Below are 57,671 nucleotides of genomic sequence, written 5' to 3' on the forward strand. Positions count from 1 at the left end.
GGGCGCATACAACCTGCACATCGCGAATCTCGTGAAGGAAGCGGGCTACAAGATGGCGTTCACCGTGCGCTATGGCAACGCGGATCGCGCGAGCAATCTCTACGCGATCGACCGCGTGCCGATCTTCCATACGGAAAACACGGAAGGGTCGTTTCAGAAGCGTCTGCGCTACTTGCCGATTTTCGAGAATTTCGGCTGGCAGAAGCGGTAGGGAAAAGAGCGGCTTCTTCTTGCCTAAAAAGAAAATATGTTTGTGGGAAAGCAGTCCCTTGCCTTTGGTAAAGGGGGTGCTTTCTCTTTATTTTTTGCGGCAAATGGGCGCATGATGAAAAAAATGAAAACAAGAGGCAGGAAAAAGACGGGAAAGAAAGAATTAAAACTAGACAATGAAGTGGCGAAAAGTGGGGAAATGTGGTTTAATATAGAGAGCACTGGTGAAGGAGGTGGCAAGCGAGATGTTGATGGGCGAATACACGCATACGATTGACGCGAAGGGGCGCGTGATCCTGCCTGTGGATTTTCGCCCGGAACTTGGCGGCTCGTTTGTCATCACGAAGGGGCTTGATAACTGCCTCTTTCTCTACGGCGAGGAGGAATGGGAGCGGCTGTCGGCGAAGCTCAAGGCGCTGCCGATGTCGAAACCTGAGGCTCGCGCCTTTGCACGCTTCTTCTTTGCGGGCGCACGCAAGCTGGAATTGGACAGGCAGGGACGCTTCCTCGTGCCTGCGAACCTGCGCGCCTATGCGAGCCTCAAGAAGGATGTCGTTCTGAACGGCGTCATGACGCGCGCCGAGATCTGGAGCCGCACGGCTTGGGATGCTTACAACGCCGAGGTGAATCCGATGGTCACGAAGATCGCGGAGACGCTGACGGATCTCGGGATTTGAGGTGAGTGCATGGAGTTTCACCATACGAGCGTGATGCCGGAGGAGACTCTGGCGGCGCTCGCCGTGAAGCCTGCGGGCACTTATGTCGACTGTACGCTGGGCGGCGCGGGTCATGCGCGGCGCATCGCTGACAGGCTCTCGCCCGCAGGACGGCTCATCGGGCTCGATCAGGACGAGGCGGCGATCCGGGCGGCGAAAGAGCGGCTTGCCGACGTTTCGTGCCGCGTCGATGTCGTGCGCTCGAATTTCCGTGCGCTTACCTCGCTTCTGCAAAGTCTCGGTGTCGCTTCTGTTGACGGCGTGCTCTTCGACCTCGGCGTGTCGTCGCATCAGATCGATACGGCAGAGCGCGGCTTTTCCTACATACAGGACGCGCCGCTCGATATGCGCATGGACACGTCGCGGCTCCTGTCGGCGCACGAGGTCGTCAACGAATATGACGAGGCGGAGCTTTGGCGCATCTTCCGCGACTATGGCGAGGAGCGCTGGGCGAAGCGCATCGCCGCATTCATCGCAGCGGCGCGGCAGGAAAAGCCTATCGAGACGACGGGCGAACTCGTTGACATCGTCTGCCGCGCCGTGCCCAAGGGCGTGCGCCGCGCGGCGGGCGGCCATCCGGCGAAGCGCATCTTCCAGGCGATCCGCATCGAGGTGAACGACGAACTCGGCATCCTGCAGGCGAGCGTCGAGAATGCGGTGCACGCGCTCGCGCCCGGCGGCAGGATCGCCGTCCTCACGTTTCACTCGCTCGAAGACCGCATCGTCAAGCAGGCATTGAAGGAACTCGCACGCGGCTGTATCTGCCCGCCCGGGCTTCCCGTCTGCGTTTGCGGTCACGAGCCGGAGGTCCGGCTCTTGGGCAAGGCGCAGAAGCCGAGCGCCGCAGAATTTGCAGAGAATCCACGCGCCAAGAGCGCGAAATTGCGCGTGGCGGAGAAGATATAAGGAAAGGGCGCACGATATTTTTTGCGCATAGTTTATCGTCAAGGAGGGATCACAGATGCTCGCAAGACAAAGGGAATATGAGTATTTTGAAGAGGAGTTGCAGCCGCAGCCGCAGCGGATCGAGAAGCCCGCGCCGCCGCCTAAGAGACGGCCGACGCTCAACACGCATCTGCGCTCCCGCTGCTTCTTGCTGCTCGCGCTGGTCTCTATCATGGCGATGGCGGTGACGATCCGAAGCGGCATCACGGCGAGCCGCGGCTACGATCTCGTGAAGATACAGCAGCAGGCGGAAACGCTCGAAAAGGAAAATGAGCATCTGAAGATTGAGATCGCACAGATGAAATCGCCCGAGCGCGTGCGCCGCATCGCGACGGAAAAGCTCGGCATGAGCACGCCGAAGACGGTCTACTTTGCGACAGGTGCGAAGGAATCGGTCCGATAAATTTCATGGAGGGATGGCAATGAAGACGCTTGCCGAGTTGGCGGCGCTCGTCGAGGGCGCTGAAATCAAGGGAGATGCAGCTGCGAAGATCGCGGACATCGTGCACGATTCGCGCGAGGTGACGGAGGGGACGCTCTTCGTCGCCATCGAAGGGCTGCATGTCGACGGCCATTCCTTCATCGCGCAGGCGGTCGAGAAGGGCGCGCGCGCGATTTTGACGGAGCGCGGGATCGAGATTCCCGAGGGTGCGGCGGCAGTTCTTCGCGTGCCGAATCTTGCGGCGGCGCTTGAGGTCATCGTGCCGTTTTTCCATGACTACCCGTCGCGAAAGATGCGCATCATCGGCATCACGGGAACGAACGGCAAGACGACGACGAGCTACATGACGCGTGCCATCCTGCGCGAGGCGGGGTACAAGGTCGGACTCATCGGCACGATTCAGATCCTCGTCGAGGATGAGGCTCTGCCGATTCACAATACGACGCCCGACGTCGTCGTCCTGGAGCGAACGCTCGCCTATATGGCGCGGCGCGGCATGGATTTCGTCGTCATGGAGGTGTCTTCGCACGCGCTCGATCAGAACCGCGTGGCGGGCATCGAGTTCGATACGGCGGTATTCACGAACCTCACGCAGGATCATCTCGACTACCATAAGACGCTCGAAAACTACAAGCGCGCGAAAGCGCGCCTTTTCGACCTTGTGAGCCGAAAGGGCGCGAAGACGGGCAAGACGGCCGTCGTCAATGATGACGATGCGGCGGGCGAAACGATGCTCGCCCATGCGAAGTGTGCGCATCTCACGTATGCCGTGAAGAAGGAAGCCGCCCTTCGCGCCGAGAACATCCGCGTCCATGCGCGGGGCATGGAGCTGACGCTTGCAGGCGCTTTCGGCAGGATGGAACTTTCGCTCGGCGTCACGGGAATCTTCAACGTCTACAACGTCATGAGCGCCGTCGGCGCGGCGCTCGCGGAAAGGATCGCGCCCGAGGCGATCAAGAGGGCGCTCGAAGCTTTCAAGAGCGTGCCCGGGCGCTTTGAGCTCGTCGATGCGGGGCAGGCGTTCTCCATCATCGTCGACTATGCGCATACGCCCGACGGCTTGGAGAACATCCTCAAGACGGCGCGGGAGATTGCGGCAGGACGCATCCTCACGGTGTTCGGCTGCGGCGGCGACCGCGACCGCACGAAGCGGCCGATCATGGGGCGCATCGCGGCGGCGCTTTCCGATGTCGTGCTCGTGACCTCGGACAATCCGCGCACGGAAGATCCCGCGCGCATCCTCGATGAGGTCGAGGTCGGCGTGCTCGAGAAGATCGGCGATAAGCGCCATGAAAAAATCGCCGATCGCCGCACGGCGATCATGCGTGCCGTGGCGCTCGCCGAAAAGGACGACATCGTCATCATCGCGGGCAAGGGGCACGAGAATTACCAGATCTTGAAGGACAAGACAATCCACTTCGACGACAAGGAAGTCGCACGCGAGGCTGTCGCCGCGCGGGAAAAAAGCTATGCGATGCGCTTTTCGCTCGCCGACGTCGAGCGTGCGGCAAAGGCCGAAGCCGTGCGCACGGCGGCGGACATCGTTTTTTCCGACATCGTGACGGATACGCGAAAGATTGCAGCGGGATCGCTCTTCGTCGCGCTTCAAGGCGAGCGCTTTGACGGCGCGGACTTCGCGGCGCAGGCGGTCGAAAAGGGCGCGGCGGGCGTGCTCGTAGCGGCTGATACGCCCGAGGCGAAGCTGCCGGAGACGGGCGTCGTGCTCAAGGTGAAGGATACCCTGCTCGCCTATCAGCAGATCGCCGCTGCGTGGCGCAGGAAGTTTTCCATCCCCGTCGTCGCCATCACGGGCTCGAACGGCAAGACGACGACCAAAGATTTGACGGCTGCCGTGCTTGGCGCACGCCTTCTTGTGCAGAAGACGGCGGCGAACTACAACAACGAGATCGGCTTGCCGCTGACGCTCCTTGGCCTTCGCGCCGCGCACGAGGCGGCTGTCGTCGAGATCGGCATGAGGGGGCTCGGGCAGATCGCCGCGCTCGCGCCGCTCGCCGCGCCGACCGTCGCCATCGTGACGAACGTCGGCGAGGTGCACATGGAGCTTCTCGGCTCGATCGAGAACATCGCGAGGGCGAAGGCGGAGCTTGTCGAAGCCATGGAGCCGGGCGGCACGGTCATACTGAACGCCGATGATGCGCGCGTCCTGGCGATGCGCGAGAAGGCGAAGGCGGGCGTGCGCGTCGTGACCTTCGGGCTTTCGCGCGATGCCGATGTGCGTGCCGTCGCTGTCGGCAAGGCTGAGGGCGGCATGAGATTCATGCTGGAATGGAAAAAGGAGTGCGGGCGACTGGAACGGCACGAGCTCTTCCTGCCGATGCCAGGGAGACACAATGTGTCGAATGCGCTCGCCGCCATCGCTGCGGCTCGCGTGCTCGGCCTTTCGCTCGCGGATGTCCGGCGCGGACTCGCCGTGCCGCCTGCGCAGAAGATGCGCTTTGCTGTCGAAAAGTGCGGCGCATACACCTTCGTCAATGACGCCTACAATGCGAGTCCCGCATCGACACGCGCGTCCTTGAAGACGCTCGCCGAGATGTTTACGGGCAGGAAGATCGCCGTCCTCGGCGACATGCTCGAACTCGGCAGCGCGTCGAAGAGCGGCCACGCGAGCGTGGGCGAGGAGGCGGCGCATCTGGGCTTTGCCGCCGTCCTCTCGCGCGGCGAGGAGAGCCGCTTCATCGCGGAGGCCGCAAAGGCGGGCGGCGTGCCGCTCGTCGAGCGCATGGCGTCGCACGAGGCGGCGGCGGCAAGGCTCAAAGAGATCCTGCAGCCGGGCGACGCCGTGCTCTTCAAAGGCTCGCGCGGCATGAAGATGGATGAGATCATCCCCCTGTTGAAGAAGGCGCTGGAGGCAGGCAAATGATGGATGTGAATACGACGGCGCTTTCTCTTGCAGGAGCGGCGGCGCTCGCCGCCGTCCTCGTGCTCGCGGCCGGCCCCTTCGTGATTCCCGAGCTGCACAAGCTGAAGTTCGGGCAGAGCATACGCGAGGAAGGGCCGAAGAGCCATCAGGCGAAGAGCGGCACGCCGACGATGGGCGGCGTCATGATCATCGCCGCCATCACGCTCGCGACGCTTGCCGCCGCGCCCTTGACGGCGAGCGTATGGCTCGCGCTCTTCGTGATGCTCGGACACTTCGCGCTCGGTTTCCTCGATGACTACATCAAGGTCGTGAAGAAGCGCAATCTCGGCCTCAAGGCGCGACAGAAGCTCTTGGGGCAGATCGTCATCGCCGTCGCCCTTGTCTTTTTCGCACAGCACGAACTCGGCATTGCGACGACGGTCTGGCTGCCGCTCGTGCACGCAGAGCTTGACATCGGACTCTTCTACTACCCGCTCGTGCTCTTCGTGCTCGTTGGCACGAGCAACGCCGTGAACCTCACGGACGGCCTCGATGGCCTCGCGGCGGGCACGGTCACGGTCGCCGCTCTCGCCTACATGGCGGTCGCGCTCGCCTTCAGCGCGACGGGGCTTGCCGTGTTCGCGGCGGCGATTGCGGGCGCTTCGTGCGCCTTTTTGCGCTTCAATCATCATCCGGCTCGCGTCTTCATGGGCGATACGGGATCCTTGGCGCTCGGCGGCGCGATCGCCGCGCTCGGCATTCTCACACATACGGAAATTTTGCTCGCCGTCATCGGCATCGTCTTCGTCGCCGAGGCGCTTTCCGTCATCATCCAAGTCATCTCCTTCAAGACGACGGGAAAGCGCGTCTTCCTCATGAGTCCGATTCATCACCACTTCGAGCTAAAGGGTTGGCAGGAGACGCGCGTCGTCCATACGTTTTGGCTCGTCGGCGCCGTCTTTGCGGCGCTCGGCGCATGGCTCGCATATTGACGCAGGCAGACGTTTGACATCTTGGGAAGCCTCCCTCGTCTGCAGGGAAGAGATAAAGCGAGGAGGAAGCATATTGCATCTCGATACGGATTTCAAAGGAAAGAAGGTTCTCGTCATCGGCGCCGGGATCAGCGGCTTTGCGGCGGCGAAACTTCTCAAGAGGCTCGGCGCGAAGGTCACGCTTTCCGATGCGAAGGACGAGGCGGCGATCAAAGAAGACGTCTCTGAGCTTCGCGAACTCGGCATCGGGCTGATCTTCGGTGCACAGGAAGCCGCGCTCCTTGACAGCTGCGATCTTCTCGTGCTCTCGCCCGCCGTTCCCGTCGCCATCCCGCTCGCCGAGGAGGCGAAGCGGCGCGGCATCCGCATCACGAGTGAAGTGGAGTTGGCGGCGACGCTTGCCAAGTCGCCGATCTTCGCCGTGACGGGGACGAACGGCAAGACGACGACGACGACGCTCCTGGGGCTGCTGCTCGCCGAGAAGTTCGGCAAGGAGAAGACGCGCGTCGGCGGCAACATCGGCTATCCGCTGTCGGAGGCGGTGCTGGAGGCGGGCGAGGGCGGCGCGGTCGCCGCCGAGATTTCGAGCTACCAGATGGAGGCGACGGAGCACTTCCGTCCGAAGGTAGCCGCCGTCCTCAACGTGACGCCCGACCACATCAAGCGCCACGGCTCGATGGAAGTCTATCAGGCGATGAAGGAACGGCTTTTCCGCGAAATGGCAACAGGCGATTGGCTCGTCCTGAACTACGACGACGAGAGGACGCGCTCGATGCAGGCGCGTGCCGCGTGCCCCGTATTTTTTTTCAGCCGCAGGGAGGCCCTCGAAGAGGGCGCTTTGCTCTTGGGCGACAAGCTCGTCCTGCGCCGGGGCGGCGAGGAGATCGCGCTCGTGACGACGGCGGAGCTTGGCATCAAGGGGGCGCACAACGTCGAGAATGCGCTCGCGGCGGCGGCGATGGCGCACCTCGCGGGCGTTGAGGCTGAGGCGATTCGCCGCGTGCTGCGCTCCTTCAAGGGCGTCGAGCACCGCATCGAGCATTTTCTCGATCTCGCGGGCGTCGCCTGGTACAACGATTCCAAGGCGACGAATACGGATTCGGCGATCAAGGCGCTCGAATCCTTCTCGGACGGCATCGTGCTCATTGCGGGCGGCGACGACAAGATGACGGATCTGACGGACTTCATGCATCTCGTCTCGGAGCGCTGCACGGAACTGATCCTCGTCGGCGACGCCGCCGTCCGCTTCGCCGAAGCCGCGCGCGCAGCGGGCTTTCCCGCCGTGCACATTCACGACGCCGCGTACTCGATGAAGACGGCGGTCTACATCGCGCGTCGTCTGGCGAAGCCGCCTGCCGTCGTGCTCTTGTCGCCCGCGTGCGCGAGCTTCGACATGTTCGACGGCTTCGAGGAGCGCGGCGAGGTGTTCAAGCGCTTGGCACGCGAGCTGGCATAGGAGTTTGCAGGAAGACGCAGAAATGGCAGGCAAAGGGGAACAGGCATGAAGATCATCGTTTCGGGCGGCGGCACGGGCGGCCATATATATCCGGCGCTGACGCTCGTGAGCGCTCTCGCCAAGAAAGAGCGCACGGCGGAATTTCTCTATGTCGGCACGCAGAAAGGCCTGGAAGCCGACATCATACCGAAGGAAGGCATCCCCTTTGAAACCGTCGATATCGAGGGGCTCAAGCGCAGTTTCTCGCCCGCGAACATCGTGCGGCTCGGACGCGCCATGCACGGCGTTGCAGAGGCGGCGGCCATCGTGCGCCGCTTCCGCCCCGACGTCGCGATCGGCACGGGCGGCTACGTCTGCGGGCCGATCCTCATGGCGGCGAGCCTCGCGCATGTGCCGACGCTCATTCAAGAGCAGAACGTCGTGCCCGGCGTGACGAACAAGATCTTGTCGAAGTTCGTGACGAAGATCGCCGTCGGCACGGAAGAGGCTCTGTGCCGCTTCCCGCGAAAGAAGGCGGTCTTTACGGGAAATCCCATTCGCCGCGAGGTCATGACGGCGAGCCGTGAAAAGGCGCTCGAAACGTTCGGCTTCGATGCGGCGAAGCGCACGGTGCTCGTCTCGGGCGGCAGCCGCGGCGCGAGGAGCATCGACCGCGCTATGGTCGGCGTCCTGCAGGCAGCGCGGGAGTATCCCGAGGTGCAGTTCCTTCTCGTCACGGGAAAGGGCGAGTATGAGGACGTCATGCGCCGTCTGGATGAGGCGGGCGTGGCTCTCGCCGCCGCGCCGCACATCAAGGTCGAGCCTTACCTCTACAATATGCCCGAGGCGATGGCGATGGCGGATCTCGCCGTCTTCCGCGCAGGTGCGACGGGGCTTGCCGAGCTCACGGCACGCGGCGTGCCTGCGATCTTGGTGCCGTATCCGTTCGCGGCGGAGAACCATCAGGAGTACAATGCGCGCGCCTTGGAGCGGGCGGGCGCGGCGCGCGTGATCTTGGATCGCGATCTCACGGACAAGACGCTTTCGGCTCTGCTCGGCGAACTTTTGTCGGAAGAAGGAAAGCTCCGCCGCATGGCAGAGAAGAGCCGTGCGCTCGGCCGCCCCGAGGCGGCGGATGAGATTGCCGATCTCGTGCTGGAGATTGCGAAGGATTAGGAGGAGAAAGAGTTGCTGAAGGACATCCATAAGATACATTTTGTCGGTATCGGCGGTGCGGGCATGAGTGCGCTCGCGCACATTCTGCTGGAAAAGGGCTATGAGGTGACGGGCTCCGATCTCGGCTCTTCCGCGCTGATCGAGCAGCTCAAGGGTCTCGGCGCTCGCATCCATCACGGGCATCGCGCAGAGAACGTGCATGGGGCAGAAGCCATCGTCGTCTCGACGGCGATTCCTGAGACGAATCCCGAGATCGTCGAGGCGGCGCGGCTCGGTCTGCGTCGCTTCCATCGCTCGGACATCAATGCCGCGCTCCTCAACGCGGCGAAGGGCATCGCTGTGGCGGGAGCGCACGGCAAGACGACGACGACCTCGATGCTCGGCGTCGCGCTCGACCATGCGGGCATCTCGCCGACGATCATCATCGGCGGCGAGGTCGATGTCCTCGGCGGCAACGCGAAGCTCGGCAAGGGCGAGTATCTCGTCTCCGAAGCCGATGAGAGCGACGGCTCGTTCCTAAAGCTCCGGCCGCACATCGCTGTCGTCACGAACATCGAGGACGATCATCTCGATCACTATGGCACGCTCGCGAACATTCGCAAGGCTTTCCGTGAATTTCTGGAAAACATCAAGCCCGATGGCCACGCTGTCCTGTGCTTTGACAACGAGAACGTGCGAGACATCGCCCAGACGCTCGGTCGCAAGGTCATCTCCTACGCCATCGACCATGAGGCGGACTATCGCGCGGGCAAGATCGAGATGCACGGCGCGGGCGTTGATTTCTCCGTGCTGCACAAAGGAAAAGATCTCGGCCGCGTGTACCTCAATCTGCCCGGCAGGCACAATGTGCTCGACGCGCTCGCGACCGTCGTCACGGGGCTGTCCATCGGCTTGACGGTCGAGCAGATGGCGGCGGGACTGGCGCTCTTTCACGGCGCGAAACGGCGCTTCCAGACGAAGGGGCGCGTGCAGGACGTATGGGTCGTCGACGACTACGCGCATCATCCGACGGAGATCGCGACGACGCTCCTCGCGGCGCGTCAGACGAAGCCGCGTCGCATCATCTGCGCCTTTCAGCCGCATCGCTACTCGCGCACGAAGCTTCTTGCCGCTGAATTCGGCGGCGCTTTTCGCGAGGCGGACGTGCTCGTACTGACGGATATTTATTCGGCGGGAGAAGCGCCGATCGAGGGCGTGTCGGGGCGCACGATCCTCGACGCCGTGCGGCAGACGACGGGACAGGACGCGGTCTATATTCCGCAGCGGGAAGATATTGCCGCGCACCTCGCCGCCATCGCACAGACTGGCGACATCGTCCTCACGATGGGTGCGGGCGATATATGGAAGACGGGCGAGGAACTGGTCGCCCTTTTGGAGGGGAAGTAATTTCATGAAGCAGGGAAAGATCGTCGTCGTCATGGGCGGACCGTCGAGCGAGGCGGAAGTCTCGCGCCGCACGGGCGCCGCTATCGTCAGCGCCTTGGAGTCGAAGGGCTATGCGGTCGAAGGCATGGAACTCGATCCGCCGCACTTTGCCGAGGCGATAAGAAAGAGCGGCTGCGCCATCGTCTTCAACGCGCTGCACGGCAGGTACGGCGAGGACGGCGTGCTGCAGGGCACGCTCGACATGCTCGGCATCCCCTATACGGGTTCGGGCGTCCTCGCTGCCGCCGTCACGATGGACAAGGTCATGTCGAAGCGCGTGTTCCTCGGCGCCGGCATCTCGACGCCGCGCTCCGAGACGTTTCATCGCTTTGAGTTTGACGCGGAGCTTCCCTCGCGCATCCGAAAGGCCTTTTCTCTGCCCGTCGTCATCAAGGCGTCGTCGCAGGGATCGAGCATCGGCGTTGCCATCGTCGAGAAGGAGGAGGAGCTTGAGGCGGCGCTCAAGGACGCCTTCCGCTACGACGAGGAAGTGCTCGTCGAGGCGTTCATTCGCGGCAAGGAACTGACCGTAGCCGTCTGGGGCGACGCGAGAGAAGCGCAGGCCTTTCCCGTCATCGAGATCACGACCGTTTCGGGACGCTATGACTACGCGAGCAAGTACACGAAGGGCGCTTCGACGCACATCATTCCCGCACGCATCCCTTTAGATGTGACGGAGCGCGTGCAGCAGCTCGCCGTAGACGCTTTCCGCGCCTGCGGCTGCCGCGGCGTGGCGCGTGCCGACATGATGCTCGGCGAGGATATGACGCCATACGTGATCGAGATCAACTCGATGCCCGGCATGACGGAGACCTCACTCGTGCCCGATGCGGGACGCGCTATGGGCGTCGAGTTCCCTGAGCTATGCGAAAGGATCTTGGAAATGGCAGGGTATGAGAAGTAAGAAATGAGCGAAGGTACGGAAAGGAGGCGGGACGATGGCGGAGGAAAAGCAGGAGAATCTCGGCTTTACCGAATCCGATGCGCTGCCGGGCGAGACGCATATCGTGCGCCGCCGCAGCCCGCGCCGCGTCCTCAAGGGATTCCTGTTCCTCGTCGTCTCGGGCGCACTCCTCGCCGTCGCTGTCTACTCGCCGCTCTTTTCCGTGCGCGATGTGCGCATCATCGGCAACCACTACATGCCGGCCGATGACATCCGCCGCGTCGCCGGCGTCTACCCGGGCGTGCCGCTCTTCCAGGTAAAGACGGCGGAGATGGCGCAGCTCCTGATGAAGGATCTGCGCGTCGAGCAGGCGAGCGTGCGCCGCTCCTTGCCCTCGACGCTTGAGATTCAGATCGTCGAGCGACGCCCCGTCGCCACCGTCGACTGCGACTTCGGTTACGTCGATCTCGACCGCGAAGGCACGGTCATCGACGCCTACAAGACGCTGAAAAAGATGGCGATTCCTATGGTCACGGGCATCAAGCTCAAGGACATCTACATCGGAGACAAAACGACGGATGAAAATCTCAAAGCGGCGCTCACCTATCTCTACACATTGAAGCCCGAGACGAACAGCCGAATCTCTGAAGTATCGCTTAAGAATCCGAGCGACGTCATGGCATACACGACGGGCGGCGTGCAGATCCGCCTCGGCGCACTCGACCGTCTGGAAGAAAAAGCGCATCTGACGGACAGCTTCATCATCGATCAGGAAGTCACACAGCGTCCCGTGGAATACGTGGACTTCAAGTACACGGCGCCGTTTATCAAGTTCAAGCAATAGTTGTGGAAGAAAATTTGAGTTTGCGTTATAATTTCTTTGTGATCTCATTTCAGCAACATCGCGGGAGGCGTTTTATGATCAATTTTAAGCAGGGGCGGTGGTCTATCGCCGTTGTCTGCATGGTACTCGGCTTCATGCTCGCCGTGCAGTTCCGCGCGACGGAGGACATGCGCCAGTCCGTATCGCAGCAGCGCGTGGAAGAGCTTGCCACGCGCCTTCTGGAGACAGAGAAGGAACGCGACCGCCTGCAGGAAGAGCTAAAGGATACGAAGGATGCGGCGGCGGAGGGACCGAGCAACGACTATCTGCGCATGAAGGGCGGCTTCACGGCGCTCGCAGGCCCCGGCGTCACAGTGACACTCGATGACAGCAAGGCGACATCGAAGGCGGGAGAGAATCCGAACCTCTATCTGATTCATGACGACGACCTTCTGCGCGTCATCAATGAGCTGCGTGCGGCGGGAGCCGAAGCCATAGCCATCAACGGACAGAGGCTCACGGGCACCTCGGAGATTCGCTGCGCAGGGCCGACGCTTTCCGTCAATAACGTGCGCTCGGCGCCGCCTTACAAGATCCGCGCCATCGGCGATCCGCAGAGTTTGGAGAAGTCGATCAAGATGCGCGGCGGCGTCGAGGACACCTTGAAGGTCTGGGGCATACAGATCGACGTGAAGAAGGAAGAAAATATTGAAGTTCCCGCATACAAGGGCGCAGCGTCGTTCAAATATGCAAAAGCAATCGATGCGGTTTCAGATACAAAGGAGGATGCAAAATGATTCTGCCCGTCCTCGGACTTGTCGTCGGCGTTGCCGTCGGTATGCTTTCGCCGATCACCGTGCCTCTTGCTTATGCGAAGCTCTCTTCCGTCGCGCTTCTTGCCTCGCTTGACTCCGTGTTCGGCGGTCTGCGTGCGGCATCGGAAAATCATTTCGACAACGCCGTATTCATCTCGGGTTTCTTTATGAATGCTCTCATGGCGGCGTTCCTCGTCTACATCGGCGACCGTCTCGGCATTGATCTCTACTATGTCGCGCTCTTGGCGTTTGGTCTGCGCGTATTCCAGAATTTGGCGATCTTGCGCCGCCACTTCTTCGAAAAGCATAATTGAAGAGAAAAAAGCAAGCATTTTCATAAGTTTTTTATGGCGCAAGCATTAAAATAATGATAGAATGATAAGGAAACTTTTGAGAATGACTGCCGTGTGTCCTCCGGGGGCCGAAGAGCGGACAATGCTATATTTTTGGGGGTTGCTATCGTGTTTGAATTGGATGATATGGGTTTGGACCAGTTCGCCAAGATCAAGGTCATTGGTGTGGGCGGCGGCGGCAGCAATGCTGTGAACCGCATGATTGCTGCGGGACTTCAGGGCGTGGAGTTCATCGCCGTCAATACGGATGCGCAGGCGCTTCTGCACGCGATGGCGCCGAAGCGTATTCAGATCGGCGAAAAGCTCACGCGCGGTTTAGGCGCGGGTGCGCGTCCCGAGATCGGTGAACAGGCGGCGGAAGAGAGCCGTGACGACATCCTGCAGTCGCTGCAGGGCGCGGACATGGTATTCGTGACCGCCGGCATGGGCGGCGGCACAGGTACGGGGGCGGCTCCCGTCGTCGCCGAGTGTGCGCGTGAGATCGGTGCGCTGACCGTTGGCGTCGTCACGCGCCCCTTCACGTTTGAAGGCCGTCTGCGTCAGAAAAAGGCGGAGGCGGGCATCGCGAAGCTGCAGCAGCACGTCGACACGATCATCACGATCCCGAACGACCGCCTGCTGCAGGTTGTTGACAAGAAGACCTCGATCACGGATGCGTTCAGTTTTGCCGACGATGTCCTGCGCCAGGGCGTCAAGGGCATCTCCGACCTCATCGCCGTGCCGGGGCTCATCAACCTCGACTTCGCCGACGTCAAGTCCATCATGAGCAATGCAGGCTCGGCGCTCATGGGCATCGGCGAAGCGACGGGAGAGAATGCCGCCGTCGCCGCCGCCAAGTGCGCGATCGAATCGCCTCTTCTTGAGACAAGCATCGAGGGAGCGCACGGTGTGCTGCTCAACATCTCAAGCTCGGCGGAGAACCTCAGCATGTACGAGGTCAACGAAGCCTCTTCGACGATTCAAGAAGCTGTCAATGTTGACGCGAACATCATCTTTGGCGCTTCGCTCGACGAAACGCTCGGCGACATCGTGCGCGTGACCGTCATAGCGACGGGATTCGACACCGATACGGTAGGCATCCAGCGTCCCTCTGCGACGACTGTGACAGGACAGGGGGCGCAGCCCGGTGTCAAACCGATCCCGTCGGCGGACGCCCCGATGCCGAAAGCTCCGAGCTTCAGCAACTTCGACATTCCCGTGTGGATGAACAAGAAGCGCGACTGAAAGAAGAAATGAATATCGTAAACAGACACCTTCTCCATTACGGTGAGGGTGTCTGTTTTGCTGTGCAAACTTTCAGGACATAGGTTCAGCCGTCACGCGAAACGGCATGATGCGCTTTCTAGCCCGTTTCCTGCAATGGCATCATCAAAGAAGCACGCTGAACCTATGTCCTCACGCCCTTACAGAAGCCTAGCCAATCGGTCTGCGCCTTCGGCTTGACCTCTTGGGGCTTCAGGCTAATCCATTTTTATCCATTGGGGGGAGCATGCAAAACTGGATAACAGATGCGTTAGACGCTTCTTGTAACAGAAAGGGCTTCATAGTATAATGGAAAAAAGAGAACAGGAGAAATCGCTATGGGATGGGATGAGAAAGAAGAATGGCGGCAGAAGTTCTTGCGGGTGCTGGCAGGGTTTCGGCTGCTTGACGATGACTTCATGACGGCGGCGTTTCAGGACAATTTGGAATGTGTGGACTTGGTGCTGCAAATCATCTTGGACAAGCCGCAGCTCAAGGCAACGAAAGTGACTACGCAAGATACGCTGAAAAACCTGCAAGGGCACAGCGTGCGCTTGGATATCCATGCATTTGCCGACGGGCAGGAATTCAATATTGAGATTCAGCGCAGCGGCAAAGGCGCAGCGGAGCGCCGCGCCAGATACAACAGCAGCCTGATGGATGCCAACGCGCTGTTGGCGGGAGAAGACTATGATAAACTGCCGGAATCGTATGTGATCTTCATCACGGAGACGGATGTACTTGCCAAAGGATTGCCGCTCTATGTCGTTGAAAGAGTGGTCAAAGGAATCAATGAAGATTTTGTCGATGGATCGCATATCATTTACGTCAACAGTTCGATGATGGACGAAGAGACGCCGTTGGGTAAACTTATGCATGACTTCCGTTGTACGCAGGCAGATGATATGTATTATGATGTATTGGCAGAACGGGTAAGATATCTCAAAGAAACAGAGGAAGGAGCGAGAAATATGTGTGAGGCAATGGAAATGCTTACAGATGAAGCCGAGATGCGGGGCATGGAACGTGGCATGGAGCAGGGAAAGACGGCGGTCATCCTTGGGATGCTGAAAGAGAAATTGCCGTTGGAAATGATTGCGAAAGTGTCGGATATCTCCATGGACAAGATTCGTGAGATTGGCAAGATGCATCATTTGCTTTGAAGGTTCGTTTGCTTTGACACAAGGTATAGTCATTCGGAAAACGCCAGGGCGTCACGGGCAGCGCTCATGTGAGCTGGGCGTTCTGAGGAACAGGAAAAATCATATCGGGGAAATAGCCTCCGTGCGGCAGCCGCTGTACGGAGGCTATTTCTTTCCATAAATACTGAGTGAAACTTCCTTCTAATCTATTGACAACAATTCTTGCGCAAGGTAAGATAAAGATGATGTTATGAAACCGATTTCATGGGAAGGAGAAATTGGGAATGGCGGAATTGTTGCTGGAAAGCCCCTTAGAAGGAAATCTCGTTGCACTCAAGGAAGTCAACGATCCTGCTTTTGGCAGCGGCGCGATGGGGCGCGGCGCTGCGGTGAAGAACCCAAAGGGTAAGGTCGTCGCGCCGTTTGACGGCGAAGTGACCGTACTCTTTCCGACGAAGCATGCGATCGGACTTCATTCGGCAGATGGCGTCGATCTGCTCGTTCATGTCGGTCTGGATACAGTGAATCTTGAGGGTAAACACTTCACGGCGCATGTGGAGCAAGGAGTTGAGATCAAGAAGGGCGATCTCTTGATTGCGTTCGATGAAGCGGCGATCCGTGCGGCGGGCTATGATACGACGACGCCGATCGTTGTAACGAACGCGGCGGACTATGGCGCTATCACAGTCTCCTTCGGCGACCAGAAGGTCGTTGCGCCGGGCGAAGGTGAGGCGGCAGAGGAAGCGCAGACTGCAGCGGGCTCGAATCCCGCTTACGCTTCGATGAGCGATGAGGAGCGCGTGGCGCATGAGATCCTCGACCATATCGGCGGTATGGCGAATATTCGCGCGGCGGAGCATTGCGCGACGCGCCTGCGCCTGATCTTGAACGACAAGGAGAAGATCGAGGAAAAGGCGGTCGAGAATATCGACGGCGTCAAGGGGCAGTTCTTCGCAGCGGCGCAGTATCAGATCATTCTCGGCACGGGCTTCGTCAACAAGGTCTATGATGTTCTCGTTGGCATGAATCCGGCGCTTGCAGGCGGCTCCAACAAGGAGGCGGCGTACGAGCAGATGTCGACGGCGCAGAAGATCTCGCGCACGTTTGGCGACGTCTTTGTACCGATCATCCCTGTGCTTGTCGCGACGGGGCTTTTTATGGGCGTGCGCGGTATGCTGCAGAATCTTGGCGTCGAGATGAGCGACAATCTCGTGCGCATGAGCCAGATCTTGACGGATACGGCGTTCGCTTTTCTGCCCGCGCTCGTTTGCTGGTCGACGATGAAGAAGTTTGGCGGCACGCCCGTCATCGGCATCGTCTTGGGGCTTATGCTCGTCGCGCCGCAGCTGCCGAACGCCTACGCGATCGCAAGCGGCGATGCGAAGCCGATTGAGATGGTGTTTCTGGGGCTTTCGATCCCCGTCGTCGGCTACCAAGGCTCGGTGCTGCCGGCGCTCGTGCTCGGCATTCTCGCCGCGAAGGTCGAGGCGTTGCTCAAGAAGTTTATCCCGGACGTCGTGGATCTCATTTTCACGCCGTTCCTCACGCTCGTTTCGTGCATGATCGTCGGGCTTTTGATCGTTGGCCCCATCATGCACACGCTGGAGCTTGCCGTGTTCGGCGCGGTGCGTGCGTTCCTTGATCTGCCGTTCGGCATTGGCGGCTTCGTCGTCGGCGGTCTGCATCAGGTCATCGTTGTCAGCGGCATTCATCATGTGTTCAACGCGCTGGAGATTCAGCTTCTCGCTTCGACGGGACGCGATGCGTTCAATGCGATCATCACGGGCGCGATCATCGCGCAGGGCGGCGCCGCCGTTGCTGTGGCGGCGCGGACAAAGAACAAGAAGAAGCGAGCCCTCTACATTTCGTCGGCGATTCCGGCGTTCCTCGGTATCACGGAGCCTGCGATTTTCGGCATTAACCTGCGGCTGATGAAGCCGTTCCTTTATGCACTCGCGGGCGGTGCCTGCGCGGGTGCTGCGTCGAGTATCATGCACCTTGCAGGCACGAGCATGGGCGTGACGGTGCTGCCGGGCACGCTCCTCTATATGGATCATTTGCCCGAATATTTGCTCGTCAATGCTATCGGCTTCGGCGTCGCTTTTGGTTTGACGTATACGCTCTTTGATCCGAAGGAGTGAGATCATGGCAAAAGAAGCGTTCGAGAAGCTGTTCGATAAGGCTGCGATTGATGCCAAGGTGCGCGAGGGATTCCCTCTGCGCCATCGTTGGCACAATGATTTTCACTTGGAAATGCCGTTCGGTCTTGTCAATGACCCCAATGGGCTTTCTTGGTTTGCGGGCAAGTATCATATCTTCTTCCAGTGGAATCCCTTGGGCGTCGAGCACAGGCATAAGTGCTGGGGGCATGTCGAGACAGAGGACTTTGTGCATTACCGTCTGCCGGCGCTCGCCCTTTGGCCGAGCGATATGCACGACAAGGACGGCTGCTACTCGGGCGGGGGCTTCGTCGAGGACGATGCTCTGCGGCTCGTCTATACATGCAACTGCAGGGACGGTAAAAAGCGCATTCCGGCGCAGCGAATCGCATCGTGGCAGCCGGAAAAGGGAATCGTGCAGAAGGATGCGATCATCATCAAGTATGAGCCGTCGGGCTATACGGCACATTTTCGCGATCCGAACCGCTTCCTCAAGGACGGACGCGAGTTCCTCGTACTCGGTGCGCAGACGGTAGAGGAGAAAGGTCGCGCCGTGCTCTATGAGAAGAAGGCGGGTGCATGGCAGCTTGCGGGCGAGATCAAGACGGATCTGCCGGACTTCGGCTACATGTGGGAATGCCCGACGTTTCTGCCTCTTGCAGAGGGCGATGTGCTGCTCTTTTCGCCGCAGGGGCTTGAAGCCGAGGCGTATCGTTGGCAGAATCTTTACCAGTCGGGCTATATCGCAGGAAAGTTTGACGCCGATTCGTTGGAGTTTCAGCACGGCGCGTTTCATGAGCTTGATCAGGGTTTTGACTTCTATGCGCCGCAGGCGTTCTTGCATGAGGGGCGCGCGATCCTCTTCGGCTGGATGGGGATGCCCGACATGGAGGCGGAGTATCCGACGAGAGAAGAAGGCTGGCTCTTTTCTCTGACAATGCCGCGAGAGCTACGCCTTTTGGACGGCAGGCTCTTTTATGCGCCGTTGGAGGAGATGAAAGCGCTTCGAAAAGGCGCGGCGCGAAAGTTCACCGCCGCTCGAACGGTGGAATTTGGGCAGACGATCGCGCAGAAATCGGAGATCGAGCTGGAGATTCTGCTCGGTGATGCGCAGCAGGTGCATATCGACCTTGCGTATATCGGAGCGGGGGAATATGTGCGCTTTTCCTACCAGCGCCGTACATCGGTCATGACGATTGAGCGTTACGGCATGAAGTGCGGCGGGCGCGGGGTGCGCCGCTTTCGCTTGGCGGTGCGCGATTCGCTCAAGCTGCATATCTATAAGGATAAGACAGCGATTGAAGTATTCTTCCAAGACGGTGCGGAAGCCGCATCGTTCTTCGTATTTCCAACGCAGGATATCGTGCCGAATTTCGTGATTTCGGCAGACAGGAAGTTGGACAAGGTCGAGGGAAGTTTTTGGGAATTGGGGGGCTTTGAATGGAACGAAAGGTGACGATTCAAGATATTGCGGCGCTTGCCGACGTGTCGAAAAGTACGGTTTCGCGCTATTTGAACCAAGGCTATGTGAGTGAGGAGAAAGCAGAGCGCATTCAAAAGGCGATTGCGGCGACGGGCTTTTCATCCAATGCCTTTGCCCGCCGCTTGAAGGCGAAGAAGAGCGGCATGATCGGCGTCGTCCTGCCGCGTGTCGATTCGCCGACGGGCGGCAAGCTGCTTACAGGGATGGCGAAAGCGCTCGACGAGGTCGGCTGCCAAGCGCTTTTCCAAGCCTCTTTTCTTGATGCGTCGCGCGAGCTGGAAAGCATTGAGCATCTTGCACAGCGCGGCTCTGACGGCATCATTGTTGACTCCATCGGCATCACCGATGAGCATCTTGCACTCGTTGCGAAGCTCAAGGAACGCGATATCCCCGTGCTTTTTGTCGGGCAGCAGCATGAAAAAGTCAAGTATATCAAGGTCAATGATTTCGGCGCGGGGCGTCTGCTCGGCGATTATATGCGGCGCATGGGGCATGAGCGCGTCGTATTTGTCGGCGTCACGGAGAAGGATCGCGCCGTCGGCGTCGAGCGCAAGGATGGTTTCATCGAGGTGTTTACGCGCGGCAGTCGCGGCGCGAGTGTGGATTTTGTAGAAACGGGCTTCGGCTTTGCTGCCGCCTACGAGAAGAGGGAGGAGATTCTCTCGTATCGTCCGAGCGCTGTCGTCTGTGCAACGGATGGACTGGCTTTCGGCGTCATGCGGGCATTACACGAAAACGGCGTCGCTGTGCCCGGTGAAGTCTCTGTGGTCGGTTTCGGCGGCTACGATATGGGCGCCGTGACGTATCCGCCGTTGACAACCGTCGCTTTCGACTATGAAGCGCTCGGCCGCCGTGCAGCGAAGATGCTGTTGCAAATGTTGTCGGAAGAACTCGTCGAGTCCGTCAGCGACTTCCCCGCGCATCTCATCGAGCGCGAAAGCGTCGGCAAACTGCTGTGGGCTGCCGAGAGGTAAGCAGGCACATGGTGTCGTTTGACGAATGACGCATTGTGTCGTATCATGCGCATAGAAAGGGCGCTATCGGTAAACTACAAGCACAAACGTCCACTTCGTGGACATTGTGCGCCGCCCTTACAGGAACCCAGTCAATCCGTTTGCGCCCCGCAGACTTGAACTCTTAGGAGTTTCATGTTACACAGTCCCTGTGATGATTTGGTTTATAAAAACCGCCCAATCCTTGTGGGAGCAGGCGGTTTTTCTTATGCCTCCTGAGTGACGATGATGAATGGCGTTACTAAGAGCCGTGCGATGCAAGCATTCTTGATGGTATGTGTGATATCCAGATGGTCAAGGAATATTTATAATGTAATTATTGACATTACAATAAATACTGTGTTACAATAAGCGTGCGAAAAAACGATAATGGGAAGCGATGATATGATGAACGCTCAAGAATATCTGGAAATCCTGCGCAATATCCGTGATTGCGCCTTTGCGACGATCGATCGTACGGGAGCGCCCGCCGTGCGCATCATCGACGTGATGCTGGTGGAAGAGAGGCGGCTTTACTTCTGTACGGCGCGCGGCAAGGATTTCTATGCCGAACTTATGGCGAATCCTGCCGTCGCCGTCACGGGGCTCAACAAGGAATGGCAGACGGTGCGTCTTGCAGGAAGCGCCGAAAGGCTTGCGGACAGCGAGCAGAAGGCGATGATCGACCGCATCTATTCAGGAGAATCCCTCGATGGAGGGCGTCTATCCGGGCGAGGCGCGTTACATCCTCGAAGCCTTCGTCATCGCGGAGGGCAGACTCGAATTCTTCGACCTCGGCAAGAGTCCGATTTATCGTGAGAGCATTTCCTTCGACCGTGCAGAGCGCGAGGAAAAGGGATTTTGCATCACCGAGGACTGCATTGGCTGCGGCACCTGCGCGGCGGTCTGTCCGCAGCGGTGCATCGAAGAGGGCGAGCCGTACAAGATTGCGGCCGCCCACTGCCTGCACTGCGGACTTTGTTTTGAAAGCTGTCCTGTAGAAGCGATCGAAAGGCTGGGCGGCGAGTAGTGATTGAGGAGGAATCCCCATGTTTTCAGAGATGATACGACTTTTCCAGGAGCGCGGCGATTTTTTTCTTCAGCTTACGTTGGAGCATATTGCCATATCACTGGTGGCGATCGTCCTTGCCATCGTGATTGGCGGCGCGATGGGCATTTTGATCGCCGAGGTTGACCGCATCGCGCAGCCGACGCTGCTCGTCGTCAACTTTCTCTACACGATCCCCTCGATCGCGATGTTCGGTTTTCTGCTGCCTTTTTCGGGTATTGGCAATACGACGGCGATCATTGCCTTGACACTCTATGCGCTCTTGCCGATGGTGAAGAATACGCATACGGGCTTGAAGAATGTCGATCCGCTCCTCATCGAGGCGGCGGTCGGCATGGGGTCGACGCGCTTCCAGGTGCTCAGACGCATCGCCCTGCCGCTCGCCATGCCCGTCATTCTTGCAGGCATCCGCAACATGACGACGATGACGATCGCGCTCGCGGGCATCGCATCATTCATCGGTGCGGGCGGCCTCGGCATCGCCATCTATCGCGGCATCACGACGAACAATGCGGCGCTCGCCTTCGACGGCTCGCTCCTCATCGCTTGTCTGGCGCTCCTTGCCGATACCGGTCTATCGCGCGTGGAAAAACGCGCCTTTCGCCGTCGGAGCGGTGTGAAGGGGCGCTCGTGGCGTAAAATTGCGGCGGTTTCGCTCGCACTCATCACGGCGGGCGGCGCATACGCATTCTTTCAGAGCACGAAGACTGCTGTCATCCGCATTGCGACGAAGCCGATGACGGAGCAGTTGATCCTCGGCGAGATGCTCAAACTCGTCATTGAGCAGGACGGGCGGCTCAAGGTCGCCCTGACGCCGGGGGTCGGCGGCGGCACATCGAACATCATGCCGGCGATGGAGCATGGCGACTTTGACCTTTATCCTGAGTATACAGGGACGGGTTGGCTCAAGGTCTTGAAGCGCACGGACATTTACGATGAATCGCGCTTTGATGAGCTTTGTGATGAGTACCGCAAGCGTTATCGGATGGAATGGCTTGGTATGACGGGATTCAACGATACGTTCGGCATTCTCGTGCGTCGGGATCTCGCTGAACGGTATCATCTCAAGACATACTCGGATCTCGCGCGTGTCGCACCGCAGATGAATTTTGGTGCGCAGTATGATTTCTTCGAGCGCGAGGACGGCTTTCCGGCGATGTGCCGCGCCTATGGCATGAATTTCGCATCGACGATTGATTTGGATATTGGGCTTAAGTATCAGGCGCTTGATGAAGGAAAGCTCGATAGTTTGATCGTCTTCACGACGGACGGGCGGCTGTCCAAGGCGAACGGCGTTGTGCTTGACGATGATAAGAATTTTTTCACTTCGTATGAATGCGGCATGGTCGTTCGCGAAGAAGCTCTCGCTGCGCATCCGGAGCTTCGCGATCTGCTCAAAAATTTTGATGGGCTGATTTCGGAAGCGGAGATGGCGCAGATGAATGATGCAGTCGAGTCGGGCGGCGAGGAGCCGCGTGCGGTTGCACGCCGCTTCTTAGAAGAAAAGGGGGTGCTCCGATGAGCGCGGTCATTACATTTCGAGATGTGTGTAAATCCTACGCGGGTGCAGAGGCTGTGCGCGGCTTGAATCTTTCGATAGAAGTCGGGGAGTTCATCACGGTGCTCGGCGCATCGGGCGGCGGCAAGACGACGTTTCTCAAGATGATCAACGGACTCGTCGAGCCGACTTCGGGCGAGATCACGGTGCTCGGTGAAAGTCTCAAGACGGCGGATCTCGTGCAGCTGCGCCGCAAGATCGGCTATGCGATTCAGGGCAGCGTGCTCTTCCCGCATCTGACGGTCGAGGAAAACATCGCCTATGTGCCGAACCTCTGGAACAAGAGCGACAAGGCGCGCACGCGCGAGGCCGTGGCGAAGTGGATGGCGATCGTCGGCCTTTCCGCAGAGCTTGGCGGACGTTACCCCGCCGAGCTTTCGGGCGGGCAGCAGCAGCGCGTCGGCATCGCGCGCGCCTTGGCGGCATCGCCCGAGCTTCTGCTGATGGACGAGCCGTTCGGCGCGGTCGACGCTCTGCTGCGCCGCCAGCTGCAGGACGAGATCCACGCCATCCATGCACGCGGCGGTCTCACGATCGTCTTTGTCACGCACGATGTCGAAGAAGCACTGCGCCTCGGCACGCGCGTCCTCATTTTGAAGGATGGCTGCATTGAGCAGTTCGCCGCGCCCGAGGAGATCGAGGCGCATCCTGCGACGGATTTCGTGCGGCAGCTTGTGGAAAAAGTGTAGGGCGGTATAGGCAGGAAGCGCTGCCTGTGGTACGGCGGCGCTTTTGCGCCATGAGAATCTTATGACATCGCAATGCGGCGAAAATGGTATCAGAACATCGAAATGGGGGAAAGTAAATGGCATCGAATCCTCCGATGGTTCAGCAGATCGAGCGCCTGCGGCAGGCGCTTTTTGAGGCGGAGGCGGTCGTCGTCGGTGCGGGCGCAGGGCTTTCGACGGCTGCCGGCTATCTGTACGACGGCGCACGCTTTCAAAAGCATTTTGCCGACTTTATCGAGCGGTATCATTTCCGCAATATGTACGAGGGCGGCTTCTATCCGTTCCCGACGCTTGAAGAGAAGTGGGCGTATTGGAGCCGCTATATCTGGATCAACCGCTACGAGGAGCGGCAGAATGCGCTCTATCAGCGTCTCCTTTCGTTGCTTTGCGGCAAGGACTTTTTCGTCATCACGACGAATGTCGATCACTTTTTTCAAGACAACGGCTTTTCGAAGGGACGGCTCTTTTATACGCAGGGCGATTACGGCCTTTGGCAGTGCTCCGTGCCCTGTCACGATGCGACGTATGACAACTATGATACGGTGCGCCGCATGGTTGCTGAGCAGAAGGCGATGCGCGTGCCGCGAGAGCTTGTGCCGCATTGCCCTCGCTGCGGTGAGTCGATGGGGATGAATCTGCGTGCTGACGGCACCTTTGTCGAGGATGCGGGCTGGCATGAGGCGGCGAAACGGTATCAAGAATTTTTGCGTGCGCATCAGACGGGGCGCGTGCTCTATTGGGAATTCGGCGTCGGTGCGAATACGCCGGGCATCATCAAGTATCCGTTCTGGGCGCTGACGAAGGAGAATCCCGCAGCTGTCTATTGCGTGATGAATCGGGGGGAAGCCGTCGCGCCGCAGGAGATCGCTGCGCAGAGCATCCTCGTCGACGACGATATTGACACATCCTTGAAGGCACTGCAGAAGGCGATGGAAAGGAGTGCAGGGCATGGCGATTGAAGTGCAGGAAAGCGCAGAAGGCCGCAGAGAGAAGGTCGCGTTTCTCATCGAGCATCTTCTGACGGAGATGCCTGCCTATCGCGAGGAAGCCGCGCGTATTCCTCGTGAGGAGCAGGCGCAGCGCGACTTCCTGCGTGCCTTGATGAACGTGCGTCCGCCGATCCCCTTGCAGGCGGATTTCTTGCGCGTGCAGGACGCTCTGCTCACCGAAGAGCGCGCGGCGCGAGGCGTCGTCGACGGCGCGGCTCTGCCGACGGTGGCGGAGGAGCGGCGCACGGCTATGGCATGCGGCGCGGCGAGCGGTGCGGGTATGGACACTGCGGATGAAAACTTCGTGCTCTGGCAGGGCGACATCACGCGCCTTGCCGTCGATGCCATCGTCAATGCGGCGAACTCCGCCCTGCTCGGCTGCTTCGTGCCGCTGCACCGCTGCATCGACAATGCGATCCACTCGGCTGCGGGACTCGCCCTTCGCGCCGCCTGCGATGGAATCATGCAGGAACAAGGGCATCTGGAGCCTGCCGGGCGCGCGAAGATCACGCCGGGATTCAATCTGCCCGCTCGCCATGTGCTCCATACGGTCGGCCCGATCATCGCGCCCGTGGGAAGTCATGTCCATGAGCCGGGAGTATTCGCGGGCATCACGCACGAGGCGCAGCAATGTCTCGCCTCGTGCTACCGCGCGTGCCTTGACCTCGCGGCGGGGCATGGGCTGACCTCCGTCGCCTTCTGCTGCATATCGACGGGCGAGTTTCACTACCCACCGCAGGAAGCTGCTGAGACAGCCGTCGCGACCTGCCGCGCGTGGCTTCATGCGAATGACGCGCCGATGCGCATCGTGTTCAATGTGTTCAAGGACGAGGATTTGGCGATTTATCGCAGGATATTTCAGCTTTGATGTTTGATGCTTTTTTGAGACATTCTGCGCGATGGTCAAATTGCACGCACGAACGACCGTGGTCTGTGCAGAAATATTGGGCATAAGACGATGAAAGTCGTTGAGACAAACGGGGAAGTGGAAAGGAGACAGTCTTATGTATGGAGCGATTTTAGGCGATATGATCGGTTCGCCGTATGAATTTGACCGCGGCGGCAAGACGAAGGAGTTTCCTCTGTTCAGCCAAGGCTCGCGCTTTACGGATGATACGGTGATGACGATCGCTGTAGCCGACGCCTTGTTGGAAGTGGGAGAAGAGGCTGACGAAGCGGCGGTTTGTGCGGCGGTCGTTCGCGCGATGCAGCGCTGGGGCAGACGGTATCCGCACATCGGCTACGGCGGACTCTTCCGCCACTGGCTGGTGAGCGATGAGCCGGCGCCTTACGGCAGCTTCGGCAACGGCTCGGCGATGCGCGTCGCCGCTGCGGGCTGGCTCTATGATACGCTCGCAAGGACGCGTGAGGTTGCACGGCAGACGGCGGTCGTCACGCATAATCATGCGGAGGGCGTCAAGGGAGCAGAGGCGACGGCGAGCGCTATATTCCTCGCGCGTGAGGGCAAGTCGAAGGAAGAAATCAAGGAATATATCGTGCGGGAGTTCGGCTACGATTTGTCGCGTACGCTCGATGAGATTCGCCCCTTTTACTCGATGGACGCTACATGCCAAGGATCCGTGCCCGAGGCGATCCTCTCGTTCCTCGAAAGCACGGATTTCGAGGATGCCGTGCGAAATGCCGTATCGATCGGCGGCGATACGGACACGGTCGCCTGCATCGCGGGCAGCATTGCCGAAGCCTTCTACGGCGTGCCTGAAGCGCTGAAAGCAGAATGCCGCCGCCGTCTGCCGCAGGAGATGAATCGGATACTTTGTTTGATGGATTCGTGCAGAGTGGCATAGATACACGCAAGGGAGCCGCAGCAGCGATGATTTCATGGCTGCTGCGGCTCCTTTGCCGTATCGATATTTTGCTGTTTATTCGGTTTCTGACGGGCAGCGCCCCCCTGCCTTGCTTTTGCAGCGGGATCAGTCAGCCCCTCGACGGCGCCGCCTGCGACTGCCCAGAGGTAGAGACTTGCAGTGCTGGCGTAGGGAGAGTATCGCTTTTTGTATCGTTCGAATTTCTTACGGTCGATTTCCCTATGACGGTAAAGCATTCGAAGGCCGCGCTGTATGCCGAGGTCGCCGAAGCTCAGTACGTCGGGACGCTTGAGCGTGAAGATTAAAAGCATCTCCGCTGTCCACGCGCCGACGCCCTTGAGCGAAGAGAGTGCAGCGATGACCTCTGCGTCCGGCATCGTCTCTAAAGATGCGATGTTGAAGTCGCCGCTTGCCACTTTGCCCGCAAAGTCCAAGATGTAGTCCGCCTTGCGAAAGCTCGTGCCGACGGCTTGCAGCTCCGTGCGTCCAAGGGCGAGCAGATGCGTTGCGTCCACCGTATCAACTCTCGAAGAAAGTCTTTCCCAGACGGCTTCCTGTGCCTTCGTCGATATCTGCTGCCCGAGGATGTGATGTACGACCGAGGAAAAAATGTCGTCATGTACAGGACGCTGCAGCACGCCAAGACTGTCGATGACGGCGCCGAGCCGCTTGTCCTTCGCTTTTAAGTAGGCGAGTTCCATTTCGCCGCAGGAAACGATCATAGGGATCCTCCTAGCTAAAAGTTGGAGATTTTCGTTGAATGAACTCTCATTTTATGAAAATAGCTTTTCTGCCTGAATGGCTGGGAGTCGGAAATGTAGCCCCTTTTCTCGCCATCTCATCGGTCAATGTTTTGCGTGATTTTTGTTCCGTACATGCTAGGCTGCCTTAGGCGCAGCATTGGTGTTGATGCCATCGATGACGGCGAGGATGTTTTTAATCATGTTTGGCTCGAAAACTTCGCCGATGGAAAGACCGCCAAGGTTTTCCCTGTCGCTGAGGTCTTGGCGATCCATTGTGCCGTTTTGCACCAACCAATCCATGATGCACTTTACGAGACAGAGTTGCTCTTCGTTATATACGCTTTCGTCAAGAAAAGCAGAGAAGGCCTTTTGCGCTGCTTCCTGTGTAAGTCCTGTAAGGCTTCGGACGAATTTTCCCAAAGGCATATCCTGCGTTTCTTCCGGAAGCATTTTTTGATACTCTTCCTGACTGCCAACTTCGTGCCAAAAATCTTTTCTAAGGTAGCGATGTCGCTGTCATCGAGAGGAAGATTATTCTTGAGTTTTACGAGAACGGGCGTGTTTTCATTTTCCTTTACATAGCGAGAGGCGCGTTCATAGTAATCGTCCAATGTGTTGTCCGTTCCTAGTCGCTCCCCTTCGCGTTCAAAGATAACGGCATCCGTGATATTGATTTCTTTCAGCTTCATTTCTTTCTTCAGATACTGCATGAGTCCTCGCAGCTCCTTGCGGATACGCTCTATCTTCATAATGCCGGCGTTTTGCCAAAATTCTTCGGTTGATATCGCCGTCAGCGTATCGTAGGACTTCATCACATCTGGTATGGTGGCCTTCTGTGAGAGCTTCCCGGCAATCAGACGGATTTGTCTGCTGTATCTGTCAAAAGTTTTATCATCGTGCTGCGCTCTGGAAAGCATCATGCGATACATGATTACATCCAGTCGTTTTGCTGATTCATCCTCGTTCGCGGCAGGAATCAGCGGGGCGATGTTGTGCACGAGTTCCTCTGAAGATATTACTTCCAAGCACTCAAACGCTTTTGGGCTGGAAAATTTCTCCACATATTCGAGGTTTTGGCGAACTTGGAATTGTAGCGGATTTAAGGCAGAAATGGCTCCTAGAGCTTCATCTACCAGTTCTTTTCGGTATTCCATCAGATCGGATTGTTGGTATTCTATTGCCTGCAGTTCCTGCATCATCTTCACCTTCAAACGGAAGGTGAGTTCAGAGAGGGATGGCGCTCCATCGACTTCTTTTCCTTTGGGATTGTTGGTAAAATAGGTGCAGTTTCCCATGTAATCAAAGATATAGAATTCTTTTTTGTATTCACCGGGACCGAATAAATCCGCGCAGAGTCTTGTGCCGCGTCCGAACATTTGCCAGAATTTGGCTTTCGAGAACACGGGCTTGTAAAACACTAAATTGAGAATTTCCAGCACGTCTATGCCTGTATCCAGCATGTCCACGGAGATGGCGATTTGCGGGAACGTATCTTTGTCTTCAAAATCCTCTAATAGTTTTTTACGATACTTTTCCTTGGTGTCAATCACTCGCGCAAAATGTCCTTTGTACTCGGGATAGAGCTTATCAAACTGTTTCTTGATAAACTCGGCATGATTGTGATTCTTAGCAAAGATGATGGTCTTGCCTAGTTTGTCGCCGCCTTCCACCTTTAGCCCCTTTAGCATTATTTCGGTAAGAACTCGCTGCGTGGTGTCCGCATTGAAATATACCCGATCCATTTCCGAGGAGGAAATATAATCCGGCATGTCATCATCTTCGTCAAAAGCGTCCTCATAGCGTTCCTTGTCCTTCGGTGATAATTTATCATAGCTTATGCCCTCGGTGGGAATGCTGTAGAGTTTTTCAATGCAGTGATAATCTACAAGATATTTGTCTGCAAGAGCCTCTTTATATTCATAGGCGAAGGTCGGCATATCGTTTTCAAGATCGAAAAAATCATAGGTGTTGTGATCGACATCTGTTTTGGGAGTAGCTGTAAGCCCTATCAGCAAGGCATCAAAATACTCGAAAATGGCGCGATATTTCTTGAAGATGCTGCGATGCGCCTCATCGATGACAATGAGGTCGAAATGGGCGGGAGTGAAGAGTTTTTGCCCGTCTGCGGTTTTCATGTCATCAATGGCGTTCATGATGGTGGGGTAGGTGGAGAAAATCGCCCGATCGGTGGGCTTATCATCGCCACGCTCTAAAAGGTTGCAGGTGGAGAGATTTGGCATATGCCTAGTGAATGCCTTTTTCGCCTGCCGCACCAGATCTATACGGTCGGCGAGAAAAAGAATATTGGTTATATAGTTGTGCGCCAAGAGTACATCGATGAGTGAAATAACTGTCCGGGTCTTGCCGGAGCCGGTAGCCATTACCCACAGAACCTTTCGCTTGTTGTTGCCGTATTCATGGCAAGCCCTCTGGACGGCGATTTTCTGATAGGGGCGATTGGTGATGTCGTCATTGATCGCGAGCTGACGGAATGGCTTTTTTTGATTTCGACGATTTACGATGCGTTCCATATCCTTCTTGGCGAATACGGAATAAACCTTGCGGGGGGCATAGTTCGTGCGTCCCAAAACCATGTGGTATAACCGTTGGTATAAAAGATCAGCGGGCGCTGCCCCGTCATCTGCTCCAAACAATCGGCATAGAGTCGGGCTTGCTCTCTGCCTACCTCGGCATCAATCCCCGTTTTTTTAGCTTCCACTACGGCTAAAGGTTTGTGATTGTTGCCGTAAAGGACATAGTCCGCCCTTCCGTCTCCAGTGAGGGAAGGCATACCGCTAACAGGGACTTCTGTGAGGCAGTCCTCGCCAAACGTCCAGCCCATCTCCTTGAGATCAACGTCGATGATGGTGCGGCGGGTGTCTGCTTCGGTCTTGGCGGCGGCAGCGGATACTGCAAATGTATGCGCAGCTTCATTCTTTTTGCGCAGTTCGGCAAGTTCTGCTTTGAGGTTGGCCATTTCTTTTGCCAAGGATTCACGCTCTTTGGTCTTTTGGGAAAGTTCATCCTTGAGAGTTTCCCACTCTTTATTTGAAATGGACTGATTTTTGTCAGCAGCTAAAATAGATTCATCAAAGGTACGTTCCGTATAGGATTTTCCGTAGCAGTAGTCGATGAACTGGACAAATTCAAACAGGTTTGCCAGAGCAAGGACGGCTTCTTTATATCTAACTTGCTTATTCGTGTGTGCAGAGAAATTTCCAAGTTTAATGATGAAGCGAAGGCAATTTAAGATTTGACGAGATCCTCAGTCTTTTCCATCAGATGATTGCACATCTCAATCGCTTGGTCTATGTCCTCCAGATTTTTCACAATCTCTCGCTGTTTTTCTAAAGAAATTAACGGGATTTCAATATTCTCAAGTATGCCTTTTGAAATAGCTTTGAATGTACTCCCTGTTCCTTTTGCATTTAGTTCAGGCACACGACTACTCAAGAAATAAAATATATAATTTTTTAGGCATTTTAATGAAACAACCTGTATTGCCGCCAAACCTCGCCCTATGCAACATTCTTGATCTGCAACATTTAATGCGCCGATAGGAGCGCGTACAGAAATTAGAATATCGTCTTTATGGGCATATTTTTTAGGGGATGAACACCAAACTCTTACATTTGGATGTACTTTTCCAAAATCGGCATTTCCCTGAAAAAAAGGAATACCTTCACGCACAATATTATAAGATGCAGAATCTGGGGACTGTCCCATCGTTATTGTAGCAATTTCATTGAGTTTCATAGTCGCTCCTCCAGCCGTGTCAGAACGTCGTCCAATTTGTGATGAAGTTCGCGAATGTCCTGCATAATCTCCGCAACAGGTGGATACTCCACAGGCGTATACTCAATCTTCTTGTATTTATTGATGGATAGATCATAGCCGTTTTGCCGGATTTCCTCCGCCGACACCATAAAACTCTGGTCGGTGCGCCTGCGGCTTTTTTCGGCATCGAGATTTTCAAAACGCGTTACGATATCATTGATGTCGCCGCCTGTTCCTAAATCATCTCGCTTATCGTCGAGAGAATATCCGTCGGATTTCATGTCGTAAAACCAAACATCATCCGTACCGCCGGAGCCTGTTTTGGTGAAGATGAGTATGGCTGTGGATACTCCGGCATAAGGCTTGAAAACGCCGGATGGCATGGATATGACCGCTGAGAGTTTGTTGTTGTCAACCAGTTCCTTCCGTAAATCCTTGTGGGCTTTGGAGGATCCGAAGAGCACTCCGTCCGGGACGATGCAGGCGCAACGACCTCCTGCATCAAGCAATCGCAGGAAAAGCGCCACAAAAAGCAGCTCTGTTTTCTTCGTAGCGACTTTTGCTGTGAGATTGGATGCTACAGTATCGTTGTCCAGCGATCCCTTGAAAGGGGGATTGGCGAGGACGAGCGTGTATTGATTGGCATCGGTGTTGTTTTTTGATAGGGAATCGTTGAAACGAATATCCGCATTATCCATGCCGTGGAGGATGGTGTTCATAGCTGTGATCCGGAGCATGGTTTGATCGGTGTCGTAGCCTGTGAACATTTCGTCTTGAAAATGATCACGGATTTTTCTGTTGGTACGCAATTGAGTCTCGTAATGCGCCTTGATGAACTTTCCAGCGCCCACGAGGAAGCCTCCTGTCCCACAGGCGGGGTCTATGATAGTATCCTTTAACATCGGTTTCATCATGCGCACCATCATCTGAATAATGTGGCGCGGCGTACGGAATTGACCGATGCGCCCGGCGGTCTGGATTTTGCCGATCATATATTCGTAGAGATCGCCCTTGAGGTCTTTGTCTTTCAAGGGGAGATCGTCAATGGCGGTGACGACTTTTTCCGTAATGAGAGGATTCGGCAGGGCGAAGGTGGCATCCTGCATATAGCGGGCATAGGCGCTCTTGCGGCTGTCTTTTTCATGGAGATTTGGTTCTCCTTTCAATGTTTTAATGAAGGGGAACACCTTTGTTCCAAGGATCTCGTGTATCTCCTCGGCTTTTTTGTCTCGAAAGATATGCCACCGCATGGCTTGTCCTTCGTCGTCTTGGGGGAATATTCGTCTGCCGTTCGTAATGCCCAAGAGAGCGTCATTCTTTTCCATATCTGTTTCAACATCATCTAAAGATTTAATGAAAAAAAGATAAGTAAGCTGCTCGATGACGGTCAAAGGATTTGCCAGCCCATAAGAGTACATATCATTCCAGATGCTGTCGATTTTGTTTTTGAGTTCACCCGTAATCAACGCCATCATCCTAACTTACATAGATCGTTTGCTGTTCATCATATTTCGCATTTTTCAAAACAGAAGCCCTGCCTGATCTTGGAAAACCGTCTCGCTCATGTAGGAATTGATGCGCACTGCAGAAAATACGCAGTACACGTCCATTGCCTAATGACCATAAATGGTGATAATGTATAATGGTTGAATGATTGACGGTCAAACTTGTGCAAGGGAAAGCGCAGGTTTTTATTTGAGCATAGTCTATCACAAATCGTAGGCGTTTATCAATGAAAAGCTATATCTTGCTCGTTGGAATAGTGCAGCAGAATGTGTTTTATATGCTGCATATTTCAATAAAGCCTTGTGGCTGCAGGGGGCATGGGCAGTTGTCATGAGCTGTCTGCAATATGTTATGGATAGGCATTTGCTTTCGTGCTATAATAGGCTTCATCAACATAGTTGCGATGAGAGTCTACGGTGCGTGTGTTTTTTTGAGGGGCGGCGAGAGTATGGGAAAGACAGTGCTGCATTTGGTTCTGGCTCTGGCTTTACTTTTGGGAGCGGGCAGCGCTGCAGCTGCGCCGGTGCAGACTTCTGTACCGCAGACGCAGCAGATGGCGGCGAAGACGCTCACGGGTGTGCGCTTCGGTGTAAGCGATGAGTACGAACGCGTTGTGTTTGATTTGACGACCTTGCCTGCTTACGAGATATATACGGAAAACGATGGGCAGACGATCGTCATGTTTCTCTCGGGGGCGCATAGCCGTGCGGTGCAGCCGAAGATTTCAGGCAGTATGGTTGAAAATGTTTATGTTTCGACTGTGCCGCAGGGAATAAAAGTTGTTCTTAATCTCGCGGCGCCGGCTGCTTACGAGGTCAAGACGCTTGCTAATCCGACGCGGCTCTTTATCGATGTGCAGAAAGAGTATGAGCGCATCACGGAGGAAGAGCCTGCACCCGGCTTGAAGCTCTCTACGCTTCGACGCCTCGACGAACGCGGACGCTTGACGGGCTGGGTGCTTGAGGCCGATCCCGCACGCTACCGCGCTGTGCCCGTGCTCGCGAAAGGCGTTGTTGCAGGCCGCGCTACGGTCAGTGCGATGTCGGATATGACGGGAGCCGTCGCTGCCGTCAATGCTTCGTATTTTGCGCCGAGCGGCGACATTCTTGGTCTTTTGAAGATGGATGGCACGGTCGTTGGTACGACATATTTTCGGCGCAGCGCTGTGGGATTTGATGACGCGGGCAAGACGTTTTTCGGCCCCGTCGATTACAGCGGTACGGTGACGCTCGGCAGGGTGCGCTTCCCTGTGGGCGGCGTCGACGCCGAGCGTGGTGCGGACAGTCTCGTTATTTACAATCATTATTACAGCGCGACGACGCATACGAACGAATATGGGCAGGAGTATATCATCAAGGGCGGCAGGGTTGCTTCTGTCAGCGCATCGAATACGGCGATTCCCTGTGACGGTCTTGTGATCTCGGTGCATGGCAAGGCGCGCGACGCTTTTGCACAGGTGAAGGTCGGCGATTCTGCGAGGGTGGATGAGCAGATGGGTGCGCCGTGGGAAACTTTGCCGACAGTCATCGGCGCTGGGCCCATGCTTGTAAAGGATGGCAGAGTCCATGTGACGGCGGCTGAGGAAGAATTCCCGTCCGATATCACTGTTGGACGTGCGCCGCGTACAGCTTTTGGGGTGACGGCGGATGGGCGCTATCTGCTTGCCGTCGTCGATGGGCGTCAGTCGCATAGTATTGGCTGCACTTTGCAGGAAATGGCGGAGCTCATGCTGCAATTCGGCGCGGTCGATGCGATCAATTTTGACGGCGGCGGCTCAAGCGCACTCGTTGTCGGCGGTAAGCTGGAAAACAGTCCGTCGGACGGCGCCGAGCGGGCGGTTGGTTCGGCGCTTGCGCTTTTACCGCGTTGAAGCGGGTTTTGAGTTGCTTCTTTATGGAAAAATCCGTTATAATGGAGGAGATGGAAATGAAAAGAGTGCTGTTCGCCGGTCTTTTTCTTGGTGTCATGCTGTTCGCTGTCCACGCGCTGATGGCGGGGGCAGTGATGGATGTGAAATCGAGTCTTGCCGGTACGGTCACATGGACGGCGGAGCCGGGCAGCACGTTGACGGCGGGCGCAGAAATCGTGCGTGTGCGCACCTTGACGGGCGAAGCGGCGGCGGCGCGTGCTGAGGATGGCTGCCGTATGAGTGAGACGCTTGTCGCTGTCGGCGACGATGTTGCCGTCGGGCAAATCGTTGCGCGTGTGGAGAAACAGGAATAATATCAGGAGTCTTCCCGTTTGTACCTTCAGGCAATCTGTACGAGGTGATATACTTGCGTAATTTCAAGAAGAAGATGCTTTCTTTGTGCCTTTCCCTGTCGCTTTCGGCGAACTTGGCAGCGGCGGCGTCCTTGCCGCCGCTCATGCCGCTTTCGGATGTCTATCCGGGCATGGAGGGAACGGCGTATACCGTGGTCGATGAGTCGGGGGAAATCCTGCCATTCCATGTCGATATTGTCGGCACTTATGAGGAGGGTTCGTCGACGAACCGCATCATGGCGAAGGCGTCGGGGCCTGTCGTGGAGCGTACGGGCGGCACGCTCCAAGGCATGAGTGGCAGCCCTGTCTATGTGGACGGGGCGCTTGTCGGCGCACTTTCCGCCGGGATTAAGGGCATGAGCCTCTACACGTTTTTCATCACGCCGATCGACGAGATGCTGCCGATATGGAATATGCCTGACTACAAGGCGGCGCATCTGAAGAAGGAAAAGAAGGAAGCGGCAGAAGAGACAGTCGCTGACGGCAGCGAGGAAGGCGCTGATGCGGGGGAGCCGCAGAAGGATGGGGAAAAGCGCACCAAGCTCGAAAAGGAAGCGCCGCCTGAGCCGGTGAAGGAAGATATAGAGAAGCCGCGAGATGGGAAGTCTGCTAAGAAGGAAGCGGAAAAAGGCTCGAAGAAAGAAAAGGAAGCAAAGAAAGAAAAGAAGGAAAAGCCTGCGGCAGATAAGGGTGAAAAGCCTGAGAATGCAGGCAAAAAGGCTGGATCGGCGGATGCGTCGAAGAAGCCGCAGCCGGAGAAAAATAGCCCCGAGGCTGCGGCAAAGACGCCGCAGCAGCGCAAGGATGAGCCTGCGAAAGACCAGCCTGCGGAGGAAAAAACACCCCAAGAGCCGCAGAAGCAAAAGCCTGCGGATTCCGGCGCGCAAGCTCCTGCTGAAAAGAAGCATGAGACGGAACAGAAGTCGGCATTGTATCTTGCAGGTTTCGGCAGCAGCGGCACGTCCTATATGGAGGAGAAGCTCTCCGCGCTGGGGTTCAAGGCGGGAGATATGCCTGCTTTTGGGACGCCGACGCGCGATACGCATGTCGTTTATGATGCTGCGCTTGCGCCGGGCAGCGCCATCGGCGTCGCTGTTTCCTACGGTGATTTTTCCGTCGGGGCGACGGGAACGGTGACGGCGGTTGACGGAAAGCGCGTGCTCGCTTTTGGTCATCCCTTTCTGCATAAGGGCAATGTCAACTATTTCATGACGGATGCCAAGGTCGTCGGTACGATCAGCGGCCCGACGGACGGCATGAAGATCGCGAGTATCGGCAATATCATCGGACGAATCAATCAGGACAGGGAAGCGGGTGTTGCGGGAATTCTCGGAGCCTTTCCCGAGAGCGTGCCGATGCGCGTGCGTGTGAAAGATACGTCGCTCGGCTATGATCGGAAGTTCGGCGCACAAATCGCTTACGATGAGGACTTCCTGCCGATTCTTGTGTCGGGCATTGCCTATGCGGCGATGGGAAAGACGTCGGACACGATCGGTGAGGCGACAGCAAGCCTCAAGTTCACGATTCGCACGACGGCGGGAGAGGACGGCAGGATCGAACGCTCGAATATGTACTACAATGCCTCTGACGTCGGGCAGGCGTCCGTGGGCGAGCTTGCGCAGATGATGGCGCTCCTCTGTCAGAATGCGGATGAGGAAGCGGATGTGACTTCGATCGACGTTGATATCGAGATGGAGAGTGCGAGAAAGACGGCGTCTTTGATTTCCGCTGTGCCCGATAAGCCTTCGGCGAAGCCGGGGGAAACGGTGAATTTCCGCACGACGATCAAGCCTTTCCGCAAGGATAAGGAGGAGTTGGTGATTCCCTATCGTGTGCCTGAAAGCCAGGCGCCGGGTGTCATGAGTCTCGATGTGCGCGGCGGCGGCTTTGTTCCTGTGACGACTGCGCTTCTGCAAAATGCGCTCGGCATCGATACGAGCGCTGAAGAGGACAAGACGCAGACGACGGCAGACAAGGTCAAGCAATTTTTGGAGCTGGGCCGAAACAACGAGATCATCGTCGCGCCGGCAGTCGCCCCGAATTTGCCGCTTTCGCCAGAGGAGAAGAAAGCGGCGAAGAAGCGTCTGCAAAAGGCGGAGAGCGCGCCGCAGAAGAAAAAGGAAAAGCGTGTCGATCTTTTAGGACAGCAGGCAAAGAAGCGGGGCAATCCGCGCGAATCGAAGTTTGAAACGGGCTATGTCATAGACAATGTGATTCATGCTTCATTGTTGATTGAGGAAGAGGATAAGAAATGATGATGCGGCTGTTGGAGAAAATCGGTTCTTTCGTGCTCGGAATGTTCGAGTGGGTCGGCTCCGTCATTTTGCTCCTTGCCGCTTCTGTCAAAGAGATGCGCCGCCCTTTGCGCCCGCGCCATATTTTCGCGCAGATGTCGCATCTTGGCGTCGACTCGCTTGCTATCGTTTCTTTGACGATGCTGTTTACCGGCATGGTCATGACGCTGCAGGTTGCGCATGAGTTCATCCGCTTCGGTGCGCAGTCAACGATCGGCGGCGTCATCGCCATCGCCGTTGGGCGGGAACTCGGGCCTGTGCTCGTCGGCGTCGTTTGTGCCGGACGCGTGGGCTCTGCCATCACAGCGGAGATCAGCACGATGAAGGTTACGGAGCAGATCGATGCGCTGCGCGTCATGGCGACGAGCCCCATCGGCTATCTTGTCGTGCCGCGCATGATCGCGTGCATGTGCATGGTGCCGCTTCTGACGGTGTTTGGCGATGTCATTGGCATCTTCGGCGGCTGGTTCGTCGCTACGCAGTATACCGGCATCGCATCGTACACATTCACGAACTCCATCCAGGTATTCGCCGTGCCGCACGATATTACGGGCGGGCTCATCAAGGCAGCCGTGTTCGGCGTCGTCATTGCCGTCTTGGGCGCGTGGTACGGGCTTCATGCTCCCGAGGGCGCGGAGGGCGTGGGGCGTGCTACGACGCGCAGCGTTGTAGCAGCGATTTTCTGCATTTTCTTTTTGAATGTGTTTCTTTCTTTTTTGCTGTATTGATATACTTTTGGACGGGGTCGAGATATGATACGACTGGAAGATGTGACGAAAACTTTCGCCGCGCATACGGCGGTGCGTCATGTGAGCCTCTCCGTCAAGCGGGGCGAGACGCTCGCCGTTATCGGCGGATCCGGCTCGGGCAAGAGTACGCTTCTGCGTCTGATGATCGGTCTGATTCGCCCGACCTCAGGAAAGATTTGGGTCGGCGATGCGGAGATCGCACAGATGACCGAATCCGAGCTTGATGAGGTGCGGCTCAAAATGGGCATGGTATTTCAGTATTCGGCGCTCTTTGACTCCATGACTGTCGGTGAGAATGTTGCTTTCGGACTGCGAGAGCACAAGAAGCTCAAGGAGAGCCGGATCGCAAGCATCGTGCGGGAGAAGCTGCATCTTGTGGGACTTGACGGCTCTGAGCACAGGATGCCCGACGAGCTTTCGGGCGGCATGAAGAAGCGCGTGAGCTTGGCGCGCGCCATCGCCATCGATCCTGAAATCATCCTCTATGATGAGCCAAGTTCGGGGCTTGATCCCATCACGACGACGAAAATCGATGATCTTATCATCACGATGCAAAAGGAGCTTCGCGTGACGAGCGTCGTTGTGACGCATGACATGGCGAGCGCCTGCTATATCGCCGACCGCATCGCTATGCTCGCCGGCGGTGAGCTCATCGCGCTCGATACGGTCGAGCGGTTCAAACAGATGAAAGATCCGCGCGTGCGTGCGTTTTTCCGCGCGATGGATACGGAAGGGAAGGGGGCGGACGTATGACGACGGAAGCGAAGGTGGGCGCATTTACGCTGCTCGGCATCGTGCTCTTGGCGGCGATCTTGCTACAGTTCGGGGGATTCTCCTTTTCGACGAGCCGCAGCTATACGATCTATGTGGGGTTCACACAGGTCGTCGGTCTGGCTCCTGAAGCGGATGTGCGCTATGCGGGGGTGCTCGCGGGCAAGGTCAAGGCCATTGAGCCGGAGGGAACGGGCGTGCGTGTGACGCTTTCTGTGGATCCTGACATCCGAATCCCGCGCGATGCACGCATCACGCTGTCGGCGAACAGCGTCCTTGGCGACAAGTTCGTTCTCATTTCTCCGGCGGGATCGAAGAGCACGGAGTATTTGAAGGACGGCGACTTCGTCATCGGTATGGATGAGACGAGCATCGACTCTGTGCTGGATAATGTAAGCGAAGCGATTCAGGATGTGCATGATCTGCTCGGCTCCTTGAACGACATCTTAGGCAATCCGCGCATGAAGGAGTCCGTCTTGGGATCGGCGGAGAATGTGCGCGAGGTTACGGCGCATATCCGAGACATGACGTCTGTGATGGGACGTGTCGCCTTGCAGAACGAGGGAAGTATGCACGCGATGATGCGTGAGATGCAGGCGATTCTCGCGAACCTTTCGGCGACGATGGAAACTGTGCGCCAGATGGCGGCGGATGTTTCTGACGGCGGCGCGACGGCGGCGAATCTTCGCCTGACTCTTTTGAACGTCGCCAAGGCGAGTGAAAATATCCGCATGGTGGCAGAAGAGATGCACGAAGTCACAGGCGATCCGACCGTGCGTGAAGATCTCAAGACGACGATCCATCAGGCGCGCGCCGTCACGGAAAAGGCGAACGAAACCCTGGATAATCTCAGCAGCATTGAGACACAGCCGTCGCTCGACGTGCTTTACAGCGGCAAGGAGCGCGACTGGATCACGAACTTCAACGTCGATGTATCAAGGGAAAGCGAGCCGGATCGCTTCCTGCGCGTCGGCGTCGAGGATGTCGGCGAAGCGAATGCGCTGAATCTTGAGGTCGGGCGCACCAAGGGCAGGCTGGGGGCGCGCGCAGGGCTGATCGCGGGCGATCCGGGCATCGGGCTGGATGCGGCGGTCGGCGGGCGCTGGCACTTCTCCGCCGACGCCTATGATCCGAACGATTTTCGACTGCGGCTTTCGGCGCAGTATCGTCTGCGTGAGGACACATATCTCATGGGGCAAATTAGAGATTTGAACCGCAGTGAACGGCGTGCCGCCTACTTCGGTCTGCATCAATCATTTTAGGGGGAAATCATCGTGAAGCAGCCAAAATATTTTTCCAAGAAGCTCTGTGCGCTTGTGTTGGGCGGGTTCGTCTCTTTCGGTCTTGCATCTGCCGTCTCGGCGCAGCCTCGCTCGCTTGCACTTGCGGAGAGCGTGGAGCTTGCTCTTGAGAACAACCGTACGATCAAGTCGTCTGTGACCGATGTCGATGCGGCGAACTGGGCGTACCGTGAAGCGCGCCGCACGGCAGGTCCGAAGCTCACGCTTTCGACGCAGGGCAGCCGTGTCGGCGGCAAGGCGTATGAGAGGTATCCTTCGGATTATGCCTATCGGAGCAGCGCGGAGCTTTCTTTCCCGCTCTATATGGGAGGACGCATTGAAAACGGCATCGAGGCGGCGCGTTACGGCGTGAACCGTGCGGATCTCGCGCTTGAGGGTGTGAAGCAGGCGGTGCGTTACCAGACGACGGGTCAGTACTTCAAGGCGCTCGAATATCGCAATCTCATCAAGGTCGGCGAGATGTCCGTCGCAAATTTGAAAAGCCATCTCGACAATGTGAACGCGCAGTATCGCGTCGGTACGGTCGCACGCTCCGATGTACTCGCGTCCCAGGTTTCACTCGCGAACGCCGAGCAGAATCTCGTAAATATCAAGAATAATTACGATGTCGCCATCGCCGGACTGAACAAGATCATCGGACTGCCGACCGCCACGGAGCTTTCTCTGGCAGATGAGCTTTCTTATAAGAAGTACGATCTGGCGCTTGCGGACTGCACGGCATACGCGCTCGCGCATCGAGCCGATGTCATCGCGGCGGATTATGCCGTGCGTCAAGCGAACGCCGCTTTGGAAATGACGCGCGGCGCATCCTTGCCGCAGGTCAGTGCGGCGGCGACGCGCACGGTCGGCGGCGACAGCTGGTTCTCGAACAATACGGACTCGGCGGACACTTGGTCGATCGGCGTGCAGGCGAGCTGGGCGGCATTTGACAACAACGTGACGGCGGCGCAGGTGAATCAGAAGCGTGCGGCGGTGCACAAGATGCAGCAGGCGGCGGAAGATATGCGTGAGCAGGCAGAGTTGGACGTGCAGACGGCGTATCTCAGTCTCTTGGCGGCAGAGAAGAATATTCGGACGACGAGCGTCGCTGTCGAACGTGCCATCGAGGACTTCAAGATTGCGCAGGTGCGTTACACGGCGGGCGTCGGTACGAATCTCGACGTAACGGACGCGGATGAAAAACTCGTCAAGGCACAGACGAATTACTACGACGCTCTCTACAATTATAACCTCAGCAGGGCGGCGCTCGACCGCGCTATGGGGCTGCCTGTCGATCTCGACGCCGGTTCTTATCGGGCGAAGGTCGATGCGAAGTATCATAAGGCGGCAGAGGAGCAGGCGGAGATGGCGCTTTACCATACGGATGAAGCGGAGGCGAAAATGGCTGCCGAGCAAAAGGCGCTTGATGAAAAGAGTAAACGCAGCGCGGCGAAGGATGACGCCATGATTCCTGTGACGCAGGGCGCGCCGGTAAAAACCGCTTCCGTCAAGACGGCGGAAAAGGATGCAGCGGCTGAAGCGGTGCAGGCAGGAAGGTCGATCTAAGGCAAAAAAAGCCGCTTTTGAGGTCGTGTATCTGCATATGCCATACAGTCTGACAAATGGAGAATGAGGAGGAAGAGCCGATGAAAAAGGGACGTATCGCTTTTGCGGCAGTCGTCATCGCGCTCTTCTTTTTTGCGCTCTTTTTCGGCATGGCTCTTTACATTACACGCACGGGCGCCTATGCGGAGGATATGGGCAAGACGATTTCTCTGCGTGCATCCGAACTTCTTGGCGTACCTGTCGCCGTCGACGGTGTGCGCATCGAGTCCGCGCATAGAATCTCGCTTGAGGGCATTCGCGTGCAGGACAAAGCGGGAGAAGAGCTTGCCCATGCCGCAGCCGCCGAAGTGGATCTGAGCATCTTCGCTGTCTTTTCTTCCTCGCCCGCCGCCGCCGTATCCCATGTGACGGTCGTGGAGCCTGTATTGTATCTGCGTCAGCGCGAGGACGGCAGCTGGAACGCTGCCGATCTCGTACAGGAGGGAGACACCGCGGGCGATTTTCGCGCTAAGGTCAGCGTGCAGAAGGGCGCAGCAAGCGTTGCCTTTTCCGGCAAGGAGATCGCTTTTGCGGATATCGAGGCGGAATTTGACTTTGCGGAAGCCTCATCCGTCGCCGTCGAGGGGCGGGCGACGAGCAAGGGAGCGCCGCTTGTCGTCGAGGGTGAAGTTTCTTCGAAACGGCAGGAGCTTGAGATCACTGGTGAAAATATCGATGCGATGGACTACCTTGCGTTTTTGCCTGAGGGAACGCTTCCCAGAGAGATCGAGCCGCAGGCGCTTTTCATCGACGAGGCGAAGATGAAGTTCGTGCGCGAAGGCGGCGACGCATCGCTTGCAGGCGACGTGCGTTTTTCGAATGCACAGGCGCTTGTGTACGGCACGAAGGTCGAAGATGGGCGAGGACTGCTTCTTCTGGCAGGCGAGGATGCACGCATCTTTTTGCGTGCGCAGACCGCAGGGCAAGAGGCGTCTCTGCATGGCAAGATCGCATGGCGAGAGGCGGAGCCGAGCTTCAATTTCGTCGTGGAATCCGCTGCGTTCGATCCGTCGGCGGTCTTGGCGCAAAGTCCGTTCGAGGGCAAAGTGCGCGTTCTTGCATCCGTTTACGGTACAGCGCATGACTGGAAAATTGACGGTGCGTGTGAGGCTGCTTCCGGCACGCTTTACGGTCATGCACTGACGGGTGCGAAAGTCAAGGCGCACTTCGAAAACGGGCTTTTGACGGCGAGCGGCGGAGCGAATGCCTTGGGCGGCGCAGTCGCAGGACAGGGGCTGCTCCATGCGGACGACGGCTCGTACAGCGCACATGTTGAGGCAAAGGATCTTGCAGGGGAAGAGATCGCTGCACTGCTATCTGCAGAGGAGATCTCCTTGCAGGGACGCTGCGACGCCGACGTCGTGCTTGAGGGCAAGGGGGCGGATGCAGATGGGCTTCTCGCTTACGGCACTGTCGCCGTCGCGGGGGCGTCGTTTCGCGGCGTCGAGATTGAGCGTGTTTCGACATCCTTCTTCAAGCAAGGGAATCTGCTTCATTTTGACAATCTCAATCTTTCTTTTGCGGCGGGCGGCACGCTGGTCGTTGAGGGTGATGTGAGAGACTTTGACGACCTCGATCTGTGCTTTTATGGCACGGCGCTGCCGCTTGCTCTCGCAGATGCTTTTGTGCCCGAGGCTGCGGCTTCCGGCACGCTCGACATCGCAGGAGCGGTGCGCGGCGCAGCGGCGAATCCTATGGTCGAGGCAAATTTCGAGGGAGCGGCGGGCAGCGCTTTTTGCCAGCCTTTTGATACCTTCCACGGCGCGATTCATGGAAGCGCCGACGGCATTGTGATCGATCACTTCTCTGTGGAACGCGGCGGCAAAGAAACGTGGATCGCCGAAGGCAGCATCGGTCTTACGGGTGCGAAGCATCTCGATGTCCGCATCGATTCGATCGGCGCACGCATGGAGGATGTGGCAGCCTTCGTTGCGCCCGACCAGCCGATCACAGGAAACGTCGACAACACGATTCATTTCACGGGCACGCTCGATAACCCGTCGGCAGTCGGCTACATTCATTTCTATCGCGGCAGCTACAACGGCTATATCCTCTCGGGTATGGACGGCGACTATTATCTGGAAAACGGCGTCGTGCGGCTGCAGGATTTCCATATCTTTTCGCCGCTCGTCGATGTCGACTTGAACGGCGCCGTCACACGGGACGGTGTGCTCGACCTCTACGCCGACGTACACGATGTAAGTCTCGACCGCTTTGGCAGCAAGCTGCCGTATCCGGTCAGCGGTCATGGCACATTTGCCGGGCATATTTCGGGTACTCTTGAGATGCCGCAATTCCTCGGCGTGTTCGATGCCAAGACACTCAAGCTCAACGGGCAGGATATCGAAACCGTGCACGGCGAGGTCGTCTTTGGCGACGATGTGCTGCGCGTGGAAAATACGCATTTTAAGCAAAATGGCGGCAGCTATGCGATGAAGTGCACGGCGAACCTTGAAACGCAGGCGCTCAATGGCGTTTTGCAGGTGGAAAACGGCGATGTGCGCGCTCTCTTCGCTATCGCGAATCTCAAGAACGATATTTTGGAAGGGAGGCTTGACGGTGCGATTCGTCTCGCCGGTACGCTGGAAAATCCGCTCGCGGAGCTGGATGCCGTCGTCCGCGAGGGCAAGGCAAGCGGCTATGAGATACGCGATCTCGTGCTCGACGTCAAGCTTGCTGACCATGTCGTGACGATCCGCGAACTGCACGGCAGACAAGGCGAGGGCGTTTTTGCCGCGCAGGGGCGCATTCCCTTGAACGATGCCGCGATGGATGCACAATTTGCAGCGAACGGCGTTGCCGCCGGCATGGTCGCGAAAGCCGCGGGCGCGACTGCCGATGTGCGCGGCACGCTCGATCTCGCCGTGCAGTTCGGCGGTACGGTTAAAAATCCGAGGGCAAACGCTTCCGTCGAAGTGAAAAACGGCGGTGTGGGCGCATCGACATTTGATGATATGACAGGGCTTTTGAATCTCAAAAACGGCGTCATACATATCGATCAGCTCCTCGTGAAAAAGAAGCTTGGCGATCGCATTTACAGCGCGAACGCCAAGGGAAAGATCCCCGTCAAGAGCCTGACGGCGGCTTCGGATGAGTGGCTCGACGCGCCCGAGCAGATTGATTTGACGCTGTCCCTTGACCGCGCCGATCTCTCGCTGCTGCCGATCCTCTCACCTGCAGTTGATTGGGCTGTCGGCCCGACGAAGGGGAAGGTGCGCGTGACAGGGACGTTGGCGCAGCCCTATTTTGAAGGTGAGATCAGCCTGACGGACGGCGCACTGAAACTCAAGGACGTCGCGATACCTGTGACGGAGATGAAGGCGCGTCTGCGCTTTGTCGGCAGTACGATATCCCTTGAGGACTGCACGGGCAAGATGGGCGCCGGCTCTTATCGCATCACGGGCAGGACGGCGTTCTCCGGTGCGCGGCTGCAAGACTACACGCTCGATTTTACCGCCGATGAACTTGGCGTCGTCAGCAGCTTCTACAACGGGCCTTTGACGGCTGCGTTTCATATCGAAGAGGGCGAGATGGACGGCGAGAAAATGCCAAAACTCACAGGCAAGGTGTTGGTCCACCATGCGACGCTTTCGATTCCGTCCATACCCGACAGTGAGAGTGCGCTGCCCAAGATGCTTCTCGACGTCGGTGTGACGCTCGGCGAGCGCGTGCGGTTTTTCAGTCCGTCGCTCTACGATATGCGTTTGGCAGGAGCCTTCCACTATGGCGGCACGACGCAGCACATTGAGCCGTCGGGCACGATCACCGTCGAGCGCGGCACGATCACTTACAACAAGACACGCTTTACCATTCGCGACGGCGAGGCATATTTCAACCAGATCGGCTCCTTTTTGCCGAGCCTCACGCTTGAGGCGGATGCACACTTCGGCAAAGTGCGTATCTTCCTGCACACGAAAGGACCTATCGGCGCGATGGAGATGCGCCTGACGTCCATGCCCGAGATGAGCGAGACGGAGATCCTGCGTCTTTTGACCTTCCAGACCGCCGATTTGCGGACGGAGCAGGCGTTGACATCGCTTCTGAGCTTCGGGCTTTCGATGACGATTCTCGGCGAGTGGGAAGCGAATGTGCAAAACGCGCTGGGGCTTGATGAGTTCCGCATTGCGGGCGAGGATGTGGCGACGACGGATCAAGCGGGGCTGAAATCCGGCGAGAGGGATCGAAGCCTTGAATACAACTTGGAAGTCGGAAAGTATATCAACGACAAGATTATGCTGCGCTACAAGCAGGGCATAGGCAACAAGGTGCGCGAGTTCGGCGTGCGCTACGATTTCAACGACCGCATGAGTCTCTATTGGAATCGCGACGAAGATGCAAACTCGGTCGTCGGCCTTGAAGCGCGTATCAAATTTTAGGAGGGACGTCATGAAACTCGAAGAGTATTTGAGCGAGTTGGAAAAAGTTGAGATGCTTTCACTCGAAGAAGAACGCCGACTTTGGCAGGCGTTCAAAGAGCGCGGTGAAAGGACGGCGAGACAGCGCCTTATCGAAGCGTACCAGCCGCTCGTATTCAAGACGGCTCTTCCGTGGCGCACGAGCGCGAGCATCATGGACGTCATCCAGGAAGGCACGGTCGGCCTCATCGAAGCGACGGAGAGCTTCGACTGGCAGCGCGGCGTCGCATTCAGTCTCTTCGCCGTCCATCGCATACGCGGCAGGATGCTGAACTTCCTGCAAAGGGAAGGGAAGCGTGACGTCGCCTGCATGGATGCGCCGCGAGCTGACGGCAGAGAGCCGTGGGAACTTCTGCCCGACACGGGGCTTTCCGTCGCCGAGCAGGCGGAATTGGGACTCATGACGAAAGAACTTCATCGGGCGCTCGCGCGGCTGCCGCAGAAAGAGCGTCTCGTCTTAGAGGGCGTTTACTTAAAGAGCGAGGCGGCGGCGAAGCTCGCCGATGTGCTCGACGTGAGTGCGGCGCACATCTACCGCCTGCAAAAGAGCGGCATACGCCGCGTGCGCGGTATGCTCACGCGCTTTATGCGCTTTTGAGAGGGGGAAAGACGATGGCGGAGGAAAGGGAACGGCTCTGTGCGCACATCAAAGCGGCAAAGGATTGGCTCGGGCGTGCGGAATCTTCTCTGGAAAGGGAAAACGACATCAAGGGCGGCTTGAGCCTCATGCTCGCAGAGGCGGAGCTGCAGCGTGCGCGTGAAACGCAAAGGATGAAGCGTCTCGTACAGGTTCTTGCGCCGACGCTCGCTCTCTTTTTCGCTCTGGGCGGCGTCTTCCTTTATCGTGCGTTGGATTCGCCGGCGCCGTCTGTGGAGCAAAGTTACGCCGAAAGCGCACCGAAAAAAGATCATACGTCCGCAGCGCAGGCGGCGCAGGCATCGCCTGCTGCATCAGCCGCGGATGCTCCGCATGGGGCGGCGTCGGCTTCTTCTGCGCTGTCGGAGCAGCCTGTCGTCACTTCTGCTCCGGCAAAGGAAGCAAAGACGTCGGCTGACGTGCAGCCGGCGCATCCTATACAGGATGCGCCGCAAGTGGAGCCGGAGCAGGCGAAAGTTGCAGCCGCGGACATTGTGTCTCCGCCTGCACACGATCTGCAGAAGCTCATGCTTTCTGCGGGTCGGATCCTCAGAGAATGATTGCTCTTATAATTCGATAAAACTCGCCGATAGGTCTTTGCGTCCCTCTTGACCTTAACGGCATTCATGGTAAACTATACGTACAAACGTCCACTTTGTGGACATTGTACGTCGCCCTTACCAGAAAGCAGCCAATCAGTCTGCACCCTTCGGGTTTGACTTCTTGGGCTTTCATGGTAGAATAAAGAACATACCGAAGATCATGGGAGGTTGGAAACTTGGATATGAAAAGAACGCGAATCCTTGCTGGAGCCGCAGCGTTTGCTGTGGGGGCTGCCGGCTTTTCCGCAGACGTTTCTGCGGCTGTTGCCGTCGTGGGTACGATGCAGAACGATCAGGAGATGAAGAATGCTGCCGCTGATGCGGCGGAGATTCATCGGGTGGAAACGCAGTCTGCGGACGAGAATGCCGCTGCCGCCAAGGCGATGCCAAAGGATGCGCGTGTTGAGGCTTGGGAGGCTGTGCGCCCCGACGAGCGCAAGGTTGAGGAAGATGCGAAGATCGCTGACGGCAAGACCATCGTTGACATCGTCGTCGATGGTGCGGGCGCTGACACGATGGCGACGGCGCGTGCGGCTCTCGTGCAGCGCGTCGGCGATGCCTATGATGCGCAGAAAGCGCAAAATGACCGTTCCGCCATCTTCGACACAGGCTATTTCTACGATCTCTACCCATCGTGGCAGTACGTTCCCGAGGGCGTCGTCCTCACCTATCATGTCTTGGAAAATCCCGTGCTGAAATCGGTGAAAATCGAGGGCAACACGGTGGAGACGACAGAAGATCTCGAAAAGCTCATCACGCTCAAGACAGGGCAGGTGATGAACAGCCGCGAGCTGCAGAAGAATGTTTCCGCCATGCAGGAAAAGTACAGGGCGGACGGTTTCATTCTCGCCAAGATCGAGGATATGAACATCGACGCTTCGGGAGAGCTTACGCTCAAAGTCAACGAAGGAAAGCTTGAGGGTTTTGCCGTCAAGGGCAATACAAAGACGAAGGATCGCGTCATCCTTCGGGAGATGCGCCTTAAGATCGGCGAGCCTTTCGACGTGAAGAAAGCGCGTCGGAGTATGCAGCGCATCTACAATTTGGGATTCTTCGAAGATGTGAATATGAAGCTCAATCCGGGCGAAGCGCCGGGTTCTGTCATCTTAGAAGCGGATGTCGTCGAAAAGCGCACGGGCAACTTCGGCATAGGCGCGGGTTACAGCTCTTCAGACGGCTTCGTCGGTATGCTCAACGTCGGCGATACGAACTTTCGTGGCATGGGCGATGCGGTGAGCCTGCTCTATGAGATGAGCGGCGACGATACGGATGCGCACGGCTTCGTCTTCTCCTATCGCCGTCCTTGGCTGGACAGCAAGGAGACGACGGGATCGCTTCGCATTTACAACCGTACATACGAGTACGACGACTACGATACCGAGGGCAACCTGCAGGAAGAGTACATGAGGAAGTACTCGGGCGCTGAGATCACGCTCGGTCGTCCGGTCAACGAGTATTCGACGAACTTCATCACACTGCGCAACCGCACGGACACCTATGTGCATCATAAGAGCGGCGCCAACCGCAGCACGCCGCGCTGGAAGGCGTGGCGCGATGCGAACTTCGGTACGACGCGCAGCATTACACTGCAGCGTGTGACCGATACGCGCGACAATATCTACAACCCGACATCGGGCGGGCGCATGAGCCTTGAAGCGGAGTTTGCAGGTTTTGGCGGCGACTTCAACTATCAGAAGTTCACGGCAGAGGACAAGCGCTTCTTCAAGGTCGGCAGGGCGCAGACCATTGCTTTGCGCGGTCAGCTCGGCTATGCGCGCGGCTCGATTTCCGAGTCGAACCTCTATAAGCTCGGCGGACAGGATTCTTTGCGCGGCTACCGCGACGATCAGTTCCGAGGTACGCACCTCTTCCTCGCGACGGCTGAGTATCGCTTCCCGATCGTGAACAAGGTGCAGGGCGCAGTCTTTACCGACTGGGGAAATGCGTGGAGCGGCGAGCGTTTGCCCAATACGATCAAGGGTAGCATCGGCGTCGGTCTGCAGCTTGAGACGCCGGTCGGTCCGATTCGTCTCGATTACGGCCGCGGCTCGGACGGCGGGCGTGTGCATTTCAGCGTCGGCGGCTCCTTCTGATGCTTTTGCGAAGGGGCGGGGTGCGGAAGTTTCTCGCGCTGTTCGCCCTCATATTCTGTTGGGGAGGAAGCGTCGCTTTCGCTTCGGGCACGATCACAGCGGTTCAATCGGAAGTTACGGCAGATGCAGGCTCCTTGCCGCCCGCTGTCAAGGTGCGCATGGAAAAGAGCGTCTCTGCCATCGCTTCACAGCTGATCGAAGGAAAGCCGCTCGCTTCTTATGAAAGACGCAGGGCAGCGGATGAAGCGACGATCCGTGAAGTGTTCGACAAGGTGCTCGTCGGCTACTCCGTCACGGCTGTCTCCATTGAAGCGGGCGAAGAGGCGCACGTTAAGATCGCGCTCATGCCGTGGGCGGATCGCGTCACGGACGTCGAGGTGGAAATCGTCGTTGAGGGGGTTTCGCCTGCTGTCGAAGCGATGGCAAGAGTCGACCTCGCAGGCGTCGATGTCGTCTTTCGCCGGAGCTTGGAAGGGCTTCCGTCAGCCGCTGTCGATTGGACGAACGGCGTCTTGAAGGAGAGTCTGAACGCCTATATGACGGAGCATTTGCCCGAATTCCGCGCCGACTTTGACGTCGAGACGGCAGAGAAGTCGCACGTTGTTTTGACCGTCTATCCGAAGATGCCCGTCGTGCGTACGGTCGATCTCGCCATGCGCTCGGACACGATTCCGAACTTCACGCTGCTCGAAAAACGCAGCATACTGCAGGCAAAAGCCAACGAGATGCTCGGCGTTCCCGTCGCCTTTGCGGCGCGTCACGAGAAGCAGTTTGCGCACGCTATGGAAGCGGCACTCGATACATCGAGAGAATTTCGCGCACTCGGCTTAAAGACGCACACGACGATCGCTGCGGGCGAGCAGACCTCGATCATGAGCCGCAGTGATACCACGCGATATCGTCTGCGGCTGGAAGGCTGGGGCGATGTCGGCAGGGGTTCGGCTGACAGTTCTGCGGTATGCTTTCGCGGACATGCGGGGGCGATGCTCTCTCGTGACGATGAAGTGTTCCTGCAGGCAGATGTGTTGCCGCAGGATTTCGCATGGAGTTGGGAGTTCGGTTATGAGCGGCGCATTGCGGGGCGTTTTTTTGCGCGCCTGCGTTACGACATGCGCAGGCACGCATGGACGACGGGGCTGCGCGCCGAACCTTTGCCGCGCGTAGCTCTGCGCTACGAGTATCGTCGCGGCGATTCGACGGGTGAGGCAGGACTTAGCTATCGGCTGCACGACTTTCTTCGCGTAGAGCTTGTGAAAGACTCTTCGCAGCAGTGGCTGCGGTTGATTGGCGATTTTTAAGAGCTTTCGCGTTCATTGGACTTGAATCCATAAAAAGAGTTTGCTATAATGTTTATCGTTGGGTAATAGAAGAAGGATTGTCTGGCAATCTTCTTCCAAAGAGAAAAGGAGACTAAAAGAAATGGTGAAACTTCAGAAGACACAGGTAAAGATTTTCTGCGTGGCTCTCGCGCTCGTGTTCATCGGCTCTGTCGTAGCTCTCGGGCTTTCGCAGCTCGGTACGAGCACTGCGTCGGCGGCATCGTCGTCTGTCGGCGTCGTTGACTACCGCAAGGCTATGGCAAGTCATCCGGACTACGCTTCGGCATCGAACGAGATGCAGAAAGCGATGCAGGAAGCGCAGATGCGCTTTGAGGCTGATACGGCGAACAAGAGCGATGAGGAGAAAGCAAAGGCGATGCAGCAGGCGCAGATGGAGCTGCAGCAGAAGGAACAGGATCTCCTCGCGGGCATTCAGAAGAAGGTTGACGCCGCTGTCAAGCAGGTCGCCGAAGCGAAGGGACTTTCCGTCGTTCTTGACAAAAACGCTGTTGTCTATGGCGGACAGGATATCACGGACGACGTCGTGAAGAAGTTCAAATAAGAGATACGGATATTGAGCGCGCGAGCGCATGAGGTACCGGGCGGGCTTCCTGCCCGGTACTTTTGAATCTCAGGGCTTTTCGGGGGTGGAAGAGGTGACGCAGGAAAAAGGAGAGGTGCGCAGCGCGGGTTTTTGGCTCAAGCATAGGAACACGCTTTGCGGTGTCTTTGTCGTCGCGCTCATCCTGCTTCTCGGCAGCGCTGGTTTTTTCTTTCGCGCGTCTTTGCAGCCGCCGCCGTCGCCTCCGGCGCCGCAGGAGCCGGGCGGCATCGGCGTCGTTGATCTTGCGCGTGCGGAGAAGGTGCATGAGGTATACGCGCAAATCGCTGCGCTTGACGCAGAGCGAGCCGTGATTGCCGCTGATATTGCACGTCTCAGCGCCGATCGCCGCGCATGGAAGCCGCCTGCACTCTCGGACGAGCCGTTTCAGCTTGCGGCAGAGCAAAAGGAACTGCAGCAGGCGCGGCTTGCAGCGGAAGGGCGTGCACGCGAGCGCCGCAAAGCGCTTGCTGCATGGGAAGAAGAAACGAAAGAGGCGTTCCTCGCCGAAAAAAAGATGATTGAGGACGCCTATCAAAATCGCATAGTGAATATCGAGATGAAGATCGACAACCGCGAAGCTATGCTTCTATCGGCCGACGATGTAAAAACGCTCCTGCAGGAGCTTGAAACCCTGCGCAATGAACGCGGCACACGCATAGAGGCGCTTTTTGCCGCACGCGATGAAAAGAGGCGGCAATATCTTGCCGCGCTTATCGCGCGAGACGAAGCGCTCGGGAAAAGCAGTGCGGCGCAGGAAGAAGCCGTACGCCAAAAAGCGGAAGCCGATAAACGCAACAGCGAAGCGCTTCGGCAGGCGATGCAGGGCATTGAGAGCGACGAGCTTCTGAACCGCAAAAAAGCAGCTCTCGCGGCGAAAGACGAGGAGATTCGCATCCTGCGCGAGCATATTCGCAAGGATATTGAGAGCAAGACGGCGAAGCTCGCAATCGTCCATCGGCTCGCTTTTGTCGTCGTAAAAGAAACGGACGAAGCCGTGGGCGTGCGGCGTGAGGAAGATGCTGCGACGATGCTGCGCTTCCCCGTTCATGTGTCCGATGCAGTAGACTTGACGGACGAAGTTATCGCCGAGCTTGCATCGGGAACAATTTTAGAAAGAAGTGGAAAATCATGAAGCAGAAAAAGAAACGTGCGGCACTTCTCAGCGTCGCTTTTGCCGCCATGATGCTTGCCGCAGGCTGTGGCTCCGCCGAGATCGGCTACGTTGACCCGACGCGCGTCGAGAAGGAAGCGCCGGCGATCATGAGCATCGACGCAGAGATGAAGACGAAGATGGAAGAAGTGCAGAAGCAGGCGGAAGATGATTTCAAGGCGAAGCAGGCGCAGAATGTATCGCCGGATGAACTGCAGAAGATGCAGCAGCAGGTGATGGGGCAGATGCAGCAAACAGCCAATATCTACAACCAGCAGAAAACGATCAAGATGCAGACCGCCATCGGTGAGATCGCACGTACGAAGAAGATTGACGCCGTCGTTTACAATGTGGAAGAGCAAAAGCTCGTCCATCTCGGCGGCACGGACATCACCGATGATGTGATCAAGGCGCTTCAGTGAGGATTGGACAATGAAAAAGACATTGGGGGAGATCGCCCGTTTCTTGGGCGGGCGGCTTGCAGGAGATGAGAGCATCGCTGTCACGGGCGCGACGAACATCGAAGCGGCAGGCGCATCGGACATCACCTTTGCTGCGCCGCCCCATATAGAAGAAGCGAAAGCATCGAAGGCGGCGGCTGTCATCCTGCCCGAAGGCGTGCAGGACTTTCCTCTGCCTGCCGTCCATGTAAAGGAGCCTCGCGCCGCGTTCGCGAAGCTTCTGGAGATCTTCACGCCGCCTTTGCTTCTGCCCGATGGCGTCAGTCCGCAAGCGTTTGTGGCAAAGACTGCTGCGATTGCGGCGGGCGCGCGCATCCTGCCGTTCGCCGTCGTCGATGCACACGCAAAGGTCGGTGCGGACGCCGTACTCTATCCGCATGTTTACGTCGGACAGTATGCTGAGGTCGGTGCGGGAAGCGTACTCCATGCGGGCGTGACGGTGCGTGAGCGATGCCGCATCGGCAGGCGATGCATGCTTCATGCCAATGCAGTCGTAGGCTCCGACGGTTTCGGTTTCACAACGGCGAGCGGCGTGCACACGAAAGTGCCGCAGGTCGGCAACGTCGTCTTAGAGGATGACGTCGAAGTCGGCGCACACGTCGGCATTGACCGCGCTACGACAGGATCGACCGTCATCGGACATGGCACGAAGATCGACAACCTCGTACATATCGGACACAACTGTAAGATCGGTCCGAACAATCTCATCGTTGCGCAGACGGGCATCTCCGGTTCGACGACGACGGGACCGAACGTGACCTTCGGCGGGCAGGTCGGCACGGTCGGACACATCCATATCGGCGGCAACTCTGTCTACGCCGCTCGCTCAGGCATCATCGGCGATATGCCGGACGGTGTTTTTTGTGCGGGATTCCCCGTGCAGAGCCACCAGGAGTGGCTGCGTATGCAGGCGGCGATGAAACGCCTGCCTGAAATGGTCAAGAAAATCAAGCGATTGGAAAAAGCGCTGGCACAGGCGAACGAGAAGGAAACGAAAGAATGACGTACTACCTCGTGCGCTTTTTGAGCCGCCTCGTCTGCCTTTTGCCTGGACGCTTCTGCGACGCTTTGGGACGAATGCTGGCGCTCTGCCTCTGGCCTTTTTTGCCTGCAAAGAGGAAGAAGCTGGCACGGGAGCAGGTCGCCATGTGCCTTGGTACGGATGCAAAAGAGTCCGAGCGCATCGCGAAGGAGAGCGCCGTGCGCTTCGGTCCCATGCTCTTTGAGGTGCTGCGCTTTCCTGTCATCGTGCGCCGCATGGCGGATTATGTCGAGATCGAGGGCGCGGAGCACCTGCGTACAATGCTCGAAAAGGGCAAGGGCGCTGTCATCGCGACGGCGCACACGGGCAACTGGGAACTTATGGGCGGCGCGCTGTCGCAGGCAGGTTTTCCGATCATCGGCGTCGCCATGCGCCAGCATGACGCGGCGATGGATCGCTTCATCAACGAGTACCGCTGTCTCGTTGGGATGCACATCACTTACAAAGACGACGTGCGCGAGATGTTCCGCATGATGAAGAAAGGCTGGATCGTTGGACTTCTTGCCGACCAAGATACGAATCGGCGCGACGGCGTCGTGCTCGACTTCTTTGGGCAGCCGACGAACTGTGTGCCGGGTCCTGCCTCGATGGCGCGTTCGGCAGGCATCGGCGTCATCCCCGGCTATATTACGCGCAAGAAGGACGGTACGCACAAGATCATCCTCCATGCACCCATCGACGTGCCGCGCACGAAGGACAAGCGCACCGACATCCGCACCGCTGGGCAGGCAGTCAACCGCATTCTTGAGCAGCATATCCGTGAGCATCCCGAAGAATGGTTTTGGCTGCACGACCGCTGGAAGTCCATGCACGAATAGTTGTGCGCGGCGGCTGCTTGCATGAAAATGGAAAAGCCTTTATAATTTAAGGTAGAATCAGAGAAAGTGCAGGCGGAAGGTGGACTTATGAAGATAGATGCTTTGAGCGCACAGCGCTCTTCGATGCAGACGCTTGAGCGCGACGTTGCCGTGCATGAGGTTTCACGTTCGGACACGGACTTCGGTGCGGAGCTTGCCGACCAACATGCGGCGTTTTCCGATCGCCAGTTGCAGGAAATCTTGAAAAAGATTGATGAGCAGGGGGCGCGTCTTACGAACACGCCGACGTACGATGAATTGAAAGCGTACCGCGATCTCGTCAAGGGCTTCGTCGATGAGGCGGTCGGACGCATGTATCAGCTTCATGTGCAGGCGGGCTGGGATCGCATGGGGCGTCAGAAGGTCTATACGACGGTGCGTAAGATCGACCACAAGCTCGAAGAGCTTGCGGAGAAGATCCGTACGGGGCAGACGGATGCCTTTGATATCGTGGCGAGTCATGACGCGATTCGCGGTATGCTCGTCGATCTTTATATGTGATGGCAGAGACACTTCTCTGGCAGGACGTCCTTGGACACGAAGGGAATATCAAAAGGCTGCGGATCATGTTGCGGGGCGGTCGTCTGCCCCATGCGCTCCTCTTTTCGGGGCTTATGGGCGTGGGAAAGAGGAAAATCGCGCGTCTTGTCGCCGCAGCTTTGCTGTGCGGCAAAGAGGAAGCGCCGTGCGGCGAATGTCCGTCTTGCCGCGCCCTTCTTTCGGGCACGCATCCCGACTACATCGAGTGCGCTCCCGAAAGCCGCGGCAAAAGTACGCGCGTCATCCGCATCGACGCCGTGCGCGAGATCGAGCAGAAGGTCGCGCGAAAGCCGCTCCTTTCAAGACGTTTCGTCGTTGTTATGGATGAAGCGGACACGATGAATGAGGCGGCGGCGAACAGTCTGTTAAAAACACTCGAAGAGCCGTCGGGCGAGGTCTTTTTCCTGCTTGTGACGGCACGACGCACAGCCCTTCTGCCGACGATCCTTTCCCGCGTGCGTGAGATGCATTTCGGCGCGCTTTCTCCGGATGTGATCGAGCGTGCGCTTCTCATGCGCGGCATTGCTGCCGAGAAAGCGCGTGCACTGGCTCGGACGGCGGACGGCAGTCTCGGTCATGCGCTCCTTTTGAATGAAGAAGATGGCTTGCAGTTGGCAGAAGATGCGGCGCGGACGCTTTTCTTCCTTCGAACGCTGGATATGTTCAAGATTTGGGTGAAAGCAGAAGAGCTTGGCAGACTGCCACGCGAGCGTGCCGAGGATTGGCTGCTTGCACTCGCAAGACTCTTGCGCGACATGCTTGCGCTTCATGCAGGGGGCGGCGTGCTCTTTCATGAGGAAAAGCGAAGCGAGATGGCAAATGCACTGGTGGGATTTTCTGAGGATCGTGTCTTTTCGCAGATCTCGCTCGTGCAAGAGGCGCTTAAGAGGCTCAGGAGCAACGCGAGTCAGCGATTGATTTTTGAAGGGCTTTTGCTGCGTATGCAGGAAGCTTAGAAAGGCGAATGAAGATGTCAGGCGCACAAAAGCTGCGCTTTTTATAGATGAAGGAGGCAAGGGGTTGCAGATGATTGTGGGCGTCCGCTTCAAGAAAGCGGGCAAGATTTATTATTTTAGCCCCGGGAAATATGCACTTGCGCTCGGTGACGAGGTCATCGTCGAAACGGTGCGCGGTACGGAGTGCGGCCGCGTCGTCTTAGGACCGCGTGAGGCGGAAGAGAACGGCGCGCAGCCGTTAAAGCCCGTGCAGAGAAAGGCGACAGCACAGGATCTTCAGAAGGTAGAGGAAAATCACCGACAGGAAAAGGAAGCGTTCAAGATCTGCGAGAAGAAGATCAAGGTGCATGGTCTGCCGATGAAGCTCGTCGATGTTGAGTATACGTTTGATCTGAACAAGATCATTTTCTTTTTTACGGCGGACGGGCGCATCGACTTCCGCGAACTGGTCAAGGATCTTGCTTCTGTCTTTCGCACACGCATCGAGCTGCGCCAGATCGGCGTGCGCGACGAGGCAAAACTCATGGGCGGCATGGGCTGCTGCGGCAGACCGCTTTGCTGCTCGATGTTCCTCGGAGACTTTGAGCCGGTATCCATTCGGATGGCGAAGGAACAGAATCTCTCGCTGAATCCGACGAAGATTTCGGGAATATGCGGCAGACTCATGTGCTGCCTGAAATACGAGTGCGCAGGCTACCGAAAGAATTGCCCCAAGCGCCGTACGAAGCCGCCGAAACAGGGCAGCCGCGTGGCTTCGGCTGAAGGGGAAGGAAAGGTCATCTCCCTCAACATGCAGCGGCGCACGGCGACGATTCTTCTCGACTCGCATAAGACGCTCGTGGCGGCATGGGAGGACATCGTCGCTGTCGAGCAGGAGGACAAAGCGTAAGTGGGCAGCGTGGCGTCTCTGGCGGCATGGCAGGCGGCGCTTCGTGACAGCGAGCGGCTGGACGATCTGCAGTATGCAGGGCGGCGCATCATCCAGAACACCGAGACGACATGCTTTTCGCTCGACGCCGTTCTGCTTGCGCGTTTCGCTTGCATCAAGCGCGGCGATCATGTCCTTGAGCTTGGCACGGGCGCAGGCGTCATCCCTCTTTTGATCGCACGCGACGATCTTACGATTGACGCCGTAGAGATTGACCCTGTGATGGCGGAGCTTGCGATGCGCAACGTGCGCTTGAATGGTCTTGCAGACCGCGTGCGCGTGCGTACAGGGGATTTTCGTGCGACGGAAGGATTGGGCAAGCGAGGGAGCTTCGACTGCGTCCTGAGCAATCCGCCGTGGTACCCGCTGGGGCAAGGCAAGATCGGACGCGCAGCGAGAGCGCATCACGAGATCACGGCGACACTCGCCGACGTAGCGGCGGCAGCGCGTCATGCGCTGCGCTTCGGCGGACGTTTTGCGCTCGTCCATGTGCCTGCGCGGCTCGACGAGCTTTTTTTTGCCTTGAGGGAAAACGGCATGGCGGTGCGCCGACTGCAATTCTTCGCGCCGCGCATGGATGCCGCGCCGCGCTTTGTGCTTGTAGAGGCAGTCGTCGGTGCATCCGTCGGTGCGCTGACCGTTCTGCCGCCGCTTCTTGGCGATGCAGCGCAAGCGGAAAAAGAAGCATGAATTGCATTTGTCGGCTGTAGAGTGAGGAGTGGGCGAACATGACGCAGACGGAAATCCGCGGAAATATGCTGCACCCAAAGGGAACCCTCTATCTTGCAGCGACGCCGATCGGCAACCTTGAGGATAT

The 57,671-nt window shown here is 57.5% G+C and carries 54 protein-coding genes (2 of these 54 cut by a window edge); 48 read left to right on the top strand and 6 right to left on the bottom strand.

Features of this window, described 5'->3' with window-relative positions:
- The 26 genes from ACO5Z0_RS04500 to ACO5Z0_RS04625 all read left to right on the top strand — a co-directional run.
- A protein-coding gene (locus ACO5Z0_RS04500; protein ID WP_485649376.1) for a polysaccharide deacetylase family protein crosses the window boundary here: on the top strand, positions 1 to 211 show its 3' portion. Its footprint begins 584 nt before the window's first position; only the last 211 of its 795 coding nucleotides appear in the window; its start codon lies beyond the left edge, outside the window; its stop codon occupies positions 209 to 211.
- A gap of 36 nt (positions 212 to 247) precedes the next feature.
- Positions 248 to 487 (top strand): hypothetical protein, encoded by a 240-nt coding sequence (locus ACO5Z0_RS04505; RefSeq protein ID WP_485649377.1) that lies wholly within the window; start codon positions 248 to 250, stop codon positions 485 to 487.
- Positions 456 to 887, top strand: coding sequence for a division/cell wall cluster transcriptional repressor MraZ (gene mraZ / locus ACO5Z0_RS04510; protein WP_264918432.1), 432 nt, complete (start codon positions 456 to 458; stop codon positions 885 to 887). Before ACO5Z0_RS04505 ends, mraZ begins: the two co-directional genes overlap by 32 nt.
- 9 nt (positions 888 to 896) lie before the next feature.
- Positions 897 to 1,832, top strand: coding sequence for a 16S rRNA (cytosine(1402)-N(4))-methyltransferase RsmH (rsmH, locus tag ACO5Z0_RS04515; RefSeq protein WP_485649378.1), 936 nt, complete (start codon positions 897 to 899; stop codon positions 1,830 to 1,832).
- A gap of 55 nt (positions 1,833 to 1,887) precedes the next feature.
- The gene (gene ftsL, locus ACO5Z0_RS04520; protein WP_442673516.1) at positions 1,888 to 2,274 is read left to right on the top strand and encodes a cell division protein FtsL; all 387 of its coding nucleotides are present in this window, start codon (positions 1,888 to 1,890) and stop codon (positions 2,272 to 2,274) included.
- A gap of 13 nt (positions 2,275 to 2,287) precedes the next feature.
- Positions 2,288 to 5,194: a UDP-N-acetylmuramoyl-L-alanyl-D-glutamate--2,6-diaminopimelate ligase gene (locus ACO5Z0_RS04525; protein ID WP_485649379.1), complete on the top strand. Its 2,907-nt coding sequence runs from the start codon at positions 2,288 to 2,290 to the stop codon at positions 5,192 to 5,194.
- Positions 5,191 to 6,165 carry a phospho-N-acetylmuramoyl-pentapeptide-transferase gene (gene mraY, locus ACO5Z0_RS04530; RefSeq protein WP_485649380.1) on the top strand — a complete coding sequence of 325 codons (975 nt, stop codon included), beginning with the start codon at positions 5,191 to 5,193 and terminating at the stop codon, positions 6,163 to 6,165. Before ACO5Z0_RS04525 ends, mraY begins: the two co-directional genes overlap by 4 nt.
- Before the next feature lie 73 nt (positions 6,166 to 6,238).
- Positions 6,239 to 7,621: a UDP-N-acetylmuramoyl-L-alanine--D-glutamate ligase gene (murD, locus tag ACO5Z0_RS04535; protein WP_485649381.1), complete on the top strand. Its 1,383-nt coding sequence runs from the start codon at positions 6,239 to 6,241 to the stop codon at positions 7,619 to 7,621.
- Positions 7,622 to 7,666: 45 nt separating this feature from the next.
- Positions 7,667 to 8,776, top strand: coding sequence for an undecaprenyldiphospho-muramoylpentapeptide beta-N-acetylglucosaminyltransferase (gene murG, locus ACO5Z0_RS04540; protein WP_485649382.1), 1,110 nt, complete (start codon positions 7,667 to 7,669; stop codon positions 8,774 to 8,776).
- 12 nt (positions 8,777 to 8,788) lie between these two features.
- The gene (murC, locus tag ACO5Z0_RS04545) at positions 8,789 to 10,162 is read left to right on the top strand and encodes a UDP-N-acetylmuramate--L-alanine ligase (protein ID WP_485649383.1); all 1,374 of its coding nucleotides are present in this window, start codon (positions 8,789 to 8,791) and stop codon (positions 10,160 to 10,162) included.
- A 4-nt stretch (positions 10,163 to 10,166) separates the two neighbouring features.
- Positions 10,167 to 11,105 carry a D-alanine--D-alanine ligase family protein gene (locus ACO5Z0_RS04550; protein ID WP_485649384.1) on the top strand — a complete coding sequence of 313 codons (939 nt, stop codon included), beginning with the start codon at positions 10,167 to 10,169 and terminating at the stop codon, positions 11,103 to 11,105.
- A gap of 34 nt (positions 11,106 to 11,139) precedes the next feature.
- Positions 11,140 to 11,928, top strand: coding sequence for a cell division protein FtsQ/DivIB (locus tag ACO5Z0_RS04555; protein WP_485649385.1), 789 nt, complete (start codon positions 11,140 to 11,142; stop codon positions 11,926 to 11,928).
- Positions 11,929 to 12,002: 74 nt separating this feature from the next.
- Positions 12,003 to 12,704, top strand: a complete 702-nt coding sequence (locus ACO5Z0_RS04560) for a DUF881 domain-containing protein (protein ID WP_442673247.1) — start codon at positions 12,003 to 12,005, stop codon at positions 12,702 to 12,704.
- The gene (locus ACO5Z0_RS04565; protein ID WP_442673246.1) at positions 12,701 to 13,036 is read left to right on the top strand and encodes a small basic family protein; all 336 of its coding nucleotides are present in this window, start codon (positions 12,701 to 12,703) and stop codon (positions 13,034 to 13,036) included. Before ACO5Z0_RS04560 ends, ACO5Z0_RS04565 begins: the two co-directional genes overlap by 4 nt.
- Positions 13,037 to 13,183: 147 nt before the next feature.
- Complete coding sequence (ftsZ, locus tag ACO5Z0_RS04570) at positions 13,184 to 14,299, top strand: cell division protein FtsZ (RefSeq protein WP_442676544.1); 1,116 nt, start codon at positions 13,184 to 13,186, stop codon at positions 14,297 to 14,299.
- Between the two features lie 356 nt (positions 14,300 to 14,655).
- Positions 14,656 to 15,480 (top strand): Rpn family recombination-promoting nuclease/putative transposase, encoded by an 825-nt coding sequence (locus tag ACO5Z0_RS04575; RefSeq protein WP_485649386.1) that lies wholly within the window; start codon positions 14,656 to 14,658, stop codon positions 15,478 to 15,480.
- A gap of 263 nt (positions 15,481 to 15,743) precedes the next feature.
- Positions 15,744 to 17,600, top strand: a complete 1,857-nt coding sequence (locus ACO5Z0_RS04580) for a glucose PTS transporter subunit IIA (protein ID WP_485649387.1) — start codon at positions 15,744 to 15,746, stop codon at positions 17,598 to 17,600.
- Positions 17,601 to 17,604: 4 nt separating this feature from the next.
- Complete coding sequence (locus tag ACO5Z0_RS04585) at positions 17,605 to 19,074, top strand: sucrose-6-phosphate hydrolase (RefSeq protein WP_485649388.1); 1,470 nt, start codon at positions 17,605 to 17,607, stop codon at positions 19,072 to 19,074.
- A complete protein-coding gene (locus ACO5Z0_RS04590; protein WP_442673733.1) occupies positions 19,059 to 20,075 on the top strand; it encodes a LacI family DNA-binding transcriptional regulator in 1,017 nt (338 codons plus the stop codon). The genes ACO5Z0_RS04585 and ACO5Z0_RS04590 overlap by 16 nt, the downstream gene beginning before the upstream one ends.
- A 423-nt stretch (positions 20,076 to 20,498) precedes the next feature.
- Positions 20,499 to 20,912, top strand: coding sequence for a pyridoxamine 5'-phosphate oxidase family protein (locus tag ACO5Z0_RS04595; RefSeq protein WP_485649389.1), 414 nt, complete (start codon positions 20,499 to 20,501; stop codon positions 20,910 to 20,912).
- Positions 20,806 to 21,123, top strand: coding sequence for a 4Fe-4S binding protein (locus tag ACO5Z0_RS04600; protein WP_485649390.1), 318 nt, complete (start codon positions 20,806 to 20,808; stop codon positions 21,121 to 21,123). Before ACO5Z0_RS04595 ends, ACO5Z0_RS04600 begins: the two co-directional genes overlap by 107 nt.
- A 19-nt stretch (positions 21,124 to 21,142) precedes the next feature.
- On the top strand, positions 21,143 to 22,684 hold the full coding sequence (locus ACO5Z0_RS04605; RefSeq protein ID WP_485649391.1) for an ABC transporter permease/substrate-binding protein: 1,542 nt from the start codon (positions 21,143 to 21,145) through the stop codon (positions 22,682 to 22,684).
- Entirely contained in the window at positions 22,681 to 23,409 is a 729-nt protein-coding gene (locus ACO5Z0_RS04610) for an ATP-binding cassette domain-containing protein (protein ID WP_485649392.1), read from the top strand. The genes ACO5Z0_RS04605 and ACO5Z0_RS04610 overlap by 4 nt, the downstream gene beginning before the upstream one ends.
- Positions 23,410 to 23,525: 116 nt before the next feature.
- Positions 23,526 to 24,407 carry an SIR2 family NAD-dependent protein deacylase gene (locus ACO5Z0_RS04615; RefSeq protein ID WP_485649393.1) on the top strand — a complete coding sequence of 294 codons (882 nt, stop codon included), beginning with the start codon at positions 23,526 to 23,528 and terminating at the stop codon, positions 24,405 to 24,407.
- Complete coding sequence (locus ACO5Z0_RS04620) at positions 24,397 to 25,305, top strand: protein-ADP-ribose hydrolase (RefSeq protein WP_485649394.1); 909 nt, start codon at positions 24,397 to 24,399, stop codon at positions 25,303 to 25,305. Before ACO5Z0_RS04615 ends, ACO5Z0_RS04620 begins: the two co-directional genes overlap by 11 nt.
- A 136-nt stretch (positions 25,306 to 25,441) precedes the next feature.
- A complete protein-coding gene (locus tag ACO5Z0_RS04625; RefSeq protein ID WP_485649395.1) occupies positions 25,442 to 26,242 on the top strand; it encodes an ADP-ribosylglycohydrolase family protein in 801 nt (266 codons plus the stop codon).
- Positions 26,243 to 26,274: 32 nt separating this feature from the next.
- Here ACO5Z0_RS04625 and ACO5Z0_RS04630 read toward each other — a convergent pair whose 3' ends face one another.
- From ACO5Z0_RS04630 to ACO5Z0_RS04655, 6 genes are all read right to left on the bottom strand, one after another.
- On the bottom strand, positions 26,275 to 26,985 hold the full coding sequence (locus tag ACO5Z0_RS04630; RefSeq protein ID WP_485649396.1) for a DNA-3-methyladenine glycosylase family protein: 711 nt from the start codon (positions 26,983 to 26,985) through the stop codon (positions 26,275 to 26,277).
- A 156-nt stretch (positions 26,986 to 27,141) separates the two neighbouring features.
- Positions 27,142 to 27,432: a type I restriction-modification enzyme R subunit C-terminal domain-containing protein gene (locus ACO5Z0_RS04635; protein ID WP_485649397.1), complete on the bottom strand. Its 291-nt coding sequence runs from the start codon at positions 27,430 to 27,432 to the stop codon at positions 27,142 to 27,144.
- The gene (locus tag ACO5Z0_RS04640; protein WP_485649398.1) at positions 27,315 to 29,537 is read right to left on the bottom strand and encodes a DEAD/DEAH box helicase family protein; all 2,223 of its coding nucleotides are present in this window, start codon (positions 29,535 to 29,537) and stop codon (positions 27,315 to 27,317) included. Before ACO5Z0_RS04640 ends, ACO5Z0_RS04635 begins: the two co-directional genes overlap by 118 nt.
- Positions 29,522 to 29,995, bottom strand: a complete 474-nt coding sequence (locus tag ACO5Z0_RS04645) for a type I restriction endonuclease (RefSeq protein ID WP_485649399.1) — start codon at positions 29,993 to 29,995, stop codon at positions 29,522 to 29,524. Before ACO5Z0_RS04645 ends, ACO5Z0_RS04640 begins: the two co-directional genes overlap by 16 nt.
- Before the next feature lie 257 nt (positions 29,996 to 30,252).
- Positions 30,253 to 30,762, bottom strand: a complete 510-nt coding sequence (locus ACO5Z0_RS04650) for a restriction endonuclease subunit S (protein ID WP_485649400.1) — start codon at positions 30,760 to 30,762, stop codon at positions 30,253 to 30,255.
- Positions 30,759 to 32,255: a class I SAM-dependent DNA methyltransferase gene (locus ACO5Z0_RS04655; protein WP_485649401.1), complete on the bottom strand. Its 1,497-nt coding sequence runs from the start codon at positions 32,253 to 32,255 to the stop codon at positions 30,759 to 30,761. Before ACO5Z0_RS04655 ends, ACO5Z0_RS04650 begins: the two co-directional genes overlap by 4 nt.
- A 482-nt stretch (positions 32,256 to 32,737) precedes the next feature.
- Between ACO5Z0_RS04655 and ACO5Z0_RS04660 the strand changes: the two genes are divergently transcribed.
- The 22 genes from ACO5Z0_RS04660 to rsmI all read left to right on the top strand — a co-directional run.
- Positions 32,738 to 34,159, top strand: a complete 1,422-nt coding sequence (locus ACO5Z0_RS04660; protein ID WP_485649402.1) for a phosphodiester glycosidase family protein — start codon at positions 32,738 to 32,740, stop codon at positions 34,157 to 34,159.
- A gap of 56 nt (positions 34,160 to 34,215) precedes the next feature.
- Positions 34,216 to 34,512: an acetyl-CoA carboxylase gene (locus ACO5Z0_RS04665; RefSeq protein WP_485649403.1), complete on the top strand. Its 297-nt coding sequence runs from the start codon at positions 34,216 to 34,218 to the stop codon at positions 34,510 to 34,512.
- A 44-nt stretch (positions 34,513 to 34,556) separates the two neighbouring features.
- On the top strand, positions 34,557 to 36,806 hold the full coding sequence (locus ACO5Z0_RS04670) for a SpoIVB peptidase S55 domain-containing protein (protein WP_485649404.1): 2,250 nt from the start codon (positions 34,557 to 34,559) through the stop codon (positions 36,804 to 36,806).
- Entirely contained in the window at positions 36,803 to 37,573 is a 771-nt protein-coding gene (locus ACO5Z0_RS04675; RefSeq protein ID WP_442672207.1) for an MlaE family ABC transporter permease, read from the top strand. The genes ACO5Z0_RS04670 and ACO5Z0_RS04675 overlap by 4 nt, the downstream gene beginning before the upstream one ends.
- A 24-nt stretch (positions 37,574 to 37,597) precedes the next feature.
- Positions 37,598 to 38,347, top strand: a complete 750-nt coding sequence (locus ACO5Z0_RS04680) for an ABC transporter ATP-binding protein (protein ID WP_485649405.1) — start codon at positions 37,598 to 37,600, stop codon at positions 38,345 to 38,347.
- Positions 38,344 to 39,627: an MlaD family protein gene (locus tag ACO5Z0_RS04685; protein ID WP_485649406.1), complete on the top strand. Its 1,284-nt coding sequence runs from the start codon at positions 38,344 to 38,346 to the stop codon at positions 39,625 to 39,627. Before ACO5Z0_RS04680 ends, ACO5Z0_RS04685 begins: the two co-directional genes overlap by 4 nt.
- Positions 39,628 to 39,639: 12 nt before the next feature.
- Positions 39,640 to 41,211 (top strand): TolC family protein, encoded by a 1,572-nt coding sequence (locus ACO5Z0_RS04690; RefSeq protein ID WP_485649407.1) that lies wholly within the window; start codon positions 39,640 to 39,642, stop codon positions 41,209 to 41,211.
- Positions 41,212 to 41,291: 80 nt separating this feature from the next.
- Positions 41,292 to 45,626, top strand: coding sequence for a translocation/assembly module TamB domain-containing protein (locus tag ACO5Z0_RS04695; RefSeq protein ID WP_485649408.1), 4,335 nt, complete (start codon positions 41,292 to 41,294; stop codon positions 45,624 to 45,626).
- A 10-nt stretch (positions 45,627 to 45,636) separates the two neighbouring features.
- On the top strand, positions 45,637 to 46,263 hold the full coding sequence (locus ACO5Z0_RS04700; protein ID WP_442672212.1) for a sigma-70 family RNA polymerase sigma factor: 627 nt from the start codon (positions 45,637 to 45,639) through the stop codon (positions 46,261 to 46,263).
- A 14-nt stretch (positions 46,264 to 46,277) separates the two neighbouring features.
- Positions 46,278 to 46,862 (top strand): hypothetical protein, encoded by a 585-nt coding sequence (locus ACO5Z0_RS04705; protein WP_485649409.1) that lies wholly within the window; start codon positions 46,278 to 46,280, stop codon positions 46,860 to 46,862.
- 218 nt (positions 46,863 to 47,080) lie between these two features.
- Positions 47,081 to 48,997, top strand: a complete 1,917-nt coding sequence (locus ACO5Z0_RS04710; protein WP_442675933.1) for a BamA/OMP85 family outer membrane protein — start codon at positions 47,081 to 47,083, stop codon at positions 48,995 to 48,997.
- Entirely contained in the window at positions 48,997 to 50,295 is a 1,299-nt protein-coding gene (locus ACO5Z0_RS04715) for a hypothetical protein (RefSeq protein WP_485649410.1), read from the top strand. The genes ACO5Z0_RS04710 and ACO5Z0_RS04715 overlap by 1 nt, the downstream gene beginning before the upstream one ends.
- Positions 50,296 to 50,416: 121 nt before the next feature.
- Positions 50,417 to 50,878 (top strand): OmpH/Skp family outer membrane protein, encoded by a 462-nt coding sequence (locus ACO5Z0_RS04720; protein WP_442672216.1) that lies wholly within the window; start codon positions 50,417 to 50,419, stop codon positions 50,876 to 50,878.
- 28 nt (positions 50,879 to 50,906) lie between these two features.
- A complete protein-coding gene (locus tag ACO5Z0_RS04725; protein WP_485649411.1) occupies positions 50,907 to 52,052 on the top strand; it encodes a hypothetical protein in 1,146 nt (381 codons plus the stop codon).
- Entirely contained in the window at positions 52,049 to 52,492 is a 444-nt protein-coding gene (locus tag ACO5Z0_RS04730; RefSeq protein ID WP_442675930.1) for an OmpH/Skp family outer membrane protein, read from the top strand. Before ACO5Z0_RS04725 ends, ACO5Z0_RS04730 begins: the two co-directional genes overlap by 4 nt.
- A 10-nt stretch (positions 52,493 to 52,502) precedes the next feature.
- Complete coding sequence (lpxD, locus tag ACO5Z0_RS04735) at positions 52,503 to 53,534, top strand: UDP-3-O-(3-hydroxymyristoyl)glucosamine N-acyltransferase (RefSeq protein ID WP_485649412.1); 1,032 nt, start codon at positions 52,503 to 52,505, stop codon at positions 53,532 to 53,534.
- Positions 53,531 to 54,391: a lysophospholipid acyltransferase family protein gene (locus tag ACO5Z0_RS04740; RefSeq protein WP_485649413.1), complete on the top strand. Its 861-nt coding sequence runs from the start codon at positions 53,531 to 53,533 to the stop codon at positions 54,389 to 54,391. Before lpxD ends, ACO5Z0_RS04740 begins: the two co-directional genes overlap by 4 nt.
- An 87-nt stretch (positions 54,392 to 54,478) precedes the next feature.
- On the top strand, positions 54,479 to 54,931 hold the full coding sequence (locus tag ACO5Z0_RS04745; protein ID WP_485649414.1) for a YaaR family protein: 453 nt from the start codon (positions 54,479 to 54,481) through the stop codon (positions 54,929 to 54,931).
- Positions 54,931 to 55,926 carry a DNA polymerase III subunit delta' gene (gene holB, locus ACO5Z0_RS04750; RefSeq protein ID WP_485649415.1) on the top strand — a complete coding sequence of 332 codons (996 nt, stop codon included), beginning with the start codon at positions 54,931 to 54,933 and terminating at the stop codon, positions 55,924 to 55,926. Before ACO5Z0_RS04745 ends, holB begins: the two co-directional genes overlap by 1 nt.
- A 64-nt stretch (positions 55,927 to 55,990) precedes the next feature.
- Positions 55,991 to 56,815, top strand: coding sequence for a PSP1 domain-containing protein (locus tag ACO5Z0_RS04755; RefSeq protein WP_442672223.1), 825 nt, complete (start codon positions 55,991 to 55,993; stop codon positions 56,813 to 56,815).
- The gene (locus ACO5Z0_RS04760) at positions 56,816 to 57,544 is read left to right on the top strand and encodes a tRNA1(Val) (adenine(37)-N6)-methyltransferase (RefSeq protein ID WP_485649416.1); all 729 of its coding nucleotides are present in this window, start codon (positions 56,816 to 56,818) and stop codon (positions 57,542 to 57,544) included.
- Positions 57,545 to 57,582: 38 nt separating this feature from the next.
- Positions 57,583 to 57,671, top strand: partial view of a 16S rRNA (cytidine(1402)-2'-O)-methyltransferase gene (gene rsmI / locus ACO5Z0_RS04765; RefSeq protein WP_485649417.1) — the beginning only. It continues 781 nt past the right edge of the window; only the first 89 of its 870 coding nucleotides appear in the window; it begins with the start codon at positions 57,583 to 57,585; the stop codon falls past the right edge of the window.

This window comes from Selenomonas sp., assembly GCF_057272215.1.

Coding starts and splice junctions, on each gene's coding strand:
- murG (WP_485649382.1), top strand. CDS start 7,667: ATGAAGATCATCGTTTCGGGCGGCGGCACGGGCGGCCATATATATCCG.
- ACO5Z0_RS04725 (WP_485649411.1), top strand. CDS start 50,907: ATGAGGTACCGGGCGGGCTTCCTGCCCGGTACTTTTGAATCTCAGGGC.
- ACO5Z0_RS04700 (WP_442672212.1), top strand. CDS start 45,637: ATGAAACTCGAAGAGTATTTGAGCGAGTTGGAAAAAGTTGAGATGCTT.
- ACO5Z0_RS04660 (WP_485649402.1), top strand. CDS start 32,738: ATGGGAAAGACAGTGCTGCATTTGGTTCTGGCTCTGGCTTTACTTTTG.
- ACO5Z0_RS04740 (WP_485649413.1), top strand. CDS start 53,531: ATGACGTACTACCTCGTGCGCTTTTTGAGCCGCCTCGTCTGCCTTTTG.
- ACO5Z0_RS04565 (WP_442673246.1), top strand. CDS start 12,701: ATGATTCTGCCCGTCCTCGGACTTGTCGTCGGCGTTGCCGTCGGTATG.
- ACO5Z0_RS04675 (WP_442672207.1), top strand. CDS start 36,803: ATGATGATGCGGCTGTTGGAGAAAATCGGTTCTTTCGTGCTCGGAATG.
- mraZ (WP_264918432.1), top strand. CDS start 456: ATGTTGATGGGCGAATACACGCATACGATTGACGCGAAGGGGCGCGTG.
- rsmH (WP_485649378.1), top strand. CDS start 897: ATGGAGTTTCACCATACGAGCGTGATGCCGGAGGAGACTCTGGCGGCG.
- mraY (WP_485649380.1), top strand. CDS start 5,191: ATGATGGATGTGAATACGACGGCGCTTTCTCTTGCAGGAGCGGCGGCG.
- ACO5Z0_RS04630 (WP_485649396.1), bottom strand. CDS start 26,985: ATGATCGTTTCCTGCGGCGAAATGGAACTCGCCTACTTAAAAGCGAAG.
- ACO5Z0_RS04560 (WP_442673247.1), top strand. CDS start 12,003: ATGATCAATTTTAAGCAGGGGCGGTGGTCTATCGCCGTTGTCTGCATG.
- ACO5Z0_RS04585 (WP_485649388.1), top strand. CDS start 17,605: ATGGCAAAAGAAGCGTTCGAGAAGCTGTTCGATAAGGCTGCGATTGAT.
- ACO5Z0_RS04680 (WP_485649405.1), top strand. CDS start 37,598: ATGATACGACTGGAAGATGTGACGAAAACTTTCGCCGCGCATACGGCG.
- ACO5Z0_RS04620 (WP_485649394.1), top strand. CDS start 24,397: ATGGCGATTGAAGTGCAGGAAAGCGCAGAAGGCCGCAGAGAGAAGGTC.
- ACO5Z0_RS04695 (WP_485649408.1), top strand. CDS start 41,292: ATGAAAAAGGGACGTATCGCTTTTGCGGCAGTCGTCATCGCGCTCTTC.
- ACO5Z0_RS04625 (WP_485649395.1), top strand. CDS start 25,442: ATGTATGGAGCGATTTTAGGCGATATGATCGGTTCGCCGTATGAATTT.
- ACO5Z0_RS04550 (WP_485649384.1), top strand. CDS start 10,167: ATGAAGCAGGGAAAGATCGTCGTCGTCATGGGCGGACCGTCGAGCGAG.
- ACO5Z0_RS04615 (WP_485649393.1), top strand. CDS start 23,526: ATGGCATCGAATCCTCCGATGGTTCAGCAGATCGAGCGCCTGCGGCAG.
- ACO5Z0_RS04610 (WP_485649392.1), top strand. CDS start 22,681: ATGAGCGCGGTCATTACATTTCGAGATGTGTGTAAATCCTACGCGGGT.
- ACO5Z0_RS04580 (WP_485649387.1), top strand. CDS start 15,744: ATGGCGGAATTGTTGCTGGAAAGCCCCTTAGAAGGAAATCTCGTTGCA.
- ACO5Z0_RS04605 (WP_485649391.1), top strand. CDS start 21,143: ATGTTTTCAGAGATGATACGACTTTTCCAGGAGCGCGGCGATTTTTTT.
- ACO5Z0_RS04600 (WP_485649390.1), top strand. CDS start 20,806: ATGGAGGGCGTCTATCCGGGCGAGGCGCGTTACATCCTCGAAGCCTTC.
- ACO5Z0_RS04705 (WP_485649409.1), top strand. CDS start 46,278: ATGGCGGAGGAAAGGGAACGGCTCTGTGCGCACATCAAAGCGGCAAAG.
- ACO5Z0_RS04720 (WP_442672216.1), top strand. CDS start 50,417: ATGGTGAAACTTCAGAAGACACAGGTAAAGATTTTCTGCGTGGCTCTC.
- ACO5Z0_RS04730 (WP_442675930.1), top strand. CDS start 52,049: ATGAAGCAGAAAAAGAAACGTGCGGCACTTCTCAGCGTCGCTTTTGCC.
- lpxD (WP_485649412.1), top strand. CDS start 52,503: ATGAAAAAGACATTGGGGGAGATCGCCCGTTTCTTGGGCGGGCGGCTT.
- ACO5Z0_RS04745 (WP_485649414.1), top strand. CDS start 54,479: ATGAAGATAGATGCTTTGAGCGCACAGCGCTCTTCGATGCAGACGCTT.
- ACO5Z0_RS04505 (WP_485649377.1), top strand. CDS start 248: ATGTTTGTGGGAAAGCAGTCCCTTGCCTTTGGTAAAGGGGGTGCTTTC.
- ACO5Z0_RS04555 (WP_485649385.1), top strand. CDS start 11,140: ATGGCGGAGGAAAAGCAGGAGAATCTCGGCTTTACCGAATCCGATGCG.
- ACO5Z0_RS04595 (WP_485649389.1), top strand. CDS start 20,499: ATGATGAACGCTCAAGAATATCTGGAAATCCTGCGCAATATCCGTGAT.
- ACO5Z0_RS04685 (WP_485649406.1), top strand. CDS start 38,344: ATGACGACGGAAGCGAAGGTGGGCGCATTTACGCTGCTCGGCATCGTG.
- ACO5Z0_RS04525 (WP_485649379.1), top strand. CDS start 2,288: ATGGCAATGAAGACGCTTGCCGAGTTGGCGGCGCTCGTCGAGGGCGCT.
- holB (WP_485649415.1), top strand. CDS start 54,931: ATGGCAGAGACACTTCTCTGGCAGGACGTCCTTGGACACGAAGGGAAT.
- ACO5Z0_RS04665 (WP_485649403.1), top strand. CDS start 34,216: ATGAAAAGAGTGCTGTTCGCCGGTCTTTTTCTTGGTGTCATGCTGTTC.
- ACO5Z0_RS04590 (WP_442673733.1), top strand. CDS start 19,059: ATGGAACGAAAGGTGACGATTCAAGATATTGCGGCGCTTGCCGACGTG.
- ACO5Z0_RS04640 (WP_485649398.1), bottom strand. CDS start 29,537: ATGGAACGCATCGTAAATCGTCGAAATCAAAAAAAGCCATTCCGTCAG.
- ftsL (WP_442673516.1), top strand. CDS start 1,888: ATGCTCGCAAGACAAAGGGAATATGAGTATTTTGAAGAGGAGTTGCAG.
- ACO5Z0_RS04575 (WP_485649386.1), top strand. CDS start 14,656: ATGGGATGGGATGAGAAAGAAGAATGGCGGCAGAAGTTCTTGCGGGTG.
- ACO5Z0_RS04715 (WP_485649410.1), top strand. CDS start 48,997: ATGCTTTTGCGAAGGGGCGGGGTGCGGAAGTTTCTCGCGCTGTTCGCC.
- ACO5Z0_RS04655 (WP_485649401.1), bottom strand. CDS start 32,255: ATGGCGTTGATTACGGGTGAACTCAAAAACAAAATCGACAGCATCTGG.
- ACO5Z0_RS04635 (WP_485649397.1), bottom strand. CDS start 27,432: ATGCCTTTGGGAAAATTCGTCCGAAGCCTTACAGGACTTACACAGGAA.
- ACO5Z0_RS04650 (WP_485649400.1), bottom strand. CDS start 30,762: ATGAAACTCAATGAAATTGCTACAATAACGATGGGACAGTCCCCAGAT.